The organism is Streptomyces sp. NPDC054796 (assembly GCF_053611545.1).
Window position 1 is genome coordinate 1 of sequence record NZ_JBSHAO010000059.1, and the last position, 52270, is coordinate 52270.

The following is a 52270-nucleotide window of genomic DNA, read 5'->3' on the forward strand; positions in this document are numbered from 1 at the left end:
GACCGGACCCGTTCCACCAGACCCGCAGCCGACATCACCCGCACGAGGTTACTCACCGTGGACCGCGCCACCCGCAAGCGGGCCGCCACCGCGCCACCAGCCCCTGGCTCCTGCCCGCTCTGCTGCGCACCTCCGGCCTGCCCAGGCGGACCTTGCGCGACGAGGCGGTCTATCTGGTCGTCGCGGGCTACGAGACCACCGCCGTCACCCTGGCCTGGGTCCTCGTCGTGCTCGGCAGTATCCCGAACATCTACGCTGGGCGCGCCGCCGGAGCCCCGGGGTCAGCCGCCCGGCTCGCCGCGCTGCGTACCCTGGTCAGCGAGACGGCGCGGCTCTACCCGGTGACGTGGCTGCTGCGTCGCCACGGCATCGCCGACGACGTCCTCGGCGGCTACCGCATCACGATCAGCCCCTACCTGACGCACCGTAACCCATCGCTGTGGGTGGAACCTGAGCGCTTCGCACCCACGCGGCTCGCCGGTACCGGCCACAGGCCCGCCGTCCTCGGTGCCTACTATCCGTTCAGCACGGGGTCCCGGGCCTGCCTGGGCGCGCAGTTCGCCCAACGGGAGATGCCCCTTCTCCTGGACCGGCTGCTCGCCACGGCCACACCTCACTTACGGAGCAGCCCCATGCCGGTATTCGGCCTGATCATCCATCCCGACCGCCCTGTCCTCGCCGGCCTCACGCCGGTTCCCCCCTGAGCCCGCCGTGGGCGAACTGGTCGCGCACGTCGACGAGTACGACCGCGTGCTGGGTGTGCTCGAGCGCGGCGACGCAATGCGCGACGGCATGCTGTACCGGATCGCGACGACAAGAGGCACCGTACACGCCGACACCGCACGGTCCTCCCGTCATCACGGACACGCCTGCGCACAGCGCCTGTTCGCCCCCTCCGGAACGGCGGACCGTGGGCCACACGGGCCCGGCGTTGCGCCATGCCGCGCATACTGAAAAGCCCTACACTCGCGCGAAACGCCCGACTCGCCAAGAACAGGATAAATATGTTCACCACACGCATCGCTTTCGCCGTCGTCGCCCTGGCAGCCGTCGCTGCCCTGAGCGGCGTCGGAGTGGCCGCCGCCGCTCCCGTTTCGGGGCACACCGTCCCGGTGGACTCCCCGGGGTTCCTGAGCGGAAACGCCTGACCCCTGCCGGACCCCTGGCCGGGCGCCGTCTCTTCCGTGTTTCCGCTTCTACCGCGCGGCGGCCAGGAAGCGCTCCACTTCCTCGCGCGTGGCCAGGGAGGGCTGAGCCCCGGGACGTGTGGTGCTCAGGGCCGCCGCGGCCGAGGCCCAGCGCGCGGCGTCCTCCAGGGCGCGGCCCTCGGCGAGGGCGACAGCCAGGGCGCCGCAGAAAGCGTCACCGGCCGCGGTGGTGTCGACGGGCCGCACCGTGTGGGCGGGGATGTGCAGGTGGGTGCCGCCTTCGACGAGGAGGGCGCCGTCACCGCCGAGGGTGACCAGCACCGCCTCCGTGTTCTTGAGGCGGCGGGCCGCCGCGGCCACCTCCTCCAGGTCCGTGGGGACGGGAACGCCCGCGAGGGCGGCGAGTTCGGTGCGGTTGGGCAGCAGCACGTCCACGTGCGCGGGCAGACCCGTACCGGCGGAGGCGGGCGCGGGATTGTGCAGGACCAGTCCGCCGGACAGACGGGCCGCGGCCTGGTTGGCCTCCTCGGGCACCTCCTGCTGGAGCACCGTCACCGCGGCGCGGGCGAGGACATCCCGGGCGGCCTCGGCATCGGCGGCGGTCAGACGGGCGTTGGCACCGGGGCTGACGATGATGGTGTTCTCCCCTGAGGGGTTGACCGCGATCAGCGCGCGGCCGGTGGGCACACCTTCGGTGCGGGCGATGTGAGTGGTGTCCACACCCTGTCCGCCGACGGCGGCGAGCATCTTGGACGCTGCCTGATCGTCGCCGACGCGGCCGACGAAGGAGACCTCGCCACCGGCGCGCGCCGCCGCGACGGCCTGGTTGGCGCCCTTACCGCCAGAGTGTTCGGTCAGGTCACCGCCCAGTACGGTCTCACCGGGCACCGGATGGTGCCCCACGGCCGTGACGAGATCGAGGTTGAGGCTCCCGACGATTGCGATCACTGGTCTTCCTCCCAGAGGTGGTTGAGTGCGCTGGAGGCACGTACCACCAGCTCGGGGGTGAGCCGCACCGTGCGCGGCGGGACGACAGCGGTGTCGGTGAGCCGTTGGTGCAGCAGGCGGGCGGCCTCCGCCGCCAGATCGGCCACCGGCTGCCGCACGGTGGTCAGGGCAGGGTCAGCGAGAGTGGCCAGGGGAACATCGTCAAAACCGGTGACGGCCACCTGCCCGGGAAGATCGATGCCCATCTGCCGCAACCGCTGCACGGCCCCGACCGCGATCATGTCGTTGGCGCAGACGAAGGCGTCCGGACGCCGCGGCCACAGCTTGTCCACCGCCGCCCTGCCCCACGCGGCAGAGAAGTCCCCCAGCGCGGTGCGCTCGTGTCCGTGCCGGGCCACGTAGGCGTCGAAGCGTTCCACGGCGGCCGAGGCGGTGCCCTGGGCGCCGATGAACGCGGGGCGGCGGCGGCGGTCGGCGAGGTGGTCGAGGACCAGGGCCATGCCGGCGGCGTTGTCGACGCCGACCGCGTCAGCCGCACCGGGGCCGCACCCACGGTCCAGGAGCACCAGCGGCACCTGGCGAGCCGCGGCGGTGACAGCCGGGCGGCTGTGCCGCTCATCGACGGGGATGACCACCAGGGCATCCACCTGGCGCTCCAGCAGAGTGGCGAGGCGTGCCGACTCCGTGCGGGGGTCGTCGTCGCAGTCGGCCAGCAGTACCGCCTGCCCGCGTGCGTGGAGGGCGTGCTCGACCTCGCGGACGAGGGAGGGGAAGAAGGGATTGGTGATCTGCGGCAGCACCAGCCCGACCGTGCCGGTGCTGCGGCTGCGCAGTGCGCGGGCGACCTGGTTGGGCCGGTAGCCCAGTTCCTCGGCGGCCGCGCGGACGCGCCGGGCGGTCTCCGCGCCCACTGGGCGGGTGCCCGCGAGTACGCGGGAGACCGTGGCCACCGAGCAGCCCGAGGCCGCGGCCACCTCTCGCAGCGTCACGTCCGCCACCTCAACCGACCCCCATCGCCCGGTCCGCCGCCGGGACTTCCCCGGCCGATGCGGGCAAACGTTATCACCGGCTCCTTGCCTGACAGAGTGCGGTGTTCCGTGGATCACTTCCACGTTTCGTTGACAGCCTTCCGTGGTGGAACAGAAGATTCCGGAGAACGTTTTCCCGTTCGCCCCGGAGCACTCTCCCCCTTGCGGGCCGCCCCGGGCACGGGACAGAGCAAAGGGGCTCCTCCGTTGGCCAAGAAGATCATCCTGGACTGTGACCCGGGCCATGACGACGCGATCGCCATGTTGCTCGCGCACGGCAGCCCGGACATCGAGCTGGTGGCCGTGACCACCGTCGTGGGCAACCAGACCCTGGAAAAGGTCACCCGCAACGCACTCTCCGTGGCCCACATCGCCGGGATCACCGATGTGCCGTTCGCCGCGGGCAGCCCGCGCCCGCTGGTGCGCACGATCGAGAACGCGCCGGACATCCACGGCGAGAGCGGACTCGACGGCCCCGTACTCCCCGAAGCGCTCCTGGAGCTGGACGAGCGGCACGCGGTGGACCTCATCATCGACACCGTCATGGCTCACGAGCCCGGCGAGATCAGCCTCGTGCCCACTGCCGGGCTGACCAACATCGCACTGGCCGTGCGCAAGGAGCCGCGGATCGCGGAGCGGGTGCGCGAGGTGGTGCTCATGGGCGGCGGCTTCCACACCGGGAACTGGAGCGCGGTCGCCGAGTTCAACATCGTGATCGACCCCGAGGCCGCGCACATCGTCTTCAACGAGCCCTGGCCCGTGACCATGGTCGGCCTGGATCTGACCCACCAGGCGCTGGCGACGGAGGAGGTGCGCGCGCGGATAGCGAAGGTGGGCACCGCGCCCGCCCTCTTCGTGGGCGAGCTGCTGGACTTCTTCGGCGCCACCTATCTCAAGGCCCAGGGCTTTGCGGCTCCGCCGGTGCACGACCCGTGCGCGGTCGCCTACGTCATCGATCCGAGCGTGATGACGGTGCGCCGGGCCCCCGTCGACATCGAGCTGCGCGGCACCCTGACCGCGGGCATGACCGTCACCGACTTCCGTGCCCCCGCGCCCGCCGACTGCCACACACAGGTGGCCGTCGAGCTGGACCGGGAACGCTTCTGGAATCTGGTCGTCGACGCCCTTGAGCGGATCGGCGACCCGCGGCAGTGAGCACCCACCTCATCGGCGGGCAGCGGCCCACCGTGCGCACCGGCGCCCTGATGACCGCCCTGCTGGCGGCATGCTTCGCCTTCCAGCTCAACGCCTCGATGCTCAGCCCCGCACTGAAGAGCATCGAGAATGCCCTCGGCGCCGACACCGCAGAAGTGGGGCTGACCCAGACTGCCTTCTTCACCTCGGCCGCGCTCTTCTCGCTCTTCCTGCCCCGCCTCGGGGACGTGATCGGCCGCCGCAAGGTGCTCACCGGCATGCTCGTGGTGATGGCGCTGGGCTGCGTGCTCGCCGCCTTCGCGACGAACGTGCCGATGCTCTTCGCCGGACGCGTCCTGCAAGGTGTCTCCGGGCCCGTCGTGCCACTGTGCCTGATCATGCTGCGGGTGGAGGTGAGCGACCCGAGGCGCTACGGCACCCTCATGGGCGTGGTCACCGCCGTCAACGGCGGCATCGCCGGGGTCGACTCCCTGGCCGGTGGTTATCTGGCCGATACCCACGGCTTCGGTGCCGTCTTCTGGGCGATGGCCGTCGTGGCCGCGCTCGCCGCGGCTCTCGTCGCCACCCTCACCCGGGAGTCGCGGGCGACCGGCGCGGAAGCCGGAACGGGGACGGACCCGGGGACGGAGGCAGGTGCGGGGGCCGCTCGCATGGACTGGCGCGGGGTGGCGCTGCTGTGCGTCTCCGTCGGTTCGATGCTCGTCGCGCTCAACGAGGCGGGCAAGCTCGGCGCCGCGAACTGGACGCTGTGCGCTGTCCTCGTCGTGGTCTCCGCCCTCTCCTTCTGGCTGTTCTGGCGCGCCCAGGACCGCAGCCCCCACCCGCTGGTGGCCACGGCACACCTGCGTCGCCGGGCCACCTGGGCCACCCTGCTGACCACCGCGCTGACCATGACCGGCGTGTTCGCCGTCATGAACGGCCTGCTGCCCGCCTTCGCCCAGGACGCGGAGGCCGGGCTGGGCATGGGTGCGCAGGAGTCGGCCTGGTGGACGCTGACGCCCTACGCGCTGGCCGGGCTCGCCATGGGGCCGCTGGCCGGGCGGCTGTCCGCCTCGCTCGGATACGGGCGCATCCTGCGCGCCGGGCTGATCGGGTCACTCGTCGCCGTCGTGCTGATGATCGCCACGCTCGGCGCGGAGTCCCGCCTCACCCTCCTCGGCCTGTCCGTGCTCACCGGCATCACCTACGCGGGCGGCGCGAACATCGTCCTCAACGGCCTGGGGGTGGTGCACTCCCCCAAGGACAACCCGGGCTTCCTGCCCGGCCTCAACGCCGGAGCGTTCAACCTCGGCTCCGGCCTCAGCTTCGCCCTGGTCTACGCGGTGCAGTCCGCCGCCCAGCCGGGCGACGGCGGGTCGGCATCGGGATACGCGGCGGGCATGGCCGCCGGGGGCGTGGTCCTCGCCGCGGCGCTCGCGGCGTCCTTCCTCATCCCGAAACCGGCGACAGCCGAAGCACGCTGACCCCTCCGCGTCGCCCTGCCTCGCGCCTCACGCCCCGCACCCCGGAGCCGGGCGGGGCGGCGCGGGGCAGGGCAGGGTGACGGCTGGCGGTGGCACGGGCCGTCTGGCACCCTGCGCAGACCGCGCGGACGGGAGACCCCGTCAGCCAAAGGGGAACCAAGGGGAGCACGGCATGGCAGCGGACACCGGCACGCGCGGTATGCGGCACTGCGAGACGACAGCGCTGGGGGTACTGCTGCGGCACCAAGGGCTCGACCTGTCCGAACCCATGCTCTTCGGCCTCGGCTCCGGCCTGTCCTTCCTCTACTGGGACAGCAAGGCCATGGGCTTCCCCTTCCTCGCGGGACGGGTCAGACCCTTTGACCTCACCAGGAACCTGGCCACGGCACTCGACCTGGAACTCCTCGTCCAGGAGACCACCTCGGCCCGCAAGGCGTGGGAGAACGTGGCGGTTCCCCTCGACGCCGGACACCCCGTGGGACTCCAGCTCGACAGCTACTATCTGGACTACTTCGGCTCCAAGGTGCACTTCGGCGGGCACATCGTCGCCATGACCGGCTACGACGACCACGACGCCCACCTGGTCGACACCGACCAGCAAGGCGGAGCGGTCGTCACCACCAGCCGGACCAGCCTCGCCCGGGCCAGAGCCGCACGCGGCCCCATGACGGCCAGACACCGTTCCTTCACCCTCACCGCCCCGGACAACCCGCCCGCCCCGCACCAGCGGATCACCCCCGCCATCACCGCCTGCGCCGACGCCTTCCTCCACCCACCCATCGCCAACCTCGGCCACCGCGGCATCGAGAAAGCCGGACAACGGGTACGCACCTGGCACCAGCGCACCGACACCCCGGAACAGGACCTGCCACAAGCCGCCCTCCTGATGGAGAAGGCAGGAACCGGCGGCGCCCTCTTCCGCAACCTCTACCGCGACTTCCTCGCCGAATGCACCCAGCACCTCGACAGCCCCCACCTGCGCACCGGCCACGGGCTGTACGCGGAGGCGGCCGCTCTGTGGACGGAGACCGCGGCGCTGATCGACCGGGCCGGCACCACGGGCGACGCGCGGCACCTCGCACAGGCGGGCAGCCTCCTCGACGAACTGGCCCGGCTGGAACATGAGGCCATGCAGGCACTCAGCCGCCTGGAAACCCGGAAAACGGGGGAGGCCGCAGAACGCTGAACGCGTGTTCCCACGCCGGTGAACGGGGCCTCACCGGCCCGTACACGCCCCCCACGGTGTAGTACGCAACCCCGGGACACGGAGCAAACCCATGAAAACCCTCGCCGATGTACGTCAGGTCCTCGCCGCCCGGCAGAACCCGCCGACGGTGACGGTGCTCTTCAAAAGAGGAACCTACACACTCCCCCAGTACAGACGGGGAAACTGGCCGGCACAGAACATCACGTTCACACCACAGCCCGGCGCGGATACGGCCGACAGCCGAAGAGAGTCGTCGGCACCACCATCACCTGCCCCGGCTGCATGCACGCGGCGGACTTCGCCGAACACAGCAACAACAACACCGTCAGGGGCGGCACGTTCTCCAGGATCTCCGGCGACGCGATCCGCTCCCGCCCCTGACCGGGCCGCCCCTTCCAGACGGCCTCCCCGCCGGACCGCCTCCCTGACAACCCGGAGCCCGCCACCCCACAACCGGCCCACAGGCGTTGGGCCCGTTCACCACATTCACGACCCCGCCAGACCGTTGCCCCTTCCGACGGCGCCGAGCCACGCGTTTACCTGGAAATCCGACCGCTCGCGGAAGAGATCAGCGGAAGAGATCAGGTGATATGGCGATGCTGGCACCCACCGTGGAGTCCATGGAACGCACCGGCGCCGAACTGCTGGAGCGGGCTCGGCGGCGGATGAGGGCACGCCTGGAGGAACAGGTGAGTTCCCGGCTGTCGGTCACACGACGGGAAGCCGGCTACCACCTGGGCTGGCTGGACGCGGACGGGCGCCCGGCCGAGGGCAGCGCGGGGAAGGCGGTACGCCCCGCGCTGTGCTTCGCCGCCGCCGAAGCGGTCGGCACCGACGCCCAGGACGCCGTGCCCGCGGCGATGGCGGTGCAACTCGTGCACGAGTTCTCGCTGTTGCACGACGACATCATCGACGGGGACCGGACGCGCCGTCACCGTCCCGCTGTGTGGGCGGCGTTCGGCACCTCCGCCGGAGTGCTGTGCGGGGACGCGCTGCTGTCGCTGGCACACGCCATCCTCGCCGCGGCGCCCACCGGGGACGGTGCCTCGCTGGCACTGGCGGAAACGGTGGTGGAACTCGTCGAGGGCGAGGCGCTGGATGTCGCCTTCGAGCGGCGCGACGTGGTGCGGCCGGGCGAATACGTGGCGATGGCCTCGGCCAAGACCGGCGCCCTGATGGACTGCGCGTGCCGCCTGGGAGCACTGGCGGGCGCCGCCGCACCGCAACAGGCGAAGACACTGGGCGGGTTCGGGCGTCATCTGGGCATCGCCTTCCAGATCACCGACGACCTGCTGGGGCTGTACGGCGACGAGGCAGTCACCGGCAAGCCGGTGGGCAGCGACCTGGCAGCACGGAAGAAGACCCTTCCCGTGCTGGCCGCACTGGCCTCCCCCTCCCCCGCAGGCACGGAACTGGCCCGCCTCTACGCCCGCGAGGACACGCTGACGGCGGAGGAGACCGACCGGGCCGTGCGGCTCGTCGAGGAGGCGGGCGGAGCGGCGGCTGCCCGGCGCGAGGCCGAGCGGGAACTGCTCCAGGCGCAGACCGCCCTGGCGGATGCCGCCCCCACCGTCGAGGGACGGCGCCAACTGATGGCGCTGGCCCATCTGCTCACCCACCGCGAGAGCTGACCCCGAACCCCCACGAGATCCCGTGAGACTCCGCGAGATCCCGTCGGAGCCGACCCCCGAGAGCGACGGAGTGCCCCTCCCATGGCCCCTCCCATGCCTGACGCAGCACGCCAACAGACCTCCGTCGGCCCCGAGGCGGCGGCCGACAGCAAGGCTTGGGAGGCGGCCCGTGGCCCGCGGAGGGTGCTGCTGGCCTCTCCACGCTCGTTCTGTGCCGGGGTGGACCGGGCCATCGAGGTCGTCGAGCGGCTGCTGACGCGGCACGCCGACACCGGCCGCCCGGTGTACGTACGCAAGCAGATCGTGCACAACACCCACGTGGTCACCGACCTGGAGCGGCGCGGTGCGGTGTTCGTGCGGGAGCTGGACGAGGTGCCCCAGGGCGCCGTGGTGGTCTTCTCCGCACACGGTGTCTCCCCCCAGGTACGCCGGGAAGCGCGGGAGCGCGGCCTGGAGGTGGTGGACGCCACATGTCCGCTGGTGACCAAGGTGCACTCCGAAGCGAAGCGGTTCGCAGCCCGCGGCGACACCCTGGTGCTGGTCGGGCACGCCGGGCACGAGGAGATCGAGGGCACCTTCGGTGAGGCACCGGAGCAGACCGTGCTGGTGGAGACCCCCGGCCAGGTAGCGGAGCTGGAGGTGCCCGACCCCCGGCGTGTCTCGTATCTGACGCAGACCACCCTGGCCGTGGACGAGACCCGCGAGGTGATCGAGGCGCTGCGGGCGCGGTTCCCAGCGCTCAAGGAGCCGCCGAGCGAGGACATCTGCTACGCGACGACCAACCGGCAGTTGTCGGTGGAGCAGGTCGCCCACGCTGCCGATGTGGTGTTCGTGATCGGCTCGGCCAACTCCTCCAACTCGGTGCGGCTGGTGGAGGTGTGCCGTCGCCTGGGCACCGCGGCGCACCTGATCGAGGACGCGAGCGCGATCGGCCCCGCCTGGCTGACGGAGGCGGACACCGTGGGCCTCACCGCGGGCGCCTCGGCCCCCGACCACCTGGTGGAGGAGGTCATCGCGCTGCTGAGAAGGCTGGGCCCTGTCACGGTCACCGAGGAGGAGACGACCGTCGAGAACGTGCACTTCGCCCCGCCCACCGCAGTGAGGACCTCATGACTGCCACGACAGAATCCCTGACCGCGACACCGTCCGCGCCGGACACCGCGGGACCCCTGTTGAGCACGCTGGAAGCACCCGCCGCGCTCCGCGCGCTGAGCGAGCACCAACTGACCGGCCTGGCGGACGAGATCCGCGCCTTCCTGATCGAGAAGGTGACCGCGGTGGGCGGGCATCTGGGCCCCAACCTGGGGATGGTGGAGCTGACCCTGGCCCTGCACCGGGTCTTCACCTCTCCTCATGACACCCTGCTGTTCGACATCGGCCACCAGGCGTACGTGCACAAACTCCTGACCGGCCGGGCCGCTGATTTCACCACCCTGCGGCAGGCGGGGGGCCTGTCCGGCTACCCGAGCCGCGAGGAATCCCCGCACGACGTGATCGAGAACTCGCACGCCTCCACCGCCCTGTCCTACGCGGACGGCCTGGCCAAGGCCCGGCAACTGCACGGCGAGCAGGACCGCGCCGTCGTCGCCGTCATCGGCGACGGGGCGCTCAGCGGCGGCATGGCCTGGGAAGCGCTCAACAATCTCGGCGGCGCACCCGACCGCCCCGTCATCGTCGTCCTCAACGACAACGAGCGCTCCTACGCCCCCACCATCGGCGCGCTGGCCGACCACCTCCACCAGCAGCGCGCGCAGTCCGACGACAGCATCGACTGGCTCGTGCGCCAGGCACCCGCCGCCCGCGTCGGCGGCTGCGAAGCGGATGCCGACGGGCCGCTGCCGCTCGCCCGCAGCCTCTTCGAGCTGCTCGGCTTCGCCTACATCGGGCCCGTCGACGGTCATCGTCTGCGCCCCGTGGAGGAGGCGCTGAGTCTGGCGCGTGAGCTGGGGCGGCCGGTGGTGGTGCACACCGTCACCAGCAAGGGCAAGGGGTACCAGCCGGCGGAGGACGAGCCGCAGGACCGGATGCACACCTGCGGTGTCATCGATCCGCACACCGCCGAGCCCCTGAAACAGTCCTCCACCCCGTCGTGGACGAGTGTCTTCTCCGACCAGCTCTGCTCCCTCGGGCAGCAGCACGAGAACGTGGTGGCCCTGACGGCGGCGATGCCCGGACCGACCGGGCTGGCACGGTTCGCCGAGCGCTTCCCGCAGCGGTGTTTCGACGTGGGCATCGCGGAGCAGCACGCGGTCACCTCCGCCGCCGGGCTGGCCACCGGGGGGCTGCATCCGGTGGTGGCCGTCTACGCCACCTTCCTGGGCCGTGCCTTCGACCAGGTGCTGATGGATGTGGCCCTGCACCGGCTGCCGGTGACGTTCGTCCTGGACCGCGCGGGCGCCACCGGGCCCGACGGGCCCTCCCACCACGGCATGTGGGACCTGGCGCTGCTGGGGGCCGTCCCGGGCCTGCACGTGGCGGCGCCGCGTGACGCGACGCGGCTGCGCGAACTCCTCGACGCGGCCGTACGGTTCGAGGACGCGCCGACCGCGCTGCGGTTCCCCAAGGGCGGGGTGGGCGAGGACATTCCGGCGCTGGAGCGCATCGGGCCCGTGGACGTGCTGCACCGCTCCGGTATCAGCGATGTGCTCCTGGTGGCCGCGGGCCCGATGGCAGCGCCCGCGCGTGAGGCGGCGCTGCGTCTGGAGGGGCAGGGCATCGGGGTGACGGTGGCGGATCCGCGCTGGGTGCTGCCCGTCTCCACCGAGCTGGTCCGACTCGCCTCGCGGCACCGGCTGGTGGTGACCGTCGAGGACAACATCCGCACCGCGGGACTGGGCACCGCCCTGGCCCGGGCCCTCGACGACGACGGCTGCGGCACTCCGCTGCGGGCGCTGGGACTGCCGGGCCGCTTCCTGCCCCACGCCTCGCGCGAGGATCTGCTCCGCAGGGCCGGGCTGGACGTGAAGGGCATCTCCCAGGCGGTCCTGCGTGCCCGCGCCCACAAACCCCATCAGCAGCCCGACCCGCTCACCCCGGCCGAGGTGAGCTGACCATGACCACCGCAGAAACCACACCCGCACCCACACCCACACCCCCGACCACGACCACGACCACGACCACGACCGACCTGGGGATGCCCGCTCCCCCGGACCGGGCCCCGGTGCGCCGCCGCTCGCGAAAGCTGATGGTCGGCGATGTCCCCGTGGGGGGCGACGCACCGGTTTCCGTGCAGACCATGACCACCACCCGCACCGCCGACATCGACGCCACGTTGCAGCAGATCGCGGAGGTCACCGCCGCCGGGTGCGACCTCGTGCGGGTGGCCGTGCCCACCGGCGACGACGCCGCCGCGCTCCCCACCATCGCGCGGCGCTCGGCCCTCCCCGTCATCGCCGACATCCACTTCCAGCCCAAGTACGTGTTCGCCGCCCTCGACGCGGGGTGTGCGGCGGTGCGCGTCAACCCCGGCAACATCAAACGGTTCGACGACAAGGTCGGCGACATCGCGCAGGCCGCCGCGCAGACGGGCACCCCGATCCGTATCGGCGTCAACGCCGGGTCGCTGGACCAGCGGCTGCTGCGCAAGCACGGCGGCGCCACCCCCGCAGCCCTGGCCGAGTCCGCGCTGTGGGAAGCCTCGCTGTTCGAGGAGCACGGATTCCGGGACCTGAAGATCGCGGTCAAGCACCACGACCCGCTCACCATGATCGCCGCCAACCGGATCCTCGCCGCACGCTGCGACTATCCGCTGCACCTGGGCGTGACCGAGGCCGGTCCCGCCTTCCAGGGCTCGATCAAGTCCGCCGTCGCCTTCGGCATCCTCCTCGGCGAGGGCATCGGGGACACCCTGCGTGTATCGCTGTCCACCGACCCCGTCGAACAGGTCAAGGCCGGATGCCACATCCTCGCCTCCCTCGGCCTGCGTCAGCGCAAGCTCGAAGTCGTCTCCTGCCCCGGCTGCGGGCGCCTTCAGGTAGACATCCACAAGCTGGCCAACCAGGTCGAAGCCGCCTTCGACGGTTTCCCCCGTCCCCTGCGCATCGCCGTGATGGGGTGCGTCGTCAACGGCCCCGGCGAGGCCCGCGAGGCCGACCTGGGGGTCTCGTGCGGCAACGGCAAGGGCCAGATCTTCCGCCACGGTGAAGTGCTGCGCACAGTGCCGGAGTCGAAGATCGTGGAGGCACTGCTGGACGAGGCACTGGCCCTCGCCGAGACCGACGACACCGATGATGCCGGAGACGCCGAAGACACCGCGGTCTGACGCAGGATCAGGACCGGTCCAGGGCCCGCGCGACCGCGCCGTGCGACCGCGCCGTACGACCGCGCGACGGGCAGGCACGGCGGTTCAGGCCACGCGACGCCGCAGCCGTGCGCTGAGGCGTTCGACCGTCAGGATCATGACGAAGACCGTGAGCAGCAGAACGGCCAGGCGCCGGTACTGGAACAGGTTCACGGCCGTCAGGATCTCGAAGCCGATGCCGCCCGCTCCCACGAACCCGAGGGTCAGCGAGGCGCGGACGTTCTCGTCCAGCCGGTACAGGACAATGCCCAGGACGGACGGGAGGATGCCCGGCAGTACGGCGTGGGTGACGATCTGGAGTCCGCCCGCTCCGGTGATCCTGAGCGCCTCGACGGGCAGTGGGTCGGCGTCCTCGATGACTTCGGCGATCAGGCGGCCGAGCATGCCGACACTGTGCACCGTGATGGCGAGCACTCCGGGAAAGGGACCGAGGCCGACGGCGGTCACGAACACCAGTGCCCAGATGATGTCCGGCACGGCCCGGCACACCGTGATGACGGCGCGGGCCGCGTAGTAGAACAGCGGGTGCGGAGAGATGTTCTCCGCCGCGCAGCAGGCCAGCGGCAGCGCGAGCACGACGGCCGCGGCGGTGCCGAGGAGCGCCGTGTCGAAGCTCTCCAGGGCGGCGGGCAGGATCGCGCCCACCGAGTCGAAGTCCGGGGGAAAGGAGCGCCGCACGATGTCCGCGATGCCGTGCAGTCCCGCCAGGAGTTCTCCCGGCCGCGTCTCCGTCCGCACCAGCGCCTGCCACAGCAGCGCGGCAGCGGCCACCGCGCCGGTCAGGCGCAGGGCCCAGCGTGCGGCGGAGACGCGTGGCGGGGGCGGGAGCGCCGGGGCCGCCGGGTGCTCCGGCGGTGTGTCGGCCTTCTTCACGGGCCGGCCCCTTCCGCGCTCACCGGCCGGCCCCTGCCGCCTTCATGAGCCGGTCCGTTCCGCCCGTTCCGCCGCGTACAGGAGGGCGATGCGGGAGCGGTCCACACGGGCCGAGGGCAGATCGAAGACCACCCGCCCCTGCCGCATCCCCACGACACGGTCCGCGAACGGCAGGGCGAGGTCGGGCTGGTGCAGGACCACCATTACGGCGAGGCCGTCCTCGTGCGCGAGGCCGCGCAGTACGGTCATCACCCCGTGGGCGGCGCGCGGGTCGAGGCTCGCGACCGGCTCGTCGGCCAGCAGCACAAGCGGGCGCTGGCACAGTGCCCGCGCCACGGCGACGCGCTGGGCCTGGCCTCCGGAGAGCGTGTCGGCGCGGCGGTGTGCCAGTTCGAGCATGCCGACCCTGTGCAGGCACCGGGCCGCCTCCCCCTGTTCCGCGCGCGGCCACCTCCCGAGCTGGGAGGCGGGGCCGCGGTGGCGGCCGAGCGCGCCGACGGCGACGTTCGCCAGGGCGCTGCGCCGTCCGACCAGAGCGGGTGACTGGAGGACCAGTCCGATCCTGCGGCGCCGCTCCCGCAGCCGGGCCCCGCGCAGCGCGGTGAGGTCCTCGCCCCGGAGGCGGACCGTGCCCGCCGTCGGTTCCCTCAGCCGGGCGGCGCAGCGCAGAAGCGTGGACTTCCCCGAGCCGTTCGCGCCGAGGACGGCGACGCACTCGCCCGCGCCGCAGCACAGGCCGACGTCGTCGAGGGCCGGTACGGGTGGCGCGTAGCTCATGGTGAGGCCGGTGATCTCCAGTACGGGCCGCCCGTCCGCCTCAGCCATCGAGGTCCTTCACGTCGAGCCCCATCTTCCTGGCCAGTTCGCGTACCTCGTCGTAGGCGGTCTCCTTCTGGGCCACCAGGCGGGGTCCGAAGAGCAGGCCCCGGTGCTCTTCGGGGATCTTCGTGAGGTCCAGGGCGAGCAGTTCCTCGCGGACGCGTTCCCGGAAGGGTGCGGGCAGGGTCTCCCGTACCGTGACCGCCTCGTGGGGTATCGGCGCCGAGCGCCACAGGGTGCGCAGTTCGCCCGCCTTGTAGATGCCCGCGTCCTTGGCGATCTCGATCTGTGGTGTGGGGAGGGCTCCGCAGTCGGCCTTGCCCTGGCGGAGTGCTTCGTAGGAGGCGGTGTGGCTGCCCGCGTAGCGGGGCTTCACGCCGCGGTCCGGGTCGATTCCGGCGCGCTCGAGCGCGTAGGCCGGGAAGAGCCTGCCCGAGGTGGACACGGCGTCGGAGTAGGCGAAGGAGCGGCCTCGGCACTCCGTCAGCCGGGTGATGCCGGAGTCGGAGGGGGTGACGATCAGGGTGCGGTAGGTGAGGGGCCGCCCGTGGGAGTCGCCGTAGGTCGCCACGACGCGGGCCCGGGCGAGCCGCTCGGCGAAGGCGTAGCCGAGCGGCCCGAACTGGGCGACGTCCAGCTTGCCCTGGCGCATCGCCTCCACCTCGGCGCTGTAGCTGGTCGGGATGTGGAGTTCGACGGGGCAGCCGAGGCGGTCGCCCAGCTGGCGGGCGAGCGGCTTGTAGGCGGGGATGAGGCGGGCGGCGTTCTCGAACGGGTCGACGCCGAACTGGACCTCGCCGACGGGGCAGTTCCGCGAGCGGGTCTCTCCGCCCGAGGTGCAGGAGACCATTGCCGTGAGGAGCAGGAGAGGGGCGAGGAGGCGGCGGACGCGCGGAAATCCGTGCCGCTGCTGCGTGGTGAATGCGTATCGCGGCATGCGTCCCCCTGTCCCTCTCCGGAAGGAGCCGACTGCCGCGCAATTCTTACGGACCCCACGGGAAGCGTCAATGTTTTCGGCGCGGGCCAGGGTTTTCGACGGCCGTATCTGGAATGTGCTCAGATCAAGAACCAGCCGCCGGTAGGCTCGAAATCCGTTCTGCGATCACTCGCCGGGGGCAGGAGGCGGTCCATGACGAGGAAGGGAAAACTGCCGGACAGTGTCCGGGAAAGCATGTTCCGGCAGGTGGTAAGGGGTGTTCACGTGGGGAGGCGGGGCCCTGTCCCGGTCGTCTGCGTGCTTCTGCTCGCGTCATTCGCGTTCGTTTCCACGCCGCCGGATACCGCCCGGCCGGAATCTCCGGAGCCCCATTCGCCACCGCTTTCACAGAGCCTCGCCGAACGCCTCGAACGCGAGGTGACCGAGGCGGCGGCTTTCCGGCACCTGCGCGCATTCCAGGGCGCGGCGGACAGGCACGGCGGCAACCGTGGACCCGGCACACCTGGATATTCCGCTTCGGCCGACTACGTACGCGACAGGCTCAGCGAGGCCGGGTATCGCGTCCGGTTTCAGGAATTCACCTTTCCCGATTTCGTCCAGACCCGTGAAACAGCGGTGTCCTCCGCACCGCAGCGGCGGAGGGAGCTTCACCCCTACATGGCGCGCTTCAGCCCGTCCACACCGGCCGGAGGACTGCGCGCGGAGCTGTCCGTCGTGCCCGGCCAGGGCTGCGCTCCCGAGGAGTACGAGGCGGCCGGGGCGCGGGGCCGTATCGCCCTCGTGCGGGGCGAGGAGTGTTCGCTCACCGACAAGCAGCGGGCCGCGGCGCAGGCCGGGGTGAAGCTGCTTCTCATGAACATCGGCGCGCCCGGCAGCGGGATGAACCTGCGGCACCGTATGAAGCCCCCCGAGGCGGGTGTCATCCCCTCGGCCTCGCTGTCGCGCGGAGAGAGCGAACAGCTCGCGGCCGACGCGGCCGGGGGCGGGACGGTGACCCTGCGCGTCGTGCTGCGCGGCAAGCACGTGCGGACACAGTCGTTCAACGTGCTGGCGGATACCCCGACGGGGCGCACCGACCGCACGGTGGTGCTGGGCGCCCACCTCGACAGCGTGCCGGAAGGGCCCGGGATCGACGACAACGCGAGCAGCGCGGCCATGGTCCTGGAGACGGCGCTGCGCCTGGCGCCGCACGCGGGGCAGGTGCGCAACCGGGTGCGTTTCGCCTGGTGGGGCGCGGAGGAGCGGGGCATGGTCGGCTCGCAGCACTACGTCGACCAGCTCAGCGCCGAGGAGCGGGACGCCATCGCGCTGAACCTCAACTTCGAGACCATCGGAGCGCCGAACTACGCGCGCATGGTCTACGACGGCGACGACAGCGACGGCACGGGAGCGGGCCCCGGGCCCCCGGGTTCCGCCGCGATCGAGGAGGAGTTCACGCGCTACTTCGCGCGGCGCGGGCTGCCCACGGTGGGTCTCGACTTCGACGGGCGCAGCGACTTCGGTCCTTTCATCGACGCGGGCATCCCGGCGGGCGGCGGTTCCGGTGGATACAACCATGTGAAGACACCCGAGTGGCAGCGGCTGTTCGGCGGCCGGGCGGGACAGTATCTGGATCCGTGCTACCACCAGACCTGCGACACCACAGGGAACATCGACCGCACCCTGTTCGGCCAGTTCGGCGACGCCATGGCCTATGTGACGGGCCGTTTCGCGCGGGATCTGTCCGGGGTCGGGCGGTGGTGAGGTGACATCGGACGGTGGTGAGACGACGGGGAGGGAACGGGAACAGGAACCGGCCGCCCGTGCACCGGCCGGTCCTGGAGTGTTCTTCCTCGGGCTGCTGCTGCTCTCCTCCACCACCGCGTCGGCGGGCGTCGCCACCGTGCTGCCCGCGCTCGCCTCCGCCATGGACCTGGACAGCGTCACGAGCACCTGGCTGATGACGGTGTACGCCACCGGCTTCGCCGTCGCCACCCCGGTGTTCGGCCGGGTGGTCGATCTGTTCGGGCTGCGCGCCGCGACGGGCTGGGGGCTGGCGTTCATGACGGCGGGTTCGCTGCTGTGCCTGTGCGCGGGGTCCCCCGTCGCGTTGCTGGTGGGGCGCGCCATACAGGGCGCGGGCGGTGGCGCGGTGCCCGTCGTGGCGAGCGCCGCGCTCGTGGCCCGTGGCGACGAGGCGGCCAGGCGGCGCGGACTGAGCGTGTTCACCGCGCTGATGACGCTGACCTCCGCGACCATGCCGGTGTTCGCGGGCGCGCTCGCGCAGCTCATGAGCTGGCGCGCCCTGTTCGCCGCCTCCGCGGTGAGCGCGCTGGCGCTGGTTCCCGCGACCCGGAACGTCGCGGCGCGGTCGCGGGCCACGGGACGGTTCGACGCCGCCGGAGCGGCGGGGGTCGTCGCCGCCGTGTGCGGTGCCCTCCTGTGCGTCCGGACGGCGGCGGCCCCTGCCGCTTCGGGGCCGTGGGTGGCGGGCCTGGGCGGGGCGCTGGTCATCGTGGGGCTGGCGGTGGCCTGCTACCGCAGGACCTCCTTCGTCCCTGTGGGCCTGCTGCGTGACCGCCGGGTGGCTGTCGTCGTCGCCTCGGGCTTCACCCTGTTCGGCACGTACTTCGGGCTTCAGGTCATGATTCCGTTGCTGCTGCACGCGGCGCGCGGGTGGTCCCCCGCGCAGATCGGTCTCGCCCTGCTGCCGGTGGGGGTGTGCGGCGCGCTCGGCTCGTGGGCCGTGGGCCGTGGGAAGGAGGGGAGGGAGCGGCGCTCCCCCGCACCCGTGCTGGCGGTGTGCGGCACGCTGGGGAGTGCGGCTGCTGCTGCCGCGACGCTCTGGCCCGACCGCCCCTGGGCGCTGGTGGGCGCCTTCGGCGTGGTCTCGGGGTGCATCGGCGCGGGGAACGTCGTGCTGGTGGGTGCCCTGGCGCGGGTGGTGCCCGCGCGGGTGCACGGGGCGGCGCTGGGCCTGTACAACCTCGTGTTCTACCTGGGTGGTTCGGTCACCTCGGCCGTGGTGGGCAGGCTCCTGGACGTGTCGCCGAGAGGTGCTCTGGGTGTGCTCACCGTACTGACGGGCGCCACCCTCGTCCTCTCCGTGCTGTGGCCTCGCGGCACCCTCAGCCGACCGGAGCCACGTATGCCAGCAGAGGACGGCCCCGCAGACCGAAGAGTTCCTTGAACGGGCCGTTGCGGCGGCCCCCTTCGAAGACGGGCACGCCGCGGCGCAGTGCCTCGTGAATGCCTTCGAGGAACAGCAGGTAGTTGGGGCTGAAGGTGGGGGCCGCCCCGTAGTCCACTCCGCTGATCCAGAAGTGCAGCCGCTCCTCGTCTACAAGGCACGCGGCGCCGCCGATGAGCCGCCCGTCCAGATGCTGCTCGATGATGCGTGCCCGGTCGCCCAGGGCGGTGACGAAGCGCTGGAAGAGGCCCGCGGGGAAGAAGGAGGTGGCGCCGAACTTCGCCATCGTCGCCCCTACCAGCTCCAGCAGCCCGTCCAGGTCGGCCTCGCGCGGGTCCACGACGCGGGTCGCGAGTCCCGCCTCGGCCGCGCGACGGCCATAGCGGCGCAGCCGCTGCCGCTGACGTGGCCCCAGCGACGCCACGAACGCGTCGACGGTGGGGTGGCGCCGCAGATCGGCGGTGAAGCGTTCGTCCACCCGCACCCGGCACATTCCCCGGCCCGGCGCCGCCCGGTCCAGCGCTGTGGCCAGTGCCCCCGGCGCCTCCACGTTGACCAGGCCGTACCACTGCGCTCCGCCGTCGCGGGCGATGCGGTGTGCCGCGTCGAGCAGCGCGTCCAGCAGTGGCGCGGTCAGCGGCCCTCGGGCCAGGATCCGGGTGTCGTAGCAGTGCCACACGTGGCTGAGCAGACCGGCCCCGGCCCCGGACCCGCCTTCGGTGCCCGTTCCCGGCCGCGCGGGCAGTTGGTGCCGCAGGACACCGAGCGGGTCCATCTCGGGCTGGTGGAAGAGGGGGAGGGCCGCGCGGGCCGCGCCGTCGCGGTCGCGGGCCAGGAGGTAGGAGGTGCGGGCGATGTGGTGGAGGGGGGCCGCCGCGTAGGCGTCGAGGTAGGGCGGGTGGTGGAAGAGCGGCGCCCGGCTGTCCCTGGCCAGGTCCGCCCACACCTCGCGGACCGCTTCGAGGGAGTCGTGGGACTCGACACGGAAGGCGTGGGAGGTGTTGGAGGCGTGGGACGTGTGGGAGGCGTCGGAGGCGTTCATACGGTCCATCCCGCTCGCAGCATGAGGTGGAGGAACCGCCGTGCCTCCGCGACGTCGAAGGACAGCAGGCTGTCCAGCGCCGCGTGCTCGATCAGCCGCGTCTCGTGGGCCACGCCGTCGACGCCTTGCGCGAGCGACATGGCACGCGCGTACCAGCCACGCTCGTCCTCGGCCATCCGCTCCAGGAACCAGGCCCTGTCCTCCGCTGTGCTGTCCGACAGCAGCGCCCGCAGGTTGAACGGGCCGGGCCAGGCGCGTGCGTACACGCGTCCGTCCCCGGACGCCGTGGGTGGCCCGGACTCCATGGGTGTCCCGGATGACGTGAGCGTCCCGGGTGCCGTGGGTACCCCGGCCAGCGGGCTGAGCGCGGCGGCGACCGGGGGCAGGCGGTCCGCCCAGCGCCGGGTGAGCCCGGGTTCGGCGCCCAGCGCCTCCAGGGAGGCGAGGGCTCCCGCCGCCACGGCCGCCGTGCGTTCCAGGGCCGCGCCCGCGTGCTCCGCGGCGAACGGGTCGACGCGGCCGGTACGGCTGTGCTCGGGGGCGCCGGGCGCGGGGAGCCGTTCGGCCAGGCGGCGCGCCCCCCATCGCGCGGTGAGCGCGGCCAGTTCCGCCATGCCCACGGGGCCGTCCGCGCCGTGCGCCTCGCACAGCACGGTCAGCGCCGAGGCGGCGACGGCCACACTGCGGCGCAGTTCTGCCGGGTCGGTCTTGTCGACGCTGTCGGCGTCGGAGTGGTGGAAGCGGTCGGGCCAGTGGCCGAGCTGGACGGAGGGTATGCCCAGGGAACGGTCGGCCAGGACACCGTGGTCGGAGGCACCGGTGAAGGGTGTCGCGCGCCAGGCCCAGGTGTCGCACCCCACAGCGCCGCTGAAGGAGCGTCCGGCAGGGGGCAGGGCGCGGACACACTCCTCGACGACCGGGGTCAGGCACGACGGCAGATGCTGGGGCGAGCGCTCCACGATCAGCGGTGAGCCGCACACCCGCTGGTCCTCTCCGGTCATGTCGAGGTTGACGGCGGCGAAGGGGCGCGGGTCCCCTCGCAGTTGGTAGGCGGTGTGCGCGTAGGCGGCCGTGCCCACGATCTCGGGTGCCCACACGAAGCGCACCGGGCGGCGCGGTGCCCGCGCGGCGAGCAGCCGCCCCGTCTCCAGCGCCGTGCACACCCCGGAGGCGTTGTCGTTCGCTCCCGGCGCGGGGTGGCACAGGTGTGCCGTGACCAGGGCGTGTGCGCCCGGTACCGTCCCGCCGGGGGTGCGGGCCGTGACCACGGGCATCGTGTCCGGTCCCTGTTCGGCGCGTACGGCCACGCGCACCCCGTGTCCAGCGCTGCGGGCCCGCTCCAGCCGCGCGAACGCGGCGGGCGGGACGCTGAAGCCGGACAGCTTTGTCCCGTGGGGCAGTTCGAGACGGCGGACGGGGCCCTCGTTGCCGACCGCCACGGCGCGGGCCCGGTGCCCGAGCAGAAGGGGCACCAGGTCAGGACCCGGCGGGCCCGCGTGCAGGACGAGGGCGCCGTCCGGCCACTCGTGCGGAGGGTCGTCGGGCCAGCGGACCAGCGGCAGTTCCACTCCCCCTGGCGGGGTGGGCGCCGAGTAGGCCGCCAGCCCGTAGGGCTGCTCCGGGTAGCGCATCAGTGGCGGGCCCCCGTCCGCCAGGGCGAGCGAGGCGCTGTGCGGTGTCCAGCCCACGGGCGCGGTGAAGGTCCACCAGCGGTGGCTGCCGTCGGCGGGCAGCCGCAGGATCTCCACGTCCACCAGGCCCGCCTCCTCCGCCGCGGTGGCCACGAGCGCGGCGGCAGCGTGCACGCCGTGGGACGCCTGGTAGCGGTCGTGGCGCACCAGTCGCCGCAGCAGGCCCATGGTCCGGTCGGTGTCGACGTCCCCGTGTGTCCGCTCCACGAGGCGACGGAGGTCATCCACGGTGGGTCAGCGCCTCGGTCACGGCGCGCTCGCGCTCGTCGGACAGGGGCACGGACAGGCGGAGCAGCGCGGGAGAGGGCGGCACGGTGCAGACCTCCTTGCCGAGGATGCGGCGGTGTTCGAGGACGGTCCGGGTGCGCGCGTCGTCCGCGACGACGGTCCAGGGCAGCCACGGCGCCTCGCTCCCGTTCCCCTCCCCCGGTATCGGCACCGGCACCGTGCAGCCCGCGGCCCGCAGCATCCGGAGGAAGCGCGGCCGTACCTCGGCGACGCGTGCGCGCAGCCCCGCGAACACGTCGCCCTCCGCGAGCATCGCGAGCGCCGCGTGCAGCCCCAGCTCGCCTGCCGCGAGCGGAGGGGCCACGTCCCGCAGTCGCGCCGTCGCCCGCGGGGAGGCGAGCGCGAATCCGGTCCGCAGCCCGCCGGCGCAGTACCCCTTCGAGACGCCGCGCAGCACCACGAGGTTGGGGTGCCGGGCGACCAGGGGTGCCACCGACGCCTGCGGGCCTCCGTAGCAGGCGTAGGACTCGTCCACCACCAGCAGTCCGTCCCCGGTCCGCGCGAGCACGTCGGCGAGGCGGCCGACCGCCTCGGCCGTGCAGAGGGTGCCGTCCACGGCCGGGCGTTCGGCCAGCACCAGCGAGGGTGCGTGGCGCGCCGCCCGCACGGCGGCCTCCTCGACGCTCCGCGCGGGCGGCACCGTGCGGGCGCCGAGCCGCCGTGCCCACAGCGGCAGGTCGGGGTGGTGGGCCGCCAGGTGCAGCACCGTGCCGGGGGCGGCGAGGCAGGCGAGCGCGTGCAGCAGGCCCGTCGTGCCCGCTCCCACCGTGACGTGCTCCGGTGTGAACCGGCACCCGAAGTGTGCCGAGAGCACGGGTGCCGCGCGCCGGGCGCCGAAGGGGTCCCGTACGGCGTAGTGCCGTGCGCGCTCACTGAGTTCGGCCGGGGCACAGCGCAGCAGCCCGGCCCAGACGTGTTCCAGGAGCGGTGCGCTGAACCGTGCCTCGTCGGGGGACCAGCGCAGGTCCAGCGCCTCGTCGCCCGGGTGCGGCTGCCGCGCGTGTGCGGTGACCGCGAGCCGTTGTGCGGGGCTCACCGGGCCGAGAGGCCCTGCTTGGAGAGGAAGCCGCAGATGTCGCAGAGTCCTTCGGGGTTCGGTACGCCCTCCTGGAGGAGGTAGACGCACTCGCAGATGCCGCAGGTCTCCTCCACGAGGGGCAGCATGAACCGCTGGGATGTCGAGAACGCCTGGAAGAGGTAGTAGTCGATGCCGGGCCACAGGTCGTAGAGGTGGTCGGCGAGGGCGTAGGCGAGGGACCGTTCGTCGGGCCCTGTGGTGAACCTTCCCGGTGTGCCCTGCCGGGTCAGCTCGGGGGCGACGATCTCCAGATAGAGCGTCAGTTCCTTCTTCGTGATCCGGTACAGCGGGAAGACGTAGCGGAACCGTCCGATCTCGCGCACGGGTATGCCGCCCATGCGGTAGCCGCTGGTGAACCAGGTGACCAGGCTCGCGACGAGGTCGTCGGCGTTGAGGCCGAAGGCCACGACGGACGCGCCCCTCTCCTCCGCCGCCCGCTCCAGCATGCGGCGCATCACGTGGTGCACGATGACCATGTTCATGGAGCGGTGCTCGCCCGACATCAGTTGGTTCATGGCGTCGACGAAGGGGCGGCGCAGCCGGAAGGTGTCCTCGACCTCCCTCGCCGTGACGATGGTGTGCTCGATGCCCAGCCCCTCGCACGAGCGGCGTGCGGCCTCGAAGGTCGCCGGTTCGTCCCAGTCGGGCAGCCCTGTGACCGTCACGGCGGTCATGGCACTGTCCGGGTAGCGGCCCCGGGTGCGTTCCAGAAGCTTGAGGTAGGAGACGCTGTCGCGCCCGCCGGAGAGGCCGATGACGCTGTGGTCCCCTTCGCGGAGGGTTCCGCCGTGGGTGATGCTCTGGGTGAACGTGGACTCGACGTACTCCACGAACGCCTCGGCTCCCAGTTGTTCGGCGCGTACCTCCAGCTCTCCCGCCTCGTCGAAGAGGACCCGCTTGGTGTAGACGGGGGAAGGGCTGCCGTAGGTGCGGGTGGCCGGTTTGCGGGTGACGTCGAGGTCGTAGTGGCGTACCTGCTTCACGGTGATCAGATCGTCCTCGCCGACCGTGAGCACTTCTTCGGAGACGGGCTTGTTGTCGCGGTAGGTGAGGACGGCGTTGGCCGGTATGCCGTGTGCTCGCAGCACGTCGCGCAGGGGCTGTCCGGGGCGGGCGGCCAGGCTCTCCGACTCCCCCACCTTGTTGATGAAGACCACGCTCACGGTTCTTCTCCTTCGTCGTCGGGGGACCACACCGCCAGTGGCACGTCCCTCTCCTGCGGGGTCCAGGCGCCGTGCTCGTAGCGGTACGTGGGGTCGGGTACGGGGAAGGCCGCGGAGGTGGCGACCCCTACTACGGTGCCGAGGCGTGCGTACACCTCGGGAGAGCCGGGCAGCAGACCGCTGCGGGTGAGGTCGGCGGGAGCGAGTACGTCGGCGCAGGGGGCGAGCCGTTCCCTGGCCTCGTCGGCGAAGCGTTCCTCGGTGCCGGGGCGGGGGTGGAGCCAGCGCACGCGGCCGGCGCCTCCGCTGGGCAGGCGGCAGCGGTGCGGTGTGTCGAGCGCGCTCCAGGCGCGCGCGGCGTTCTCGTCATGGACTACGGGGGCGAGTCCGTGGTCGGCGTGCGCGGTGACCGTCCAGCCGCTGTCGGCCCAACGGGCCGCCGCGGTGTCGAGCAGCCGCAGGGCGCGGGTCAGGCTGCGGTCCGGGCCGAACCTGTGCAGGTGGGTGTCGAAGTCGACGTAGGCCCACACCAGGAGGGGGCGCCGCTGATGGGCCGTCAGCAGTTCGTCGAGCTGTCGCAGGACGGAGCCGACGGTGAGGTCGGGCGGGGCGGGAGTGGGGGTGGCGGCGGTGCGGGCGGGGGCGGGGGTACGGGCGGGGGTCGCCGGGACACGGTGGGCACCGCGCAGCAGCGCCGCGGCCCACGGGCCGTCGAGCGCGTCGAGTTCCCGTCCGAGCGCATATGCCGGGACATTCATTTCCGCGGCCCGCTCGAATAACGTGCGTACCGGCCGGTATGCAAGAGATCGCAAACGGCCGGAGCACTTTCCCGAAGCGGTCCAATTCCGCCATCGCCCATGAGCGACATCCAGCAGAACCTCTCCCCCGGTGTTTCCCCCGCAACTTCCGTCCCGGCTCCCGGCAATCCGGTATTCGGCGCCGACCACGAGATGCTCCCTCATATCCGCGCCGGTGACCGCGGTCAGCCATGCGGTGGTGGACGTCGTCGGAAACGTCGAACGCAGTGTGCGGACGCGCGCCCTGCGCAGGGATCCGGCGGCCCACTCGGCACCGAGCCCGTCCAGCGCCAGTACGACGACCCCCTCGCTGGTCGCGGAGAGCTGACGAAGGACCAGGTCAGGGACGGTACGCAGATCGGGCGGGCCGGGCATGGGGAGCGGAGCCGCACCCAGGGGGGACGGCCCCGCCGTCACGTGACCGTCATCCCTCAGAGGTTGGGGACGCAGTCCGTGCACGTCGTGCGGAACTTCACCAGCTGGAAGTTCTGACGCTCCGCCACCATCTCCTCTACAAGGTCGGGGACGAGCATGACGGGCGTTTCGGTACGCGTGACTTCCTGAAGTTCCTGGTCGAACACTTGATACCTCCTCGATCGAAAACGCCCTGTGATCCGCGCTTCGCGGATCCTCATGTCGCGTCATATTCGATTTCCCGAATATGGCTCTTCGAGGCGGAGCGTAGAGGAATCGCCAGGTAAACGTCAGGTCGAATTCTGGACAGCCGCATCTGTCCGGTGCATGAACCAGCGGAGACGCCGGATCCGTCGCGGAGACACCGCACCCGTCACCGGCCCTCTGACACGTCCACGTCCCGTGCCCGGCTCCCGTCCGCGCGTCGCAGCCGGGCGGTGAGATGGTGGCGCAGCGACTGGCCGACCGCCGCCATGTCGTGGACGAAGTCGAGTGTGTCCCCGTCGGTCAGGGTGTAGCGGCGGCGGGTGGCGTCGACCTCTTTGGCGGTGGGAGCGAGGGCGACCTGATGGGTGGTGAGATCGGCCGCTCCGTCGTCGGCGCGGCCGACCAGGATCTCCGCGACGCCGGTGGGCTGGGTGATCAGCGCCTCCACCCGCCCCTCGGGCTGGAGCCGCCACCAGCCGCACTCCCGCGCCGAGGGCCGGAGCGGGGCGCCGTCCGCGTCGAGCAGCCAGGCGCGGGTCTCGTAGTGCAGAAAGGGCCGTCCGTCGTGACGGAAGGTCATCTCCTGCGCGTACGCGAACTCCTCGGCGAGCGTCGGGTACTCGCCGCGGCCGTGCCCCCTCCATGTGCCCAGCAACCCGGCCAGTGGCGCGAGCGACGCGTGCGGCGCGGGTGCTTCGTCCGGGTGCAGCGCGTCGGGGTACGGGTGGTGGGTGGTGGCGGGGTCGAACATGGGATGCGCTCCTGGGACGGGGGCGGTGCCGGTGCCGGTACCAGGAGGCAGCCTAGAGTGCCGGGCGCCCATCTCCTGGGCCAACGATGTCCTCTCCGGGGTGCGGGAGCTGTCGTGGCCCGGAGCCATCAATCTGGTCAGGGTCCTCGCGCAGGAGCGTGGGTGCTCGCTCGAGAGCGCTCTGGATCTTGCGGTGGAGATGCACACCCAGGAGACCCGCAACTTCGTGGCGTTGGCCGAGCGGCTGCGCGGGCGGCGGGACACCGACCCCCGGCTGGAGGAGTACCTCGCGGGGCTGGAGTCCTGGGTTCGCGGCAATCAGGACTGGAGCCTGATCACCGGCCGGTACCACGTGGAAGATCCCCGGTGCACAGTCTCAGGGCCCCGCGCTTTCGGTGAATGACGACAGGGGAAGCCGTGCGTGCGCTGCGCGCCGGAGCCGAGGAGCGGGCTCTCATCCGACTCAGGCGGGCCGCGGGTCGTTCTTGTAGCCGATGACCACGTGTTTGTCGCCGCTGGAACGGTGTGTCTCGCAGTGGGCGAACCCGGCCTTTGTGAGGAGTCCGGTGAATTCATCGGCTGTGCGGTGCCGTCCCCGGGTCTCCAGATGCATGGTCAGGTTCATCGCGGACGTGGCGAGGGGGCCTTGGCGGTGGTCGTCGAAGAGCCTGTCCATCACGAGCACCCGTCCGTGGTCCTGACAGGCGCGGTGTGCCTTGCGCAGTAGCTGGAGGCACTCGTGGTCGGGCCAGTCCGACAGGATGTAGCCGAAGGCGATGCAGTCGCCTTCGGGGAAGTCGTCGGTGAAGAAGTCGCCGGGGACGAAGGCGAGCCGGTCGCCGAGGCCGTAGGCGGTACGGGTCTCCTCGAGGTAGGGCTGGACCCGGGGCAGGTCGAACACCGTCGCCCGGAGTGTGGGTGAGGCGTGCAGCGCGGCGACCGCGAACGGGCCGCCTGCGCCGCCGACGTCGACGAGGTGGGCGGTGCCGGCCAGTCCGACGAGCGCGGCGAGTTCCCTGGAGGGGGCGAAGCTGAGGTCCCACATGGCGTTGAGGAAGGCACGGGTTGCCTGATCGCTGCGGTAGAGGGAGGCGAACGGCTGCGGCTCGGGGCTGTCCACGGAATCCTTGCCGTGGCGGAGGTAGGCGTCGAGCTGCGGCATCCTGCTCGCCGTTTCCTCGACGAGGTGGGTGACGAATCCGCCGATGTACCGCTCGTCGTCGGGGTCGACGAAGGGCCGCACGGTCTCCGGGAGGCTGTAGTGCCCTGTGGGTGTGCGCCGGATGACCTCGAACGCGGTCAGGACCAGCAGTATGCGCTCCAGTGTGTCTTCGTCGACGCCGAGCTCCGTGGCGATGTCCCGCGCGGTGCTCGGCCCGTTGGCCGCGAGGTGGGAGAACACGTGGTGGCGGTCGGCCAGGTGCAGGACCGGTGTCGCGATCACGCCGAACAGGGTTTTCTCCAGGTTGCTCGGCAGCATGAGGTCCTCCTGTGTGGTGCGGTGTCAGCCGCTGGGCGGGGCGATGGCCTGCTCGATGAGCGCGGCGAAGTGCCGGGGGTGGGTCAGGTGCGCGATGTGCCCTGCGCCGTCGATGTGTTCGTGGCGTCCGTCGGGGATCAGGTCGCAGAGGTGAAGTGCGCTCTGCTGGTGGTGGGGAAGTGAGCGGGTTCCCGAGGCGGCGAGGACGGGTGTGGTCATCGTGAGGGGGTCGAAGGAGGGCAGACCGATCGTGGGGTCTGTCATCTCGTGGATCAGGGCGGTGCCGAGCGCGGCGAGTTCTTCGTCGCTCTGTCCTGCGGCGGGGTGGCCGAGGACAGCTTCCTGGAGGGCCCTGGCGGTAGCGGCCGGGCCTTCCTCGGACATGTCGTCGACGAGTTGTTCCCAGGGGGCGGTGGCGGGCCACCAGGGCAGCCAGGGAAGGGGCGGTTCGAAGGCGACGACCGCCTTGACCAGCTCGGGGTTCCGGGACGCCGCGGTGAGCGCCACCAGAGCGCCGTAACTGTGTCCGGCCACGACGGGCCTGGGCAGTGCGGAGACCGCCGTGGCCAGATCGTCGACGTGGTCGGCCAGCACGGGCCGAGGGGACGCGAGCGCGCGGGAGGCGCCCCACCCTCGGCGGTCGTAGCCGACGGCGCTCCAGCCGGGAAGGTGGTCCGCGATACGGCGGAAGCTCCCGCTGTGGTCCATCGTTCCGTGGACGAACAGGACCGTGTCGGGGCCCGTGCCCTTTCTCGTGTGCCTGACCGGCCGGATCATGCGGGTATCCCGTCAGAGAGGAGGAGAGAGGCGATCTGTTCGGGGGTGGGAGCGGTGATCAGCGCGTTGGTGTCCACGGGGGTGTCGGCCAGGGACTCCAGGCGCTGGAGGAAGGCGGCCAGGGTGAGGGAGTCGCCACCGCTGGTGAAGAAGTCGGAGTCGGTCTGGACCTGGCGCAGGGGGATGTCCAGGGCCTGGGCGAAGTGTTGGGCGACTTCCCAGGTCAGGCGGGAGTGCCGCCTGCGGGGTGCGGCGGTGGAGCCGTGGCAGGGGGTGGGCGTGGTGGAGGGCGTGGTGGTGGGCGGGGTGGAGTCGTCGGCGTGGTCGTTCTGGGTGCGCGGGGGTTCGGCGACGGTGGTGAGCGTGGCGGGGTGGTCGGCCTTGTCGTTCTGGGTGCGCGGGAGTTCGGCGACGGTGGTGAGTGTCTGGGGCCGCATGGCGCCGTGCAGGTGACCGGCCAGGTGGTCGCGGACCGGTGCTTCGTCGAGGTCCGGGCCGTCGGGCATGACCAGGGCGTGAAGGCGGCCGTCGTGCTCGTCCACGTGGCAGTCGGCGACGCCGGGGGCGGATTCCAGCACGCGTTCGACCTCGTCGAGTTCGAGACGCTGGCCGCGGATCTTGACCTGGCGGTCGCGTCGGCCGACGTAGTCGAGTGCGCCGTCCGGGCGCTGGCGGCAGATGTCGCCGGTGCGGTAGAGCAGACCGGCGGGCCCGGTGGACGTGTACGGGTCGCGGATGAAGCGTTCTTCCATCAGGTCCGGCTGATCGAGGTACCGGCCGACGCCGACGCCCCCGATCCACAGTTCCCCTTCCTGACCGGGCGCGACGCGGTGCAGTGCCTCGTCCAGGAGGTATGCGCGCTTGTTGGCGACAGGCCAGCCGATGGGCGGCCGCTCCTCACCCGGGACGCATTCGTGACAGGTCGCCATGACGGCGGTCTCGGCCGGACCGTACAGGTTGAACAGGCGACGCCCCGGGGCCGCCCACCGCCGCACCCACGTTGCCGGCAGCCGCTCCCCCGCGGCCGCGGCGACGCGCAGGTCGGGCAGGGGCTGATCGGGCAGCGCCGACCACACGGAAGGAGTGAGGATCACCGTGGTGACCTTCTGGGACGCGAGCAGCCGGACCAGCGGTGGTCCGACGGTGAGCTGGTCGGCCGGAGCGACGACGAGGGTGGCGCCCGACAGGAGCGCGAGCGTGAGGTCGGCGACGCAGCCGTCGAAGTTCGGGGACAGGAACTGGAGGACCCGCTCGCCGGGGCGCAGGCCGAAGATCTCACGCTGGGCGAGGTGGAGGTTGACCGTCGCCTCGTGGTTGATCGCGATGGCCTTCGGGGCTCCGGTGGTGCCGCTGGTGAAGACGATGTACGCGCTGTCGCCTGCCGAGACGCCCGTCAGCGGCGCTTCCTGCCGGGAGTCGGGCGCGTCGGTGCCGATCACGCGGGCGGGGAAGGCCGAAGCGGGCAGGGTGCCGTCGCCGATGACCAGGCGCACGTCGGCGTCGACGAGCATGGCCCGCAGGCGCTCGCGGGGGCAGGTCACGTCCGCGAGCAGGAACGCGGCGCCGGACTTGGCGACGGCCAGCACGGCGAGGACGAATTCGACCGAGCGCTCCATCACCACGGCGACCACCGCGCCGGGCTGTGCGCCCAGGTGGCGCAGCCGGTGGGCCAGGGCATTGGCCCGCTGGTCGAGTTCGCGGTACGTGACGGCGGAGTGCGGCCCCCGCACCGCCGTCGCCTCGGGTGTCAGCCGGGCTTGCCGCTCGAAGACCTCGTGCCAGCAGTGCGCGGGCGGGGCTTCGCTGGGTGGCCGCGATGGGTCGCCGCCATCGGAGCGGGCATGCTCTTCGGTTGCCTGGACGGCGGTGGTGGCCTTGGTTGGTGTGTCGACGGTGGCGGCCTCGACGGGTGTGTCGACGGCGGTGGCCTCGGCCGGTGCGTCGGCGGAGACCCGGATGTGTGCGTGGTCGAGACAGCGGGTGTTGCCGTGCAGGCCCCAGGACAGCGCGTCCGGACCCGGCTCCGGGGCGTAGGCCGGGTACCTGGCGAGAAAGCCCTCGATGGCGAAACCCGCCAGGCGTTCGGCATAGCCCGCGCCCGGGCAGGCGTGCCGCCCGGTGCCGAAGCCGAGGTGCTTGGGACCGCACCGGGCCGGGTCCAGCGTCCCGGGTGCGGTGAAGGTCCGGGGATCGAGGTTGGCGGCGGCCAGGTGGACCAGGACGTTGTCGCCTGCCGCGATCGGCGTCCCGTGGACCGTCACGTCAGTGGTGGCCCTGCGCGCGACGTACTGGCTGGATCCGTTGAGGCGCATGGTCTCGGTGACGGCCGCCGGGATCATCCCGGGCTCCGCGCGCAGCTTCCGCCGGCAGGCCGGGTCGTCGTGCAGGGCCAGCAGGGCCGAGGTGACGAGGTGGGGCAGGGTCTGGTACCCGCCGCCGACCAGGACGACGCAGTTCGCGGCGATGGCGAACAGTTCCTCGTCGCTCGGTGTCCGGTCGGCCAGGGGGGCCGTCAGGGAGCTGATCACGTCGTCGCCGGGGGTGTGCAGGCGGTTCTGCGCCTCCTGCCGCAGTACGGAGAGTGCCTCGGTCAGGTCCCGGTCGACCTGGGGGTCCGGGGGCGCCTGTAGCGCGGAGAGGCCGCCCAGCAGCCGTTCATAGGCTTCGGCCCACCGGGTCAGGTCCTCCTCCCGTCCCGGCATGCCGAGCAGAAGGGCCACCAGTGCGGCGGGAAGTTTCGCGGCGAAGTCGCCGACCAGGTCCAGGACGCCCTCGGCGGGCAGGCCTTCGAGGGCGCGGTCGGCGATCCGCCGCAGGTCGCTCTCGCGGCTCTTCATCCGCTTGCCGGAGAACTGTCCGGCGAGTGCCGAGCGGACGGCGCTGTGCCGCGGCGGGTCGAGGAAGAGCATCTGCTCGTGCACCATCGCGCTCAGGGCCGCGGAGGCGTGCAGGCCCCGCTCGCGCAGCGCGGCGTGGTCGTGTTCGCGTACGGAGGAGAACCGGCTGTGGTCGCGCAGGATCTCGACGGCCTCGGCGTAGCCGGAACACACCCAGACCGAGCCGACCTCGTCGAAGAACAGCGGGCCGAGCTCGGCGATCGCGTCGATGTAGACGGACGGGTCCGCGATCACTTCGGGCGACCTGAGCAGGTGCACTCCATGCCGGGCACGGTCGTATCCGGCTGGGCGCTCAGGCAGATGCATGGCTCTCCTCCACATTGGCAGGGGCACCGGCGCCGGGCAGCGGCGTGGCGCGCGTGCGTCCGTTCGGTCGACGTGACCGGCATGGCCGGCGTGACCGGCGTGACCGGCGTGACCGACAGGGCCGACAGGGCCGACAGGGCCGACAGGGCCGACAGGGCCGACGCGACCGGCGTGGCCGACGCGACCGGCTTGCGTGGCCCGGCTTAGCTGACGTAGCCCGCTCAACTGACGTGGCCGACGACCACTCCGTTGGCGCCGACCGCCTCGACGGGCAGGACCTCGACCCGGGCGAAGCCCGCGTCCAGCAGCCAGCGGCGGTACTCGGCGGCGGAGTAGTTCTTGCCGCCCTCGGTCTCCACGAGCATGTTCATCCCCATCAGGGCCGCGGGCGGAGGGCCGGTGCGCTCGTCGTTGAGCAGCAGCTCGCAGATCAGCACCGCGCCACCGGAGGGAAGGGCGGCCCGGACCTTGCGCAGCAGCGCACGCCCGTTCTCCTCGTCCCAGTCGTGCAGGATCATGCTCAGGATGACGGCGTCGTAGCCGCCCGGCAGGGCGGGATCGCGGTGGAAGTCGCCTGCCACCGCGTCGATCCTGCCGTCCAGCCCGGCTTCGGTGACCTTCGTGCGGGCCAGGTCGCACACATGGGGCAGATCGAAGACGGTGGCCGACAGATGGCCGAAGCGGCGGCACAGTTCGACGGGGAACGCCCCGGCGCCGCCGCCGACGTCCAGCAGCCGTGTGTGCCGGGTGAAGTCGTAGACCCCGGCCAGCGTCCGCGCCGTGAGGACGGAGACGGAATACATGCAGTCCCAGAACATCTGCAACGTCTCCGGGTCCTCGGTGTCGAAAAGGGACTCCTGCGTGCCCGGCGTCCAGGTGGTGGGGCGGTTCGTGCGCAGGGCCTCGACGATGTGCTGCCATGCCGGGTACTCCCGGGCGTCCAGGTAGCGCACGAACCCGCCGAAGTAGTACGGCCGTCCCTTGACCAGGAACTCCTCCGCCTGCGCGGAATTGCGGTAGTGGGCACCGGACTTGTCCAGCAGGCCCAGCGAGGCACAGCCGGCCAGGAGCAGGTCGGCCGGACGGTGGGCGATCCCCAGCCCGGCCGACACCTCCTCCACCGTCAGCTCGCGCCCGTCGGCGAGCAGGTCGAACAGACCGATCTCGATGGCGCCCGCGTAGGTCTTGAAACTCCAGAAGCCCGTGGCGAGCCGCATCAGCTCCGTAGGCGGCAGTGACGGGTGGTTGTCGGGGGCCGGTCCGGGCGATGGGCGGTGGGTGGCGGACAGCTCGGGCATGGTGCACTCCTCACAGGCGGTCATAGGGCCGCCGCGGCCGGCGGCAGGGGCGTCATGTGATCCCGGCGGAGTGCGGCAGGTCCTGTGCCTGCCCTCCGGCGACCGGGCCGAACAGCGGATCGGCCGACAGCGGCCGGAAGCGGGACTGGAAGAACCGCAGCGTCGACGGCTCGTGGGTGAACTCCACTCCCGAGCACAGCGCCTCCCGCCTCTCGTACAGCCGGATCACGCTGTCGGCCACCACATCCATGTGCCCCTGCGTGTAGGCGCGGCGCGGAATGGTGAGCCGGACCAGTTCCAGCGGCGGACAGCGGTTCTCGCCGGTGACCGGATCGCGGCCGGCCGACACCGCGCCCCGCTCGGTGGAGCGGATCCCGGCGTCGAGATAGAGCGCGCAGGTCAGTGTCTGGGCGGGAAACTGCTCGCGCGGCACGTACGACAAAAAGTCGGTCGCGTTCAGGCACACCGCGTGCCCGCCCACCGGGCGCACGATCGGCACCCCGGCTCCCGCGATCCGGTCCGCCAGGTAGGCCACTTGCTCGACGCGTGTGCGGATGCTGTCCTCCTGCACCGACTCCTCGATGCCCTGCGCCACCGCCTCCAGATCACGGCCCGCCATCCCGCCGTAGGTGTGCAGGCCCTCGTAGACGACGACCAGGTTGCGTGCCTGCTCGGCGAGGCGGGGGTCGCGCACGGCGAGCCAGCCGCCGATGTTGACAAAGCTGTCCTTCTTCGCCGACATCGTGGCTCCGTCGGTCAGCTCGCAGATCTTCCGCAGGATCTCCGCCACCGTCCGCCCGCTCCAGCCGGGCTCCCGCTGCTTGATGAACCAGGCGTTCTCCACCGCGCGGGCGGCGTCCAGAATCACCGGGATGCCGTGCCGTCGCGTCAGCTCGCGGACCTCGGCGAGATTGGCCAGGCTGATGGGCTGGCCCCCGGCCATGTTGACCGTCGCGGCCAGAGAAACATAGGGGATCTGCTCGGCCCCGACCTTGTCGATGAGCTGCTGCAACTTGGTGAGATCGACGTTCCCCTTGAACGGCAGGTCCGCCGCCGGGTCGTGGGCCTCGTCGACGATGACGTCGTGAAAGGTCCCGCCGTTGAGCTCCTGATGTTCGCGCGTGGTGGTGAAGTACATGTTCCCCGGGATGTGATGGCCCGGCCGGATCAGGCAGCGCGAGAGTATGCTCTCCGCCGCGCGCCCCTGGTGCGTGGGGATCACCTCTTCGTAGCCGTAGTGGTCGCGCACCGCCGCCTCGAAGCGGTAGTAGCTCCGCGACCCCGCGTACGACTCGTCGCCGAGCATCACGGCCGCCCACTGCCGGTCCGACATGGCGCTGGTCCCCGAGTCGGTGTAGAGGTCGATGTACACCAGCTCGGCCGGCAGCAGCCCCACGTTGTAGCCTGCCGTGTTCAGAGCCGCGGCGCGCTCCTCGGGGCTTGTCGGACGGAGCGGCTCGACGCTCTTGATCCGCCACGGCTCCGCGGGATGCCGCACCTCCACCGGGGGCTCCGTCGGCTCCGACGAACCTGGTGCGCTCATGAAAAGACCGCCTTTCGACATGGATGGTTCTGCCTCACCGCAGCGGGCACACCCACCGGCGATCCCGCACGGCGGACAAGCGCCGTCGTGCCCTCCACGAACGCGCCGAGCACGTCGGCGACCTGACGACGCGTCGCGGGGCGAGTCGGACACCTGGTGCGGCGCGAAGGGTGGTTCCACCGCGCCCGGGCTCGGCTCCAGGCGCTCGCGGGTGGAGCTCGCCTGCTCCCGTTACTCCCGTCGAGCGCCGCGCACCGATGACGGCGCACCATTCCAGGACAGCGGACGCGCCGCCGGAGCGGAAGGGACTTCCGCCGCGAGTGCGTGCCGCACGTGGAAAGATTGCGCCCTTGTGAATGCCCGACGAGGGGCCGGTGCCTTCTGCTCTGGCCCGGCGCACCCCCATGACCTGGGACGCCCTCGTCCGAAAACCTTTCGGTGTGCGGTTCGCTTGACGCGGTGGGAGCGCTTCCATACCGTCACCTCCATTCCATGAGGCCGCAGCAACGCTCCTTTCCGGCATGCCTCGTCGTCGCGCTGCCCAGCTTCACGGCGCGCGGGTGCCGTGCTGCTCGCCACCGGTGCCACGAAGGGAAGCGCTGCCGTGAGAAGCACCGTGCACAAACTGTCCGGAGCCATCGGCCTCGTCGCCGCGTGCCTGCTCGCCCTCGTCCTCGTCGCCGCCTCCTCAGCCCTCGGCTCGACGGGGACGAAGAGCGGCGGGACGGGGGCGGGGGTGGGGGCGCGGCACTGGGTGAACACCTGGACGGCGATGCCGCAGTTGACAGAGCCGGGGAACATGCCGCCGCCCCCGTTCACCCAGGACGGACTCGTCCTGGACGACAGCACCCTGCGCCAGACCGTCCGGGCGACGGTCGGCGGCGACAGGATGCGGCTGCGCCTCTCCAACGCCTTCGGCGGCGCGCCCCTGCCCGTCACCTCGGTCTCCGTGGCGCTTCCGCTGGACGGCCGGGCAGGGACCGCCGCGACGGAGCCGGGGACCGCCCGCCCGGTCACCTTCCACGGCCGGGCCGCGACGAGCGTGCCGGTCGGCGCCCAGGTCGTCTCCGACCCGCTCCCCTTCGAGGTACGGGCGGGCACGAACCTGACGGTGACGATGTATCTGGCCGAGGGACAGGCGTCCGACGCCATCACCTCGCACCCCGGGTCCAGGACGACCTCGTACCTGCTGGCGGGCAACCATGTGACGGACGGCGAGCTGCCGGGCGCCACCCCCACCGACCACTGGTACTTCCTGAGCGGTGTGGAGGTCGAAGCGCCGGGCGGCACGGACGCGGTCGCCGTCGTCGGCGACTCGCTGACCGACGGCAGGGGCTCCACCACCAACATGAACAACCGCTGGCCCGACCAGTTGTCCGACCGGCTGCGCTCCCGTCCCGCCACGGCCGGGACCGCCGTCCTCAACCAGGCGGCCGGTGGCAACCGGGTGCTCAATGACGGCCTCGGCCCGAACTTGCTCGCCCGCCTCGACCGCGACGTGCTGGCCCAGAGCGGCGTCGAGCGGCTCATCGTCTTCGAGGGTGTCAACGACATCGGCACGGCGCCCGCCACCTCCGCCGCGCAGAAGGACACGGCGGACCAGCTCCTCGCCGCATACGAGCAGATCGTCACCCGCGCGCACGCCCAGGGCATCCGCGTCTACGGGGCGACGCTGACCCCGTTCGGCGGCAACGAGCTGTACGACGACGCGGACCGGCTACGGGAGGCGGCCCGGCAGCGTGTCAACGCCTGGATACGGGACAGCGGCACGTTCGACGCGGTCATCGACTTCGACGCGGCGACGCGCGACCCCGCCGCCCCCGACCGGCTCCTCGCGGCGGCCGACAGCGGCGACCACCTCCACCTCACCCCGCACGGCTACCGCCTGCTGGCCGACGCGGTCCCGGCCCGGCTGCTGCGCTAGGCACGCTCCGCGGCGACGCGGCGACGCGGGTGGCGAGCGAGGGGAGCGCGGCCACCGTCCGCACCCGCGACGACGAGCCGCGGGTACGGACGGCAGTGGTCACCGGCGCCGACCGGTGCACACCGGCGCAGCCGGCCGGTTCACACCAGCACGGTGCTCGGCGGCAGCGGGAGGGGCGCCAGGCGGTAGGACGGCGGCTCGGTGCCGTGCAGGTGGCGGACGAAGTAGTCCCACATGCGCCGGTTGGTGTGGTGCATGCGGCCGAACAGCGCGTGCTCGACACCGGGCACCAGGAGCATGTCGAAGTCCTTGTCGGCCTCGATCAGTGCGTCGACGAGGCGCAGCGTCTGGCCCGGGTGCACGTTGTCGTCGAGTTCTCCGTGGATGAGCAGCAGCTTCCCCCGCAGGTGGGCGGCCAGCGCCGTGTTGGAGATGGCGCGCTTGCCCTCGTCGCTGACATCGCCGTGGTACTGCTCGGCCCACATCGGAACGTAGACACCACTGTCGTGGTTGCCCGCCACCGCGACACCGACCGAGTAGAACTCGGGGTGGGTGAGCAGCGCGCGGGCGGCGGCGTATCCGCCGCCGGAGTGCCCGGTGATGCCGACACGGCCGGTGTCCAGCCACGGATGCCGGTGGCCGAGTTCGCGGATCGCCGCCACATGGTCCGCGAGCGAGCCGGCGTCACCGAGCGCGCCGTAGGAGTGGTCGTGGAACGCCTTGCTGCGCCCTGGCGTTCCACGGCCGTCGATGGCGACGACGGCGAAGCCGAGTGCCGCGAGCGCCTCCGGGTCTCCGGTTCCTGTGTTGTCGAACGACGAGGCGGTGCGGCTCACCTGCGGGCCCGGGTAGCTGTGGTCGATGACCGGGTAGCGGCGTCCGGGGTCGAAGCCGTGGGGCCGCCAGAGCAGACCGTGTACCACGGTCCTGCCGTCGGCCGCGAGCGTGCGGAACCGCTCCGGTGGTATCCAGCCCAGCTCCGCGAGCGCGTCCGCGTCCGGGGTCTCCAGCTCGACGAGGACCCGTCCGTCGCCGTCGCGCACCACCGAACGGGGCGGGGTGCTCAGCGTGGAGGCCCGGTCCACGAGATAGCCGCCGCCGGGCGGGCCGACCGCGTCGTGGTCGTACTCGTCGTCGGTGAGGCGTGTGAATCCGGTGCCGTCGAGTCCGATCCGGCAGATCTGGCGCACGTAGGGGTCGCCGTCGACGAGCCCGGCAGCCGTGAAGTACACCTGCCTGCGCTCCTCGTCGACCCACAGCACGCTGCGCACCAGCCACTGGCCCCTGGTGATCTGCGTGGCCTCGGTGGCCTCCGTGGCCTCCGTGGCCTCGGTGCCGTCGGCCGGGCAGAGGTGGAGGTGTCCCCAGCCGTCGCGCTGGGACCACCACAGGACCTCGCCGGAGGCGAGCACGCGCACCATCGGCTGCTCCCAGTACTCCGGAGTCGGGTCGACGCGGGTACGGCCGGTCTCGCGGAGCAGCGTGGTCGTCGCGCCGGTGGCGGGGTCGAGCCTGCGCAGCTCCAGGGTGCGGCCGTCGCGGGACTGGTGCAGGAAGTGCACCGACTCGCCGTGCTCTCCGGTCCACCAGCGGAACCCCTCCAGGAGCGAGGGGTGCGTGGCCGGGAAGGGGGCGTCCTGCTGGCGCACCACCTCGCGGGTGGTGATGTCGAGGACCGTCCACGAGGCGGTCGCGGTGGTCTCGTCACCGGCGATGGGGTAGCGGTAGCGGTGCGCCACGGGCCTGCCGCCGTCGCGGGGCGCGGACTCCACGAGCACCTGCTCGGCGAGCCCGCGCTGGTCGAGTCGGTGGGTCAGGATCCGCGTCGAGTCCGGTGACCACGCCAGCACCGGTGCCGGCTCCAGGCCGAAGGTGCGCATCAGTGTCCGGGAGCTGAGCGCGTCGATGGTCACGCCGTAGCCGAAGTCCGGCTCAGCGTCGTCGGTGAGCGCGAACTCCCGCTCGCCGTCCCGGGAGCGCACCCAGATGTTTCCGTCGCGGCGGAACGCGAACCACGCCTTGTCGGGCGAGGCGACCTCGTCCGGTCCGCCGGGCCGCTCCCCTTCGATCCGCACACACGCGCCGGAGCGGTCCGGGAACTCCCACCGCGCGCCGAAGGCCGAGAAGCGCACGGTGCCGTCCTCTCCGGTGTCGAGTTCCACGGAGGTGATCCGCAGGTCGTCGGCCTCGACGGCGTGGCCCGAGGCCGCCGACAGCGCCGCGGCGAGCCGGGAGTGGTCGAACGCGTCGCGCCGGGTGCCCTCGGCCGGGTCGACCACCAGGAACCTCGATCCGTTCTGGTAGCAGAACCGCGCTCCCCCGGAGAGCCATCGGGGCAGCACCGCGGCGGGCACGCGCCGGGCCCGGTACGGGGCCAGCATCTGCTCGGCGCGTGCGTAGTCCGCATCGGACAGTGCAGTCATCGTTCTCATCCTTTTCTCCGGCTCCGACAGCACCGACGAAACACCCCGACGTCGCGTCGGGGTCAATGCGGAACGGCCGGACCGTGCGGCGGTTCCGGTGGTGCGGGCGGGCAGGTGCCGGACTCGCCCGGGCCGACGCCGAGTACGGTTTTCCCCCGTCATGGCAGGCGGGTCCCGACCGCCGGGCGGCCGGGCGTTCCCGCCGCCGTCGCCCGATCGCGGGCACCGCCGGGCCCGGAACAGAAGGAGCAGACCGTTGCGCAGCAGTGAACTGGCCGCACTCGCCGGGGTCACCGTCCGCACCCTGCGGCACTACCACCAGATCGGGGTGCTCGACGAACCGGAGCGCTCGGTCAACGGCTACCGCGTCTACGACGTGCGGCATCTGGTCCGGCTCCTGCGGATCACCCGGCTGACCGGGCTCGGCGTGCCGCTCGCGGCGCTGCCCGACGTGCTCGACGACCAGCGGGCGGCCGACGCGCTGCTCGACGAGCTGGACCAGCAGGCCGCTGCCGAGATCGAGCGGCTCACCAGCAGGCGGGCAGTGATCGCCAGGCTACGCGAGCACGGCGCGATGCCGGATCTCCCGCCCGCGCTGGCGTCCTACGGGCCCACGCTCAGCGCCGCCGCTGACATCGCGCCCGACCTGGCCCGCCACGAACGCGACCAGGTGGTCCTGCTCGCCCATCTGATCGACGAGCGGGGAGCCGCCGCGCTGTCCGAGACGCTGGTCCGGCTCAACGCGCTGACTCCGGCCGCCACGGCACTGCTGAAGCGGTTCGCCGCGCTCGGTCCGGACACCGCTGACGAGGACATCGAACAGCTCGCCGAAGACGTCGCGGCCCATTACCGGCCCGTCTTCGACACTCTGCCCGAGGTCGAGGTCGGCGACGACGTCACCCCGCTGCTGGCGGCCTACAGCGAGCGGACGCTCAACGACCAGCAGCTCCATGCCGGGAGGCTGCTCCGGGACCGGTTCACCGGCACCGGCCGGAGCGCGGGCTAGTACCCCGGTGTGACGGCGTGCGTCTCCTCGTCGCCGATGGCCTCGTGCACCACCACGGCGCGCGGCTCGGCCGCCACTCACGCTGCCGCGCTCTGGCAGCCTCCCTCGCCGGTATCGGCCGGGGTCAGCCGATGCCGACCGGGTTGGTGAAGGTGCCGGGGCGGGTGGCGCCGGACTGGTCGAGGACGGCGCCGCCGTAGGGCCACTTGAGGGTGACGTGGGTCGTCTCGTCGGGCGGGGTGATCAGGACCTTGCCCGGCAGGAACGGCTTGGTGTCCTTGATGTCCCTGGGGACCGGCAGAATGGTCATGCTGAGCATGGCGGAGGTGTCGCCGGAGCCCAGGGTGACGGTGGTCGGCTCGTCCCCGGAGCGGCGCAGGTCCCAGGCTTCACCGGACTCGCTGATCATGCGGACGCCCGGGAAGCCGCGCAGGGTGCAGGTGCGCGAGCTGGTGTTCATGAGCTGGATGCTCACGATCTGCTGGTGGTCGGCGTCCATGTCCGGGCGGCCACCGTGCGGCCCGCCCCAGTGGAAGTCCAGCTCGTCGGTGTGGCAGCGCTTGCCGCTGGCCGACGGGTTCACCGCGTCGGTCCGCGAGCCCTTCTCGGCGGTCGACTTCACCTTGGACCCGACGTCCTGGGCCCCGCCCGCCTGGCCGCCCTGGCCGCCGGACGAGGAGCCCTTCTCCGTGCTGGAGTGTGCCGCGGCCTTGGCGGAGGTCTCCCCGGAGGCCGTGCCGCACGCGGTGGCACCCGCGCCGACCGCGACGACGGCCAGCACGGCGGCGGAGCAGCGAACGGCGCGGGTGAGCTTGGCAGTCATGGTTCCCCTTTTCCGGCGCCGGGTCTCCGTCCGGCGCTCTCCGTACGGAGTGCGTCTACGGGAGGTGTGATGCCGCCCCTCTGAAGGGAGTTCACGGGAGGCCGGGGAAACATTGTCCGGAAACGGTAACCGCTCTCTGCCGCATCGCCGCAGGTCAGCGGGCCGAAGCGGGCACCTCGCAGGTCGTACGGGCGCCGCGCGGGCGACGTCGGCGCCACGGAAGCGACGTCGGCGCCGCACATGCGAGGTGCCCGGCCACCATCAGGTGACCGGGCACGTCGATGCCACATGTGCGGGTGTGCGTCAGTCCTGCTGAGCGCCCGACGGCAGCTTGCGGACCTTCATGTTCTCCGAGTCGTTTGTCCCGAAGCCGTAGTCCAGCATCTTCGCCGCGTCCTTGTACCGGTCCTTGCTGTTCAGCACGGTGCCGGTGAGGACCTTGCCGTCACGCTCGGCGGCGAAGACCAGGCACTCCCCCGCCGCGCTGGTCGTACCGGTCTTGATGCCGGTGATGCCCTTGTACGAGCCGAGCATCTGGTTGGTGTTGTGCCAGGTGTAGTAGCGGGTCCGGCCGTTGGCGGCCGGAGCCTCGGTCTCGTACTCCTTGGTCTTGACGATCTTGCGGAAGGTGTCGTTCTCCATGGCGCGCTGCGCCAGCTTGGCCAGGTCATTGGCCGTGGTGGAGTCACCGCCGGTGCCGTCGAAGGTGTCGAACTTCGTCTTCCCGAGGTTCATCTGGTGGGACTTGGCATTCATGTCCACCACGAACGACTGGGCACGCTGCTCCATCGTCGCCCCCTCGCCGAAGGTGTCGGCGAGAGCGTAGGCGGCGTCGGCCCCGGAGGGCAGCAGGGCGGCGTAGAGGAGCTGGCCGACGGTGAGCTTGTCACCGGTCTGGAGGTCGGCCGTGCTGGCGTGGTGCTCCTCGACGTAGTCGCGGTACTCCTGCTTGACGGTGATCTGACGGTCCAGGCTGATGGACTTGTCCTCAAGGATCATGGTGGCAACCATGATCTTCACCGTGCTGGCCATGGGCCGGTCGTTGTCCGCGTTCTTGCCGAAGACCGTCTCGCCCTCGCCGTCCACCAACGTGGCGGCGGATGCGGTGACTTCCGGCGGGGGTGTCTCGTACGCGGCCCAGGCCACGAGCGGGGTACCGGCGAGCAGCGCACCGCCCGCGACGGCGGCGACGATGGTCTTGCGCTTGGACAGGATTCTGACAGTCATGGAGGGCTACTCCGTATGTGGTGCGGTATGTGCGTGGAACTGTTCGGGTCCGCGTGCGGCACCACTGGTGCCGGGCACGCGGTGCGGAGGTGTGCCGTGGCCGGGCCGCGCTTCGGTACGCGGGGGCTCGTCCGCATGCGGTTCCGCACGGGGTGGGGAACCGCGGGAAGGGGCGTCCGTGCCCCCGCCCGTACCTTCAACGCCTCGCCGACCACGGCACAGGCACAACCGCTGCCTTCTTGATCTCGCACATTCTCGGCTTCTCCACGTGAGTGCGGTATGTGCATCCGGAGGATGAACGTCCCGCCGACCCGGGGAGGTATCGAGGAGAATCCGTTCCCACTCCGGTCGGGCTTTGTGGAAGCGCCGAGAAGCGGGATGAACAGCACTGAACAGTTCCGACGGTGGGTTCGCACCCGAAGAAGGTGAAGAAGTATCCGGGTGCACGGAAAGATCGGGACACCTGGGGAGGTCCCCCGGGGTAGCAACTACTTAATCATGCGACAAAGCCCCTTTTCGGAATTTTCAGGTTCACCACTTGAATGCGGACGAGTGATGCCCGTACGCACTGCGCCGGTCACCGTGTACCGGCAGGAGGCGGAAGGTCGAGGCAGGTCACGCCTGCTCCGCTCTGGTGCGCGGCCGAGCGTGCCGGACCGCGCGAAAGCCGTGCCGAGCCTTCGACGATTTCCGCGAACGCCCCACAGGCAAGCACAAGATTCGCGGCCTTTTCAAATGCGGGATGAGGCTTGTTACCTAACTTTGACGAAGGACGTCAAGCATGCGGGAAGCATTTCCGGCGCGACTTTCCCCGGGAACGGAACCGATGTGGACACACCGCCTCCGCACTCGGGCAGAGCATTTTCCCTTATCAGGCCGCGCGCTCCTGTTCAGTGAATCCCACGCCACTGGAAAACGGGCATCGTTCGGGCACGCAGAAAATGAAATCGGTCATTGTGGCGTGGCACGTTAAGCCATTACGACATCGCCTGCCTCCGCCGGACGGCCGCGCCGTACCGGCCGGGCCGACCACCCGTAGCGCCCGCTCCCGCCGTTCGGCGCCTTCGTACCGCGACTCGCTCACCACACTTCCCGCCTTTCCCCTTGCCTGGGCCTCCACGGCCACGAACGTCCGCGCCTCTCAGCGCTTCTCGTGATGTTGGATGCGCCGCGGGGCCGAAGAGTTCACGGCTCTTCCCTCTGATCGGCCACGTTCTCGCAGCCGGGCGCGTCAGGCGGGCACGTCGGACGGGCACGGCTCGAAGGGGAGCCACGCGGAGGGGAGTGCGGGGGGGGCATGCTTCGGAACGCACTCGTCACCGGCCACGACGACGTGGCCGGTGACGGTCCCTCTTCACGCGGTCGGAGCGCCTACGGGTGCGGTCACCCGACGCCGACCGGGTCGACGGTGACCCCGGGGGTGGGGCTGTCGGTCACCGGCAGGTTGATGCTGACGGGCACGGTCTGCGACTGGGTCTCGTTGGGCGGCGTGACGACGAGGCTGGTGACGTCCGTACCGCTGCCGCTGGAGTCGTTCGGCGTGTAGTTGAGGGTGAAGCTGGTGGCCTCTCCGGGCTGGACGCTGACCGTCTGGGGCGCGGCGTTGCTGCGGTCGGCGTTGAAGGAACCCGCCTCGCCGTTGAGATCGACCCCGGGGAAGCCCCTGAGCGTGCAGGAGGCGGAGCCGGTGTTCTTCATGTGCACCAGGAGGTTGCCCGCGGCGGCCCCCTCCGAGGTGCTGAAGTCGAGCTGCGCGGTCTTGCACGGGCCGGAGCCGCCCGCTCCGCCTCCGGAGCCGCCCGTCCCCCCGGAGCCGCCTCCCGACCCGGTGGAGGCGGCGCCGTCCTTCCCGGACTCACCGGGCGACGCCTTGTCGGCGCCGTCCTCTCCGTCGCGGGACGGCGAGGACGACGAGGGGGTGGCGCTCCCCTTCTTCGCCCCGCCCGCGGCGGAGTCGCCGGGCAGGGGCGCCGCTTCCCCCGTCACCATCTTGGGCGAGGACGCGTCCGCGCTCTCCTGGCCGCATCCGGCCAGCAGGGCCACGGTCAGCCCCACCGTGACGCCCGCCGCGAGACGCGTACTCCTGCCCACGCGCCGCCGGGCGGACCGGTTCTGCTCGGACCGCCCGGCTGTCCGCGCCGCGTGCAGTTGTTGCTCCCTCACCAGCGTCACTCCCTGATCGCCCCTTTGTGGTCATGTGCCCGGCAGCGGAAACCCGGTACCGGGCCCGGCCTCCCGTGCCGCTCACAGTTCGATGACCGGCCCGCCGGAAAGGTTCACAGCTCACGGCGCCGCTCCGGTCGGAACAGACCCGGGAGACGGTCACCGACAGGACCTGGCAGCAGCCCTGTTCACCCCTCCGCGCAAAGGTAGAGCACGAAGGGCCCGCTCCTCTCGCCCGGGCGCACCTCGTACAGGCCCTCCCTCGGGATTCGTCAGACCGTCGTCTCATCGGCGCGTTACTGTACGCAGACGCGACGCTACTCATGGTCATCCAAGGAGGAATCCTGTGTCATCGCCCTGCGACCCCCAGCACGCTCCCGCCGGCGATGTGGGCACAGCGCTCATGGTGATCGACTCCCGGCTCAAGAGCATCCACGACGGCAAGACCGAGACCGATCCCGAACAACAGGCCCTGATCGACCAGTTCACCGCGTCACTCGGCCCCAAGGGGGCCGATGACCTGCTGGACGGCGCGTGCACGCTCATCTTCATGTTCATGAACTGGCTGCGGCTGGCCTACGAGGATCACGGCAAGGACGTCATCGAGTACGTGGTGCCCAACCTCGTGGCCACGCTGCGCATGATGCCCAGGAGCGTACGCGCCGAGACCATCCCCACCATGGCCGGTCTCGTCATCGCCGCGGGCACGGGCCTGAGCCCCAACCTGTGGCGCAAGCAGTACGGGAACTGGACGCAGGACGAGATGAAGCCGCTGGAGGCCACCGGCTTCCTGCTCGCGGAGCACATCAACCGCCTCACCGACGACCCCGACTTCGCCACCCGCATGATCACCGAAGCGCTGACCCGCTCGGACATGGACTGACGCGCCGCCCGACGCCGACGTGGACGCCGACGTCGGAGCGGCGCCGGGCGGCATCGAGCGACGCCGGAGCGTTCAGCGCCCACCGGGGACCGGCGCCTCCAGCCCGGACTCGTCCGCGGAGAGCGCGGCGTGGCCGTAGCGGCGGCCGAAGACGGAGCCGGCCGTCAGGCCGGAGCCGCCGGGATAGTTGGAGCAGAAGAGGCCGCCGACCAGTTCCCCGGCCGCGTACAGCCCTGGAACGGTGTGCCCAGAGGTGTCGAGGACCCGGGCCCGCGCGTCGATCCGCACTCCCCGAAGGTGAAGGTGATGCCGCAGGTGACGGGATAGGCGTGGTACGGCGCGGTGTCGAGCGGCTGCGCCCAGTGGGACTTGGGCGGGGTGATGCCGACGGTCCGCTTGCCGTCCTTGACCGTCGGGTCGAAGGCGCCGTCCGTCACGGCCGCGTTGTACTCCTTGACGGTGCCGAGGAACCCGTTCCGGTCGGCACCGGCCAGGCCGGCGAGTTCTTCGAGGGTGTCCGCGGTGTGGTGGGTGACGCCCGCCGAGAGGTACTCCTCGGGGCGCAGCAGCGGCGCGGACTTCGCGTCGAAGATCTGCACGGCGGTGCCGCCGGGCTGCTTGAGGATCTCGGCGCCGTACTTGGCGTAGGTGTAGTTGCGGAAGTCGGCGCCCTCATCGACGAAGCGGCGGCCCGCGGAGTTGACCACGATGCCGAACGGGTAGCCGCCGCGGGTGAGCTGGTTGGTGAGTTCCAGGTCGCCGGTGGGCGGGGCGCCCGCGTCCCAGGCGACGGAGTGGAGACCCCGTACCGGTCGGCCAGCGCCGCCTCGCCGAAATACTCGCCGGGCGGTATGCCGCCCGCCACGATGTCGGCACGCAGACGGTCGTACGCCGAACCAGCCACCGGTGCTCCTCGCCCCCCTCTCCCCTGACATGCGTCGAGCCCGCCGGGCGGGCACCGCCCCACGGCTCAGCAGCCATTGTGCCCTCACGGGCCGGTGCGGGACGTCTCGCCGCGATGCTCACGCCGGGGCGCGCTCATGTCGGGGTGCCGACGGTGGGGTGCCGACGGCGGAGCGCGGCAGGCCCGTCGGCTGCGACGCCGGGCCGCAGCCCCTGTGCCCGCCCCGGGCCCGCCCCGGCCCCGGGGACCACCCGTGCGGGCCGCGGTCACCCCGCTTCCGCCGCGCCCTCCAGCCCGGCGAAGGCGAGGATGGCGGGCACCGCTTCACGCAGGCTCCCGAAGTGGCGGTGCGCGCCTGGCACGAAGGCCGCGGTGTTGACCGCCCACACCGTCATCCCGGCCCGCAGCCCCGCCTCGACTCCTGACGGTGCGTCCTCGACGACCAGGCAGTTCCCGGGCCTGGCACCGAGCCGTTCGGCGGCCGTCAGGTAGGGCACGGGCGACGGCTTGCCCTCCGCCACAGCCGCCGCGTCCACGATGACGCGCGGGTCCGGCAGGCCCGTACGGGCGAAGCGCCCGCGCACCCGGTGCTCGTAGTTGGAGGTGACGAGCGCCCACGAGGTCTCCGGGAGGCTGCCCAGCAGTTCCGCCGCGCCCTCGAAGGCCGCGTAGGTTCCGGACCGGACGTCCTCGTCCTCCAGTGCGTGCAGCGCGGCCAGGCACTCCCCCGGGTCCCGGTCCGGAGCCACCAGCGCGAAGGTCTCCACAGGGCGGGTGCGCAGCGCGGCCCCGTACACCTCGGCCGGGTCCAGTCCGTACCGCCCGGCCCACGCCGCCCAGACCCTGCGCTGGTTGTCGACGGCGTCGACCAGTGTGCCGTCGACGTCGAAGAGGACATACGTGCCGGTGCCGGTGCGGGTGTCGGCGCCTGGCCGTGAAAGCTCGCCGGTCATGCCGCGATCATGTCAGGCGCGAACCCTTGTCAGTGCCGGTACGTAGTCTTCCCGCGTGAGTCCACTGATCCAGTCCTACGCCTACTTACACACGTCCGCCGTGCACGAATCCCCCGCCGGACGCACCCTCGCGCTGGAGACCTCCGGCGGTGCCACACCGGCGGGCGAGGCGGCCAACCCCCGGTTCTTCCACGGGTTCCTGACCGCTCCGGTCGCCGCGGCCACCGCTCTGCTGACGGTCACCGAGGTCGCCGCCACCCGCTACTACCGGCCGCGCTCACCCGCCTCGCTGGACCCGGTCGTCACGGCTAACGGCGACCGGCTGCGGATGGAGTCCTTCTCCGGCTGCTGCGGTGTCTACGCCCGCTTGGACATCCTGGAGGCCGGTCTCGACGGTGACGAGATCGGGCACGGCACCACCAACGTCGACGTCAACACGCCTCTGCGCCAGGCACTCGCCAAGCTCGGCGACCTGGACCCGCTGCACCTGACGGTGGGCCCCGAAGGTGTGGAGGCCACCACCTTCGACGGCAGGTTCGTGGAGAAAAAGGTTCCGCTCCCTGAGCGCTGGCTGCGCGGCTTCGCCGAGGCCCAGGTGACCGGCGCGGGCTTCGTCCCGCGCGCCGAGGTCCCCGCCAGGGAGGCGGCCGCCGTCCTGCGCGCGCTGCCGCGCCCCACCCTCCGGTCCGGTGCGCGTACGACGCGGTGGCTGATGCCCGCAGGACGCGGTCTGCGCCCGGTCAGCAGGCCAGTGCCCGGCGCCGTCTGCCTGCCGGGCGCCGAGCGGCTGCTGGGCCTGCTGCCGTTGCTGCGGCACGCGACGTCGGTGCGGATATACGCCCCCGCACCCGGTCCCGCCACCGCGAACACCGCCACCGCCGACGCCGGGCAGGCGCGGGCCACGCCCGTCGCGTGGGAGGTCGTGCTGCCGGGCATGCGGCTGACGCTGCTGCTCTCCCAGGAGCCCGCGCGCGGCTTCTCCGGCGAGGGCGGCGTGCTCGACGACCTCGCCACGAACGCGGCGGCGCGGGACGCCGAACGCGTGGCGGAACTGCTGGCCTGGGAGCCGAGGATCGACGTGGCGGAGCTGTCCGGTCAGTCCGGCCTGCCGCCCGAGCGTGTCCGCGCGGCGCTGACGGTCCTGGGGACCTCCGGGCAGATCGGCTACGACCTCGCGGAAGAGGCGTACTTCCACCGGCACCTGCCCTACTCCACGGGCGCGGCGGAGGCCCGCAACCCCCGGCTGCGCGGAGCGCGCGCACTGGTCGCCGAAGGCGCGGTCAGGACCGACGGCGCGCTGACGTGGGTGGGCGAGGAAGCACACGCCCATCTGGTGCGCGGCGACGACACGGAGCGGATGACCTGCACCTGCCTGTGGTGGGCGAAGTACCGGGGAGGGCGCGGGCCGTGCAAGCACGTCCTCGCGGCGCGCATGGTCCGGGAGACGACGCAGGAGACAGCACAGTGAATCTCATCGAACTCGCGGAGGCCGGGGACGTACCCGGAGTGTTCCGGGAGCTGCGCGCACTCGCCCCGGAGCAGCGCGCTTCCCACGCCCCCGCCCTGGCGGCCCGCTTCGAGGCGACGGACGCGGGGGCCTGGCGAGAGCTCACCGAGGAGCGGCGCATCGCCCTGTCCGCCGCCCAACTGGGCTGCCAGATCACCCCGCGGGACGCGGCGGCCTGCGTCCTGCGTCCCAAGTTCAGGGTGCCCGCGAAGTCCGGCTGGATGAGGGACGTCGTGGACATGTATCCGGCCGAGTGGCAGGCCGAACTGGTCGCGCGGATCGGCGAGCAGGAGACGGGGCCCACGATGGACGGGGTCCCCTTCGCGCTCGCCGACTCCCTCGTCCGCGCCACCGGCTGCCCGGTGCCGACGAGCGACGCGTACATCAACGCCTGGCTGGGCCAGTGCCGTTACGAGGCACGCTCCCTCGACGTCCTGGTGCGGCGGCTGCGCGACAACCACTGCGCCGCCACGCTGCTTCCGCTGGTCGTGGCGCGGCCGGGCGTGCAACTCCCCCAGGTGTCCGTGCTGGCCGAACTGGCAGCCGAGGGCCTGCTGGACCGCGCCGCGCTCGTCCGCCGCGTCTTCGCGGAGATGGCGGATCCCCACCCGACGATCGCGGTGATGATGCTGGAGGGGCTCGCCCTCACCCCCGAGGAGCACGCGCGGATGACGCCCGAGCGGGTCGCGTTCGTCGAGCTGCTGCTCGCGCGTCTGCTCCAGGACGGCACCCGCGACGAGACCGCGCCACACCTGAAGCTGCTGCGCGCCCTCGCGCTCGCCCCGGCCGAGAACGCGCCCTTCCTCCGGGACCACGTGGCCATGCTCGATCTGTCGCTGCCGGTGGCCACGTACGGCCAGGAGGTCCTGATCGCGCTGGACGAGGCGGGCCTGCTGGAGGACGACGTACGCACCGAGACGTGCGAACGCGTCCTGCTACGCGCCGAGAAGAAGCTGGTGCGCGCCCAGCTCTCCTGGCTCGACCGCGTGGCGCGGCGGGCGCGGCGGACACCCGAGCGCGTGGACCAGGTCCTCGTCGACGCGGCGGTGGCCTTCCAGCACCGGGACACGGTGTTGGCTGAACGCGCCCTCGGCCTCGTCGCGCGTCACCTCAAGGCCGCGGGCGGCGCGGTGCTGCCGGAGCTGCGGACAGCCGCCGGGGCGCTCGGCCCGGAGCATGCGGCGCGGGCCGCCGAGCTGTTCGGCCCGCCGGAGGAGCCGGAGGACGGGACGGCGGCCGAGCCGTACGCCGAGGTGCTGCCCGACGCTTCCGGGCCCCGGCCGATACCGGGTCCCGTCGAGACGGCCGCCGAGGTCGCCCCCGAGGTCGCGGCCGTGCTGGCGCGCGAGGACGACGTGGTGGCGTTTGAGCGCGCGCTGGACGGGCTGGTCCGCCACGCCCGCCTCGACCGCGCCACGCTGTCCAAGGCGCTCGAACCGGTCATGCGCAAGGAACCGCACCACAGCCGCGACTGCACACCGACGGATCTGTACGACGTCGCCGCCGCGGTGCGCGGCGACGAGCCGCGCGAGTGGGACTTCCGCGTCCGCGAAGACCACCCCCTCTCCAAGTTGATGGACCACACTTCGCCGGCCACCCCGCCCGGAGAACTGCTCAAGGCACGCCTGAGCGAGGCCATCGAGCTGATCGAGTCCGGCACACAGCCGTTCCTGCTCGCCCTGCCGACCCACGCCAACGGCGCGCTGGACGCCGCCACGCTGGTGGAGCGGATCGCGGAGCTGGAGCGCCTGGGTGTCACCCCCGCTCCGGTGGACATGGCGCAGGCACTGCTGCGCGTCACCCCCACAGCCGATGAGGAGGTGCGGCGCGCGGCGGGTGAACTCCGTTCGGACGCCGGAGCGCGGCTGGCGCGGTGGCTGCGCGAAGGCGGCCTGCCCCGCCAGGACTCGACCCCGCCGGAGTGGCCGGCCGCTGATCCGACGAGCGCCCCGGCGAACTGGTGGCTGCCCGTCGATCCCGGTCTCGGACACGTGCCGCCGCTCCCGCCGGTCGCCGCGGCCGTCGTCGGCACTTACACGCCGGAACGGGGAAAAACCGGCCCCTTCCACCACCCCTCCGCCCACGCCGCGCCGTTCTGGATGGCGCAGTTGCCGCACCATCGCGACGAGATGGCAGCGCGTATCGAGCACAACACCAGCGCCCACCTGCTCACGTGCGTGGTGGAGTGCGGCGGCCCCGCGGGGTACGCGACGCACTGGCAGATCGCGCGGCGGATGGGCTGGGCACGCGATGCGCCGGTGGACGCCATGCTCCTGCTCGCAGCGCAGGGGCAGCTCGACAGCGCGCTGCTCGCGGGGCAGTTGCAGGCGCTGCTGCGCCTCGGGGTGGGCAAACCGAATCGCATCACCGACGCGCTGCGCACGGCGGCCGAGACGGGCGCCTACGCGACGGTGTGGTCCGTGCTCGAAGCCGTCCTGCCCGCGCTGCTGCGCGACACACCCGTCCGGGGCGCGGGCGCGTTCCTCGCGCTCGCCGTCGAGTGCGCTTCGCGCTGCGGGGCCAAGGGCCGGATACCCGAGGTCGAGGCGGTGGCCGCACGCGCCGGGTCGAGTCAGACGGTGAAGAACGCCAGACTGCTGCGCGACGTACTGGGCTGACCTGGCCAGACCTGAGCCGAGCACGCTGGAACGCCCACCCGCCCGGCCACGTCCGCGCCGTTCACACGAGGGGGTTGTCCCCCGGTGCGGGGTTCGGGGTGGCCGGATGGTGTGGGTGACGGGTGCTTCGTAGCGTCCACGTCATGAGGATGACGGGAAGAAAGCAGCACGGCCTGCCCGACCGGGTGAGGGTGGCGCTGGCCATGGCCGGTGTCGGCGCGGTGGGGGTGGCGAGTGTGCTCGGCTCGGGGACCTGGGCGCAGGGCAGCGCCCCCGCCCCGTCCCGCGCGCAGTTGCAGCGGGACGCCGACGCGGTGCGGGACACCGGCGCCTCCGGCTTGACGGCGCGGGCGCGGGACGCGGCCGGGCGGGACCGGGCAGCGCGGTCCGGTGTCGCGGACGTGAAGGAGGGCGGGCGGGTCCCCTTCGACGCGTACTACCGGATCGGCAGCGACACCAAGACCTTCGTCGCCGTGGCCGCGCTCCAACTCGTCGCCGAGGGCGCACTGCACCTCGATGACACCGTCGAGAAGTGGCTGCCCGGTGTGGTCACGGGCAAGGGCAACGACGGGCGCAGGATCACGGTGCGGAACCTGCTCCAGCACACCAGCGGCCTCGCGAACTACACGGACATCCTCTTCGAGGATCCCGGGGAACTGACACCCGAGCGCTACCGCTCACAGCGCTTCACGGCACACACGCCCGCGGAGAAGGTCGCCACGGCCATGACGAGGGCACCGGGCTGGCTGCCGGACGCCGACGACCCGGCCTCCGAGACCCGCTGGTCCTACTCCAACACCAACTACGTACTGGTCGGCATGATCATCGAGAAGGCCACCGGGCACCCGTGGGAGCAGGCGGTCCATGAGCGGATCGTCGAGCCTCTGGGCCTGCGGCACACCATGACAGTGGGCACCTCCGCCTATGTGCCGAGTCCCACCGCCACCGCCTACCTCCAGTTCCCCGGCCGCGACGACCTCACCGACACCACACTCTCCGTCGACGGCGGCGCGGACGGCGGCATCGTCAGCACCACCGCCGACATGAACACCTTCCTGCGCGCGCTGATGGACGGCACACTGCTGCCTGCCGCGCAGCTCGCACAGATGCGCTCCACCGTGCCCGCGCCAGACATGTCCAGCGGCGACAAGGCCCGCTACGGGCTCGGCATCGCCTGGCGCCCGGCCGAGGGCTGCGACAAGGGCGTCTGGTACCACGGCGGCACGTCCTTCGGCACGGTCTCCGAGTCCGCCGTCACCCCGGACGGCGAGGTGTCGGCCGCCGCTGCCGTCTTCACCACCCGCTTCGGCGACGAGAAACGGTTCCTGGAGCAGTCCGAGGCGACGGTGGACCTCATCGACCACGCGGTGTGCGGACGGCGCGGCTGACCACCTCTCCACGGCCCCGCGCCCGCCCGGCCTCACACGGC

The 52270-nt window shown here is 71.9% G+C and carries 43 protein-coding genes; 20 read left to right on the forward strand and 23 right to left on the reverse strand.

Translation table 11 applies throughout. The features are described from left to right. The 3 genes from ACWGJ2_RS33415 to ACWGJ2_RS33425 form a co-directional block, all read left to right on the forward strand. Positions 1-704, forward strand: a 704-nt coding sequence (locus ACWGJ2_RS33415) for a cytochrome P450 (protein ID WP_453350076.1), incomplete at its 5' end; no start/stop codon positions are given. Positions 705-711: 7 nt separating this feature from the next. Next, positions 712-954: a hypothetical protein gene (locus tag ACWGJ2_RS33420; protein ID WP_453350077.1), complete on the forward strand. Its 243-nt coding sequence runs from the start codon at positions 712-714 to the stop codon at positions 952-954. Positions 955-1004: 50 nt separating this feature from the next. Beyond that, positions 1005-1148, forward strand: coding sequence for a hypothetical protein (locus ACWGJ2_RS33425; protein ID WP_453350078.1), 144 nt, complete (start codon positions 1005-1007; stop codon positions 1146-1148). A gap of 48 nt (positions 1149-1196) precedes the next feature. Here the strand turns inward: ACWGJ2_RS33425 and rbsK are convergent, their stop codons facing one another. Further along, entirely contained in the window at positions 1197-2096 is a 900-nt protein-coding gene (rbsK, locus tag ACWGJ2_RS33430) for a ribokinase (protein ID WP_453350079.1), read from the reverse strand. Further along, positions 2093-3085, reverse strand: coding sequence for a LacI family DNA-binding transcriptional regulator (locus ACWGJ2_RS33435; protein ID WP_453350080.1), 993 nt, complete (start codon positions 3083-3085; stop codon positions 2093-2095). Before ACWGJ2_RS33435 ends, rbsK begins: the two co-directional genes overlap by 4 nt. A 246-nt stretch (positions 3086-3331) precedes the next feature. Here ACWGJ2_RS33435 and uriH point away from each other — a divergent pair, with 246 nt between their 5' ends. From uriH to ispG, 7 genes are all read left to right on the forward strand, one after another. Then, on the forward strand, positions 3332-4279 hold the full coding sequence (gene uriH / locus ACWGJ2_RS33440; RefSeq protein ID WP_453350081.1) for a uridine-preferring nucleoside hydrolase UriH: 948 nt from the start codon (positions 3332-3334) through the stop codon (positions 4277-4279). Between the two features lie 50 nt (positions 4280-4329). After that, positions 4330-5742 carry a uridine transporter UriT gene (gene uriT / locus ACWGJ2_RS33445; RefSeq protein WP_453350115.1) on the forward strand — a complete coding sequence of 471 codons (1413 nt, stop codon included), beginning with the start codon at positions 4330-4332 and terminating at the stop codon, positions 5740-5742. 172 nt (positions 5743-5914) lie between these two features. Next, positions 5915-6928, forward strand: coding sequence for a BtrH N-terminal domain-containing protein (locus ACWGJ2_RS33450; RefSeq protein ID WP_453350082.1), 1014 nt, complete (start codon positions 5915-5917; stop codon positions 6926-6928). 617 nt (positions 6929-7545) lie between these two features. Continuing rightward, positions 7546-8580 (forward strand): polyprenyl synthetase family protein, encoded by a 1035-nt coding sequence (locus ACWGJ2_RS33455; RefSeq protein WP_453350083.1) that lies wholly within the window; start codon positions 7546-7548, stop codon positions 8578-8580. Positions 8581-8673: 93 nt separating this feature from the next. Then, complete coding sequence (ispH, locus tag ACWGJ2_RS33460) at positions 8674-9693, forward strand: 4-hydroxy-3-methylbut-2-enyl diphosphate reductase (RefSeq protein ID WP_453350084.1); 1020 nt, start codon at positions 8674-8676, stop codon at positions 9691-9693. Further along, complete coding sequence (gene dxs / locus ACWGJ2_RS33465; RefSeq protein WP_453350085.1) at positions 9690-11630, forward strand: 1-deoxy-D-xylulose-5-phosphate synthase; 1941 nt, start codon at positions 9690-9692, stop codon at positions 11628-11630. The genes ispH and dxs overlap by 4 nt, the downstream gene beginning before the upstream one ends. A gap of 83 nt (positions 11631-11713) precedes the next feature. Beyond that, complete coding sequence (ispG, locus tag ACWGJ2_RS33470; RefSeq protein WP_453350116.1) at positions 11714-12841, forward strand: flavodoxin-dependent (E)-4-hydroxy-3-methylbut-2-enyl-diphosphate synthase; 1128 nt, start codon at positions 11714-11716, stop codon at positions 12839-12841. Between the two features lie 84 nt (positions 12842-12925). Here the strand turns inward: ispG and phnE are convergent, their stop codons facing one another. Genes phnE through ACWGJ2_RS33485 form a run of 3 tightly spaced genes read right to left on the reverse strand, consistent with a single transcriptional unit; the run spans position 12926 to position 15509 of the window. Next, positions 12926-13753, reverse strand: a complete 828-nt coding sequence (gene phnE, locus ACWGJ2_RS33475) for a phosphonate ABC transporter, permease protein PhnE (protein WP_453350086.1) — start codon at positions 13751-13753, stop codon at positions 12926-12928. A gap of 42 nt (positions 13754-13795) precedes the next feature. Then, positions 13796-14578, reverse strand: a complete 783-nt coding sequence (locus tag ACWGJ2_RS33480) for a phosphonate ABC transporter ATP-binding protein (RefSeq protein WP_453350087.1) — start codon at positions 14576-14578, stop codon at positions 13796-13798. Beyond that, entirely contained in the window at positions 14571-15509 is a 939-nt protein-coding gene (locus tag ACWGJ2_RS33485) for a phosphate/phosphite/phosphonate ABC transporter substrate-binding protein (RefSeq protein ID WP_453350088.1), read from the reverse strand. The genes ACWGJ2_RS33480 and ACWGJ2_RS33485 overlap by 8 nt, the downstream gene beginning before the upstream one ends. A 657-nt stretch (positions 15510-16166) precedes the next feature. Here ACWGJ2_RS33485 and ACWGJ2_RS33490 point away from each other — a divergent pair. Beyond that, positions 16167-17252, forward strand: a complete 1086-nt coding sequence (locus tag ACWGJ2_RS33490; protein ID WP_453350089.1) for a M20/M25/M40 family metallo-hydrolase — start codon at positions 16167-16169, stop codon at positions 17250-17252. Between the two features lies 1 nt (position 17253). Continuing rightward, on the forward strand, positions 17254-18678 hold the full coding sequence (locus ACWGJ2_RS33495) for an MFS transporter (protein ID WP_453350090.1): 1425 nt from the start codon (positions 17254-17256) through the stop codon (positions 18676-18678). Here the strand turns inward: ACWGJ2_RS33495 and ACWGJ2_RS33500 are convergent. The 7 genes from ACWGJ2_RS33500 to ACWGJ2_RS33530 all read right to left on the reverse strand — a co-directional run bounded on the left by ACWGJ2_RS33500 (position 18617) and on the right by ACWGJ2_RS33530 (position 26109). Beyond that, a complete protein-coding gene (locus ACWGJ2_RS33500) occupies positions 18617-19720 on the reverse strand; it encodes a GNAT family N-acetyltransferase (RefSeq protein WP_453350091.1) in 1104 nt (367 codons plus the stop codon). The genes ACWGJ2_RS33495 and ACWGJ2_RS33500 overlap by 62 nt on opposite strands. Next, a complete protein-coding gene (locus ACWGJ2_RS33505; RefSeq protein ID WP_453350092.1) occupies positions 19717-21639 on the reverse strand; it encodes a DUF4910 domain-containing protein in 1923 nt (640 codons plus the stop codon). Before ACWGJ2_RS33505 ends, ACWGJ2_RS33500 begins: the two co-directional genes overlap by 4 nt. Continuing rightward, on the reverse strand, positions 21632-22735 hold the full coding sequence (locus ACWGJ2_RS33510) for an aminotransferase class I/II-fold pyridoxal phosphate-dependent enzyme (protein ID WP_453350093.1): 1104 nt from the start codon (positions 22733-22735) through the stop codon (positions 21632-21634). The genes ACWGJ2_RS33505 and ACWGJ2_RS33510 overlap by 8 nt, the downstream gene beginning before the upstream one ends. Continuing rightward, positions 22732-23940, reverse strand: coding sequence for a hypothetical protein (locus ACWGJ2_RS33515; protein ID WP_453350094.1), 1209 nt, complete (start codon positions 23938-23940; stop codon positions 22732-22734). The genes ACWGJ2_RS33510 and ACWGJ2_RS33515 overlap by 4 nt, the downstream gene beginning before the upstream one ends. Next, complete coding sequence (locus ACWGJ2_RS33520; RefSeq protein ID WP_453350095.1) at positions 23937-25112, reverse strand: alkaline phosphatase family protein; 1176 nt, start codon at positions 25110-25112, stop codon at positions 23937-23939. The genes ACWGJ2_RS33515 and ACWGJ2_RS33520 overlap by 4 nt, the downstream gene beginning before the upstream one ends. 56 nt (positions 25113-25168) lie before the next feature. Further along, entirely contained in the window at positions 25169-25318 is a 150-nt protein-coding gene (locus ACWGJ2_RS33525) for a hypothetical protein (protein WP_453350096.1), read from the reverse strand. A gap of 206 nt (positions 25319-25524) precedes the next feature. Next, complete coding sequence (locus ACWGJ2_RS33530) at positions 25525-26109, reverse strand: FABP family protein (RefSeq protein ID WP_453350097.1); 585 nt, start codon at positions 26107-26109, stop codon at positions 25525-25527. Between ACWGJ2_RS33530 and ACWGJ2_RS33535 the strand changes: the two genes are divergently transcribed. Further along, positions 26108-26512: a terpene synthase family protein gene (locus tag ACWGJ2_RS33535; RefSeq protein ID WP_453350117.1), complete on the forward strand. Its 405-nt coding sequence runs from the start codon at positions 26108-26110 to the stop codon at positions 26510-26512. The two genes, ACWGJ2_RS33530 and ACWGJ2_RS33535, sit on opposite strands and share 2 nt — an antisense overlap. A 60-nt stretch (positions 26513-26572) precedes the next feature. Here ACWGJ2_RS33535 and ACWGJ2_RS33540 read toward each other — a convergent pair whose 3' ends face one another. The 3 genes from ACWGJ2_RS33540 to ACWGJ2_RS33550 are packed head-to-tail and all read right to left on the reverse strand — an operon-like array spanning position 26573 to position 31569. Beyond that, complete coding sequence (locus ACWGJ2_RS33540) at positions 26573-27589, reverse strand: methyltransferase (protein WP_453350098.1); 1017 nt, start codon at positions 27587-27589, stop codon at positions 26573-26575. 24 nt (positions 27590-27613) lie between these two features. Then, positions 27614-28366 (reverse strand): alpha/beta fold hydrolase, encoded by a 753-nt coding sequence (locus tag ACWGJ2_RS33545; RefSeq protein WP_453350099.1) that lies wholly within the window; start codon positions 28364-28366, stop codon positions 27614-27616. Next, positions 28363-31569 carry an amino acid adenylation domain-containing protein gene (locus tag ACWGJ2_RS33550; protein ID WP_453350100.1) on the reverse strand — a complete coding sequence of 1069 codons (3207 nt, stop codon included), beginning with the start codon at positions 31567-31569 and terminating at the stop codon, positions 28363-28365. The genes ACWGJ2_RS33545 and ACWGJ2_RS33550 overlap by 4 nt, the downstream gene beginning before the upstream one ends. An 81-nt stretch (positions 31570-31650) precedes the next feature. On the opposite strand from ACWGJ2_RS33550, the gene ACWGJ2_RS33555 reads away from it, so the two are divergent. Next, positions 31651-31776, forward strand: coding sequence for a hypothetical protein (locus tag ACWGJ2_RS33555; protein WP_453350101.1), 126 nt, complete (start codon positions 31651-31653; stop codon positions 31774-31776). Between the two features lie 14 nt (positions 31777-31790). Here ACWGJ2_RS33555 and ACWGJ2_RS33560 read toward each other — a convergent pair whose 3' ends face one another. Then, positions 31791-32867, reverse strand: a complete 1077-nt coding sequence (locus tag ACWGJ2_RS33560; RefSeq protein ID WP_453350102.1) for a methyltransferase — start codon at positions 32865-32867, stop codon at positions 31791-31793. A gap of 52 nt (positions 32868-32919) precedes the next feature. Continuing rightward, complete coding sequence (locus ACWGJ2_RS33565) at positions 32920-34410, reverse strand: tryptophanase (protein WP_453350103.1); 1491 nt, start codon at positions 34408-34410, stop codon at positions 32920-32922. A 604-nt stretch (positions 34411-35014) separates the two neighbouring features. Between ACWGJ2_RS33565 and ACWGJ2_RS33570 the strand changes: the two genes are divergently transcribed. After that, complete coding sequence (locus ACWGJ2_RS33570; protein WP_453350104.1) at positions 35015-36334, forward strand: SGNH/GDSL hydrolase family protein; 1320 nt, start codon at positions 35015-35017, stop codon at positions 36332-36334. Positions 36335-36474: 140 nt separating this feature from the next. Here ACWGJ2_RS33570 and ACWGJ2_RS33575 read toward each other — a convergent pair whose 3' ends face one another. Then, on the reverse strand, positions 36475-38757 hold the full coding sequence (locus ACWGJ2_RS33575) for a DPP IV N-terminal domain-containing protein (RefSeq protein WP_453350105.1): 2283 nt from the start codon (positions 38755-38757) through the stop codon (positions 36475-36477). A 256-nt stretch (positions 38758-39013) separates the two neighbouring features. On the opposite strand from ACWGJ2_RS33575, the gene ACWGJ2_RS33580 reads away from it, so the two are divergent. Continuing rightward, the gene (locus ACWGJ2_RS33580; RefSeq protein WP_453350106.1) at positions 39014-39763 is read left to right on the forward strand and encodes a MerR family transcriptional regulator; all 750 of its coding nucleotides are present in this window, start codon (positions 39014-39016) and stop codon (positions 39761-39763) included. Positions 39764-39887: 124 nt separating this feature from the next. Here ACWGJ2_RS33580 and ACWGJ2_RS33585 read toward each other — a convergent pair whose 3' ends face one another. The 3 genes from ACWGJ2_RS33585 to ACWGJ2_RS33595 all read right to left on the reverse strand — a co-directional run bounded on the left by ACWGJ2_RS33585 (position 39888) and on the right by ACWGJ2_RS33595 (position 43976). Next, a complete protein-coding gene (locus tag ACWGJ2_RS33585; protein ID WP_453350107.1) occupies positions 39888-40586 on the reverse strand; it encodes a DUF4232 domain-containing protein in 699 nt (232 codons plus the stop codon). Positions 40587-40889: 303 nt separating this feature from the next. After that, a complete protein-coding gene (locus tag ACWGJ2_RS33590) occupies positions 40890-41813 on the reverse strand; it encodes a D-alanyl-D-alanine carboxypeptidase family protein (protein ID WP_453350108.1) in 924 nt (307 codons plus the stop codon). Positions 41814-43196: 1383 nt separating this feature from the next. After that, positions 43197-43976, reverse strand: coding sequence for a DUF4232 domain-containing protein (locus tag ACWGJ2_RS33595; protein ID WP_453350109.1), 780 nt, complete (start codon positions 43974-43976; stop codon positions 43197-43199). A gap of 346 nt (positions 43977-44322) precedes the next feature. Between ACWGJ2_RS33595 and ACWGJ2_RS33600 the strand changes: the two genes are divergently transcribed. Then, on the forward strand, positions 44323-44859 hold the full coding sequence (locus ACWGJ2_RS33600) for a hypothetical protein (RefSeq protein ID WP_453350110.1): 537 nt from the start codon (positions 44323-44325) through the stop codon (positions 44857-44859). 72 nt (positions 44860-44931) lie between these two features. Here ACWGJ2_RS33600 and ACWGJ2_RS33605 read toward each other — a convergent pair whose 3' ends face one another. Together ACWGJ2_RS33605 and ACWGJ2_RS33610 are read right to left on the reverse strand one after the other, a co-directional pair. Then, positions 44932-45222 (reverse strand): FAD-binding protein, encoded by a 291-nt coding sequence (locus ACWGJ2_RS33605; RefSeq protein ID WP_453350118.1) that lies wholly within the window; start codon positions 45220-45222, stop codon positions 44932-44934. Between the two features lie 807 nt (positions 45223-46029). Next, a complete protein-coding gene (locus ACWGJ2_RS33610) occupies positions 46030-46716 on the reverse strand; it encodes an HAD family hydrolase (protein ID WP_453350111.1) in 687 nt (228 codons plus the stop codon). A 55-nt stretch (positions 46717-46771) separates the two neighbouring features. Here ACWGJ2_RS33610 and ACWGJ2_RS33615 point away from each other — a divergent pair, with 55 nt between their 5' ends. The 3 genes from ACWGJ2_RS33615 to ACWGJ2_RS33625 all read left to right on the forward strand — a co-directional run bounded on the left by ACWGJ2_RS33615 (position 46772) and on the right by ACWGJ2_RS33625 (position 52229). Then, entirely contained in the window at positions 46772-48184 is a 1413-nt protein-coding gene (locus ACWGJ2_RS33615; RefSeq protein WP_453350112.1) for an SWIM zinc finger family protein, read from the forward strand. Then, the gene (locus ACWGJ2_RS33620) at positions 48181-50841 is read left to right on the forward strand and encodes a DUF7824 domain-containing protein (RefSeq protein WP_453350113.1); all 2661 of its coding nucleotides are present in this window, start codon (positions 48181-48183) and stop codon (positions 50839-50841) included. The genes ACWGJ2_RS33615 and ACWGJ2_RS33620 overlap by 4 nt, the downstream gene beginning before the upstream one ends. Before the next feature lie 143 nt (positions 50842-50984). Then, entirely contained in the window at positions 50985-52229 is a 1245-nt protein-coding gene (locus ACWGJ2_RS33625; protein ID WP_453350114.1) for a serine hydrolase domain-containing protein, read from the forward strand. Positions 52230-52270: the final 41 nt, after the last annotated feature.

What these genes read in the sequence shown, in the direction of transcription:
- ACWGJ2_RS33530 (WP_453350097.1), bottom strand. Translation starts at nt 26,109, where the DNA reads ATGTTCGACCCCGCCACCACCCACCACCCGTACCCCGACGCGCTGCAC.
- ACWGJ2_RS33520 (WP_453350095.1), bottom strand. Translation starts at nt 25,112, where the DNA reads ATGCCCGGCCCGCCCGATCTGCGTACCGTCCCTGACCTGGTCCTTCGT.
- ACWGJ2_RS33425 (WP_453350078.1), top strand. Translation starts at nt 1,005, where the DNA reads ATGTTCACCACACGCATCGCTTTCGCCGTCGTCGCCCTGGCAGCCGTC.
- ACWGJ2_RS33555 (WP_453350101.1), top strand. Translation starts at nt 31,651, where the DNA reads ATGGCCGGCGTGACCGGCGTGACCGGCGTGACCGACAGGGCCGACAGG.
- dxs (WP_453350085.1), top strand. Translation starts at nt 9,690, where the DNA reads ATGACTGCCACGACAGAATCCCTGACCGCGACACCGTCCGCGCCGGAC.
- ispH (WP_453350084.1), top strand. Translation starts at nt 8,674, where the DNA reads ATGCCTGACGCAGCACGCCAACAGACCTCCGTCGGCCCCGAGGCGGCG.
- ACWGJ2_RS33480 (WP_453350087.1), bottom strand. Translation starts at nt 14,578, where the DNA reads ATGGCTGAGGCGGACGGGCGGCCCGTACTGGAGATCACCGGCCTCACC.
- ACWGJ2_RS33490 (WP_453350089.1), top strand. Translation starts at nt 16,167, where the DNA reads ATGGCGCGCTTCAGCCCGTCCACACCGGCCGGAGGACTGCGCGCGGAG.
- ACWGJ2_RS33625 (WP_453350114.1), top strand. Translation starts at nt 50,985, where the DNA reads ATGAGGATGACGGGAAGAAAGCAGCACGGCCTGCCCGACCGGGTGAGG.
- ACWGJ2_RS33545 (WP_453350099.1), bottom strand. Translation starts at nt 28,366, where the DNA reads ATGATCCGGCCGGTCAGGCACACGAGAAAGGGCACGGGCCCCGACACG.
- ACWGJ2_RS33540 (WP_453350098.1), bottom strand. Translation starts at nt 27,589, where the DNA reads ATGCTGCCGAGCAACCTGGAGAAAACCCTGTTCGGCGTGATCGCGACA.
- ACWGJ2_RS33585 (WP_453350107.1), bottom strand. Translation starts at nt 40,586, where the DNA reads ATGACTGCCAAGCTCACCCGCGCCGTTCGCTGCTCCGCCGCCGTGCTG.
- ACWGJ2_RS33550 (WP_453350100.1), bottom strand. Translation starts at nt 31,569, where the DNA reads ATGCATCTGCCTGAGCGCCCAGCCGGATACGACCGTGCCCGGCATGGA.
- uriT (WP_453350115.1), top strand. Translation starts at nt 4,330, where the DNA reads ATGACCGCCCTGCTGGCGGCATGCTTCGCCTTCCAGCTCAACGCCTCG.
- ACWGJ2_RS33575 (WP_453350105.1), bottom strand. Translation starts at nt 38,757, where the DNA reads ATGACTGCACTGTCCGATGCGGACTACGCACGCGCCGAGCAGATGCTG.
- ACWGJ2_RS33455 (WP_453350083.1), top strand. Translation starts at nt 7,546, where the DNA reads ATGCTGGCACCCACCGTGGAGTCCATGGAACGCACCGGCGCCGAACTG.
- ACWGJ2_RS33500 (WP_453350091.1), bottom strand. Translation starts at nt 19,720, where the DNA reads ATGAACGCCTCCGACGCCTCCCACACGTCCCACGCCTCCAACACCTCC.
- ACWGJ2_RS33535 (WP_453350117.1), top strand. Translation starts at nt 26,108, where the DNA reads ATGGGATGCGCTCCTGGGACGGGGGCGGTGCCGGTGCCGGTACCAGGA.
- ACWGJ2_RS33450 (WP_453350082.1), top strand. Translation starts at nt 5,915, where the DNA reads ATGGCAGCGGACACCGGCACGCGCGGTATGCGGCACTGCGAGACGACA.
- ACWGJ2_RS33565 (WP_453350103.1), bottom strand. Translation starts at nt 34,410, where the DNA reads ATGAGCGCACCAGGTTCGTCGGAGCCGACGGAGCCCCCGGTGGAGGTG.
- ACWGJ2_RS33590 (WP_453350108.1), bottom strand. Translation starts at nt 41,813, where the DNA reads ATGACTGTCAGAATCCTGTCCAAGCGCAAGACCATCGTCGCCGCCGTC.
- ACWGJ2_RS33485 (WP_453350088.1), bottom strand. Translation starts at nt 15,509, where the DNA reads ATGCCGCGATACGCATTCACCACGCAGCAGCGGCACGGATTTCCGCGC.
- ACWGJ2_RS33560 (WP_453350102.1), bottom strand. Translation starts at nt 32,867, where the DNA reads ATGCCCGAGCTGTCCGCCACCCACCGCCCATCGCCCGGACCGGCCCCC.
- ispG (WP_453350116.1), top strand. Translation starts at nt 11,714, where the DNA reads ATGCCCGCTCCCCCGGACCGGGCCCCGGTGCGCCGCCGCTCGCGAAAG.
- ACWGJ2_RS33610 (WP_453350111.1), bottom strand. Translation starts at nt 46,716, where the DNA reads ATGACCGGCGAGCTTTCACGGCCAGGCGCCGACACCCGCACCGGCACC.